The following is a 57015-nucleotide window of genomic DNA, read 5'->3' on the forward strand; positions in this document are numbered from 1 at the left end:
GTAGTGAAACGATGCATCGCCGATGGTAGTGTGGGGTCTCCCCATGTGAGAGTAGGTCATCGTCAAGATTCATTTCGCAAAACCCCTATCTGCGCGAGCAGGTAGGGGTTTTGTCTTTTCCGCGATCCGGAAAACTGCGGCTGCATCTGGCACCCAAATCTACCTCCCTGCCAAACGCCTCGACATACCCCACCTCGAAGGTGCGACAATATTGCACTTTGATGACGTGACTTTCTCCTGCACCCTCAACGTCAAGACTTAACCCACGGGCACCTTGCGCCTGTGCAAAGACTCTTTCAGCACCCCTGTGCTGACCGTCCTGGACGTCCCCGGCGTCCAATTACTTGAGGTAACAAGCAAGATGGCTAAGGCCGCCGATGTCGTTGTGCAATGCCTGGAAAATGAAGGTGTCGAGTATGTATTCGGCATCCCTGGTGAGGAAAACCTCGACCTGCTCGAATCCCTGCGCAAGTCGAAGATTAAGCTGGTACTGACTCGCCACGAGCAATCCGCAGGCTTCATGGCCGCCACCTATGGCCGTCTGACCGGCAAGACCGGCGTTAGCCTGTCGACCCTCGGCCCAGGCGCGACCAACCTGGTGACCGCCAGTGCCTACGCCTACCTGGGCGGTATGCCGATGATGATGATCACCGGCCAAAAGCCGATCAAGAAGTCCAAGCAGGGTCGCTTCCAGATCATCGATGTGTGCGGCATGATGGCACCCATCACCAAGTACACCCACCAGTTCGCCTCGGCCGACAACATCCCAGCACGCATGCGCGAAGCCTTCCGTCTGGCGGAAGAAGAAAAGCCCGGCGCTGTGCACCTCGAGCTGCCTGAAGACATCGCTGCCGAGCAAACCGACAGCATGCCGATCCCGCCAAGCCTGAGCCGCCGTCCGCTGGCCGAGCACAAGGCCGTTGAAGCCGCTGTCGAGAAGCTGCAGAACGCGCGCAGCCCGATCCTGGTGATCGGCGCCGGTGCCAACCGCAAGATGACCGCCAAGGTCCTCAAGCAACTGATCGACAAGACCGGCATTCCTTTCATCACCACTCAGATGGGCAAAGGCGTGGTCGACGAGCGCCACCCACGCTTCCTCGGCAACGCCGCGCTGTCGTCGGGAGACTTTGTCCATCGCGCCGTCGAAGCCGCCGACCTGATCATCAACATCGGCCACGACGTCATTGAGAAGCCACCGTTCTTCATGGTCCGTGGCGGCACCGAAGTCATCCACATCAACTTCCGCTCTGCCGAAGTCGATGCGGTGTACTTCCCGCAGATCGAAGTGATCGGTGACATCGCCAACGCCGTCTGGCAGATCGGCGAAGCCTTGACCGATACCAGCCACTGGGACTTCACCCGTCTGCTGACCATTCGCGAGGCCAACGAAGCACAGATCGCCGAAGGCGCCGACGAAGACCGCTTCCCGGTATACCCGCAGCGCCTGGTCGCCGACATCCGCCGCGCGCTGCCGTCCGAAGGCATCGTTGCCCTCGACAACGGCATCTACAAGATCTGGTTTGCCCGCAACTACAAGGCGCATAAGCCCAACACCGTCTTGCTCGACAACGCCCTGGCAACCATGGGTGCCGGCCTGCCATCGGCGATGGCCTCGCACCTGGTCTACCCGGACCGCCCGGTGATTTCCGTGTGCGGCGACGGCGGCTTCATGATGAACAGCCAGGAACTGGAAACCGCGGTACGCCTGGGCATGCACATCACCGTGGTGATCCTGCGTGACGACGGCTACGGCATGATCCGCTGGAAGCAGGCCAACATGGGCTTCACCGACTACGGCCTGGACTACGGCAACCCCGACTTCGTCAAATACGCCGAAGCCTATGGTGCCAATGGCCACCGCGTAGAAAGCGCCGAAGGCTTCCTGCCGCTGCTCGAGCACTGCATCAAGACCCCAGGCGTGCACGTGATCGACTGCCCGGTCGACTACAGCGAGAACGACCGCATCCTCAACAGCGAGCTGCGTGAGCGCGCGCTGGCGGTGTAACGCTTAGGTCAATCAGGGCCTATATGTACAAAGCCGCTTCTGCTGGATAAGTGCAGCCTCAACAGCTGTATTTCCGTGCAGGAGCGGCTTTGTGCTGAAATGGCCTTGCAGCTGATATCGCACGCCAGGCCCTATTAAAATGCTGACCGCGTGGTAATTACATCCCGCCAAGTAAAGCTGCTGTAGCCTCAAGCTTGCCCTTCGATTACTTCGAAGGACTGAGGCAATGACCATTGGATCTACCCACAACCATCCCGCAGATCTCGCCGTAGAGCCAGCGCTTCCGGCTCAACCTTGGGCTGCACGCTTTCCCAATCCACCAGACCTGTGTTTTGACTATCGCCGATTGGTTGAACAGCAAGGCGGTGTCGCTCAGGCAACTCAGAAGGATCAGCGCATTTGTATTGTCGGTGCAGGCGTCACCGGGCTTACCGCGGCCAGAGAGCTGCTGCGCTGCGGCTTCAGCAATATCACCCTGATCGAACAGGCCCAGCGCGTCGGTGGCAGACACCTGACCATACCTAGTGCGACTCAGCCACACCCGCAACCCTCGACCCCATTCGAAATGGGTGCCATGCGCATGCCATTTTTCAACCGCACCGGTGAGTCGCCCAGAGACGGCCGTTCGCTAATTGCGTACTACACCAGCCTGTTCGATCTGCATCTCTCGGACTTTCCAAATCCGGGCACTCCCTGGGTAACGAGTACAGGTATTTACCTGGAAGAAGGGCAATTTGACGACAGCGCTGAGCCAACGCTGTTGGTCTGGCGAAACCCAACCGGCGAATCGCCGCCCCCTACAGCTCGCCTGCAAACTGTTCAGGGCAAGTGGAAGCGTTTTGCCGAGCAACTCGCCGAGCGCGTTGCCGGGGTCTACGGGACCGTCGCCTGGGAAAAATTCTGGGCTGCAATTGTCGCTCGCTACTATCAACTGTCCTTCAGGGATCTGGTTCGCCTGCCAGCTCTAGAGCTATGGCGTGAAGATAATCCAGGGGACTTCGGCGGGCTGGGCATGGATGCCGATGAGTCGGCCATCTTCTATTCCATCGGCATCGGCGACGGCAGCTGGGGCGCGTTTTATGACGTCTGCTGCCTGTACCCGCTACGTACAGCCATCTTTGGCTTTAGTAGTCACCTGCAATTGGTTCACGGTCGGGTAGATGAACGGGGTGTACCTCTTGCTGCGCCTTGGTTGGGCCGGCCCGCGCTGCCTGACAGCAGCGAGCTGATGTTTCAGGGGCCGCGCTATCTCGGGTTGGCGGCGCTGGATGAGTGTCTGTTGTTCATGCCCATCGAGCAGTCCGATAAATCCTTGTATGCCCATCTCGCTGCGCGTGAAGATGGTCTGCTTACCGACAGCGCCGTCTGTGGGCTACGCAAGTTGGCTGATGGCCGTATCAGGGTCGATTACCGCTGGCACCACAGTAGCCCCCACAACGAGCAATTACGAAGCGGTGACTATGACGCCGTGATCGTTACCCTTCCGTCATGGTTGATCGAGACCAATATCAAACTCCAGGGGTTCAGCTCTGCAGAGTTACCCCAGCGCATCATCAAGGCCTGGAAGACTGCTCACTGGGAGACCAGTTGCAAGGTCTACGCGCCACTGAGCAAGCGCTTCTTCGACGAGGGCTGCAAGATCCCGCAGATCCTGGTCACCGACAGTTTCGTCCACGATGTCTACGCATATCGCTACAACGCTCACTATGCCCAAGACTGCATTCTGCTGAGCTACACCTGGGAGGACGATGCGACCAAACTGGCGGCTTTCACAGATGTTGAGCTTGGGCACAAGTGCCTGGCCGAGCTCGACAGGATCCTAATGCGCTGCACCAATATCCAGCAGCCGATATCGCCCTACGTCGATGCCAGCAACATCCAGATTCAACACTGGGTAACAGATAGTAATGCGCTGGGCTGCGCCAAACTATACCGAGCCGGGACCTATTACGACGCCGTCAGCTTGATGAAATACAATCGCGATCTCGGAGCTGGTTCCGGGCTGTATCTCGTCGGGGAATCGTTTTCAGTCGATGCCGGCTGGACCGAACCATGCCTGCGCACTGCCATCGACGCGGTGATCAATATCTGCGAGCGCAGCGGTGCAGTATTCAACGGCGGCTTCACCCTGGCTGATTATCCGCATTACCAACTGCAAAGCTGAGCCGGAGCGGGGCAGGGACCCTGTCTGCTTCCTGCCTACGCCGTAGATTTTTCCTACGATTTTGCCGGAGCCGCCTGGCTGTCGGAAACTTTGCCATCCCCGCTTTACTGGCCTCCTTCCCATAACCACAACAAGGAAGCCACCATGCCCCATACCCCCAATGCCGTTAGCCCGGTACGCATTGCTGTCATCCAGTACGACCCGCAAGTGGGTCTCGAACACTGTGACGGCAACCTGAGCAAAGGCCTGGCCTTGGCTCGCCGGGCCGTGCGCGAAGGTGCCACGCTGATTGTGCTGCCCGAGCTGGCCAATACCGGCTACACCTTCCATACCCGCGCCGAGGCCTATGCCCATGCCGAGCCTCTGCACGGCGGTCGCAGCCTTGAGGCGTGGAGCAACTTCGCCCGCAAGCATCAGGTCTATCTGGCTTCTGGCTTCGCCGAGCGTGATGGCCTCAAGCTATATGACAGTGCCGTGCTGTTCGGCCCCGATGGCCTGCTCGGGCACTATCGCAAGGCGCACCTGTGGAATCAGGAGAAGCTCTGGTTCACACCGGGGGACCTCGGCTTTCCGGTGTTTGAGACCCCCATCGGGCGTATCGGCCTGTTGATTTGCTGGGATATCTGGTTCCCCGAAGTACCCAGGCTGATGGCGCAGCAGGGCGCGGATATCATCTGCAGCCTGAACAACTGGGTGTGGACGCCGCCGCCGCTGTTCGATGATGCCGGGCGCTGCATGGCGTCTTACCTGACCATGACCGCAGCCCACGTCAACAATGTCTATATCGCCGCGGCCAACCGCATCGGCAAAGAGCGTGGCGGACGCTTTCTCGGTTGTTCGTTGATTGCCGGTACCAACGGCTGGCCCATCGGCCAGGTTGCCGAGGCCGAGGCTGAGTGCATCGTCTATGCCGACGTCGACCTGAGTGCTGCGCGTAGTGCGCCGATCTGGAACAGCCTCAACGACCTGCCTCGCGACCGCCGCACCGACCTCTACGATGAGACCCTCGGTTATCGCCTGCATCCAGCGCTGCCGCGCTGAGGAGGGGTGATGAACCGTACTCGATCGGCATCGCCCAGCGGTGCCTTGGAACTGCTCCTGATCGGGCTGGCCGGCGTGCTGGTGGCGCTGGTGCTGATTGGCGACTGGCCCGTTTACGCGCAGGTTGCGTCGACGCTAGAGCAACCCATCAGCTACCTGCGCTGGATTGTCGGCGACATCAGTGAAGTCGCTTTCTACAAGCATGAGTTGCCAGCGCTTGGCCTGTTGCTGGGCGCCGGGATTGGCCACTGGGCACATCGAAACGGGCGCCGCTGGCAGGGTTTCGCGATCTGCTACGGCACCGGTTTATGGCCATGGCTGTTGCTCAGTTCGCTGCTGGGGTTGCTGCTAAGCCATGTGCTGTGGGGGTGGACGCTGGCCAGCGGCGACTGGCAACCCACCTTCGTCGCTTTCGTCTCGTTGCCGGCGGCGATGGTGCTGCTGTTTGGAGGTGGTTGGCGGGTGGCGCTCAGTGGCGCACTGCTGGGCGCGGTATTGGTCACGCCTGCCAGCCTGCTGCTGGTCAACTATGTGTGTTACCCGCTGCAGCTGCCGGTGGTGGTTGGCAATGTGCTGGGCATGGCGCTGGCCAGCGCAGTGGCGTTTATTCTGTACAAACGCTTCCCGGGGCTTTTGGAAGAGCGCCGCAATTCTGCTCTGAACGATACTCCAGCCATCAACGCCAAACCTGACCATGGCGTGCTCTGGACGCTGCGCCGGGTGCTGGCTGATTTCAGCGAAGCACCGTTCTTCGGCAATGAGTGGGCCAGCCTTGGCCTCCTGCTTGGGGTTCTGCTGGCTCATGTACTGGCGCCTGCAGCCGCGGTGTATGGCTCAATGCTGGTATTGGAAATGGTCGCAGCCCAGGCGCTGGCTTCGTTGCTGGGCGTATTGCTGTGGCGGCGACAGTGGATTGCACGCGGCTGGTATCCAACTTACATTCCTATCGTTTCGGTGGTGCCAGCCGCGCTGCTGACTCTGGGCGGTAGCTGGCAGGTCATGCTCCTCAGCGCCAGCCTCGGCGCCCTTTTCGCGCCGCCGCTGGCGGTCGCGATCAGTTCCCGGCTGCCGAGCTATATGCACGGCTATATCGGTAACGTGCTGTCGATGGCGATCTGCACATTGGCGATAGTGCCGTTGCTCAGTTTGATTGCAGGAGAAGCAGGATGACTCACATCAGCAAGCGAGCAGTACTCTCGGTTGGCAGCCTGGGGGGCACCGTCAGCATGCAGGCGGCGGCACCAGGGCAAGGCGTCACCCCTACGCTCGACTGCCTGGGCCTGTTGGCGGTAGTCCCGCAATTGGCGGAGCTGGCCGAGCTGCGAACGGCCACCCTGTGCTTGCTGCCAAGCGCGTCACTGGGCTTTGCGCAACTGTTCGAAGTACTCGCCTGGGCGCAAGCTGAGGTAGAGCAGGGCGCCCAGGCCGTGGTCATTACCCAGGGCACCGATACGCTTGAGGAGACGGCTTATTTCCTCCACTTGCTGTGGTCATCGCCAACCCCGCTGGTGCTGACCGGCGCGATGCGCTCGGCCAGCCAGCCGGGCGCCGATGGGCCAGCCAATCTGCTCGCCGCAGCTCAGGTCGGGTTGGCAGCAAGCAGTCGCGGGCGCGGTGTGCTGGTGGTCATCAATGATGAAATCCACAGCGCTGCCAAAGTGCGCAAGGTCGCTAGCCTGGCGATGGCGGCCTTTGCCTCGCCGGGTGATGGTTGTGACGGTTATCTGCTGGAGGGCAAGCCGGTATATCGCCAGCCTGGTGCTGCCCGTAGTGTCTTGCCATTACCCACCAATCGTGGCCATACCGTCGCGCTGTTGGAAGCGAGCCTGGATGCCGACACCGGTCTGTTGGAGGCGCTGCCCAAGCTCGGCTATGCAGGGTTGGTGGTAGCCGGCTTCGGTGCCGGCCACGTATCGGCAAGCTGGGCCGAGGCACTGCAAAGGATCGCCGAACAGATACCGGTGGTGATCGCCACGCGCACCGGCAGCGGGCCGACGGCCACTGCCACCTATGGCTTTGTCGGCGGCGAGATTGACCTGCGCAGCAAACGGATGCTGATGGCCGGGCGCTTGTGCCCGCGCAAATGCCGGATTCTGCTCTGGCTGCTCCTCGGCTGTGGTCTTGAACAAGCCCTCGAGGAGCATCTGGGTCAGTACTGAGCGACGCCGGCTGTGGCGGCACACACTGCAACCTGCCACCAAAGCCGGCTAGCTATGCTAGGGTGCCTGCATATCCCGTAGTGCAGGAATCCACCGAACCATGCTGCCCCGTCTTGAAGAAAAAGAACTCGCCCGCCTCGAAGATTTGCTGATCACCTACGGCAACGATTTCTCGGTGCTGAACCTGGCCGAGCTCAATGGCTTTTTCACCGCACTGGCCAGTTCTCCGGTCAAGGTCAACCCTGAGCAGTGGTTGCCGGCAGTCAGCGGCGGCAAGGTGCCGAAGTTCAAGCGTCCAGCCCATGAGGAAGCCTACACCGCGCTGATGTTGCGCTATTGCAACGACGTGGCCGCGGAGTTGGCCGAACAGCTGGATGACTTCGAGCCGTTGTTCGAAGAGAGTGAAGGCGAAGAGGGCGTAGCGATCATTCTGGAAGAGTGGTGCTTCGGCTACATGCGCGGCACGCAAGTCGCGCAGTGGGGCGAGCTGCCCCCAGAGCAGGACGCCTTGCTCAAGGCCATTTCCTTGCATGGCCTGGAAGACAATTTCGAACTGCTCGACTCGATGAGTTTCGATGAACTTCAGGCCTGCGTGCCACTGGTGATCGACGCCGCGCGTGGCTTGTATCGCTACCAGAAGCAACATCGCCACTAATGCCCAAGGTGTGCGGCAGGCCCGTGATCAACTGAACGATTATTTCGCCTGGCGAAATTATGGATTGTCACGGGCACTGATTCTATTGGTTGGCGGATGGGCGCAGGATTGTCTGCGTCATCCACCCACCACGGAGTCAGGACCATGCCAGCCCCTATCAAGCTCTACAACTTCCCCAAGTCCGGCCATGCCCACCGCATCGAGCTGATGCTGTCGTTGCTCGGCTTGCCGACTGAACTGATCTTCGTCGACCTGGCCAAGGGCGAGCACAAGCAGCCCGCGTTTCTCGCCATCAACCCGTTCGGCCAGGTCCCGGTGATCGACGATAACGGTACGGTCATCGCCGACTCCAACGCCATCCTCGTGTACCTGTCCAAGACCTACGATCAGGGTAACTGGCTGCCTGAGCAACCTCTGGCCGCGGCGAAGGTGCAGCGCTGGCTGTCGGTTGCCGCCGGCCCCTTGGCCTTTGGCCCCGCTGCGGCGCGGTTGATTACCGTCTTCGGCGCTTCCTTCAATGCGGAGGAAGTGATCGGCCGCGCACACAACCTGCTCGCCGTGATCGACCAGGAGTTGGCCACCCAACCCTTCCTGACTGGCACCAGCCCGACCATCGCCGACGTCGCCAACTACTCCTACATCGCCCACGCCCCCGAGGGCAATGTGTCGCTGGAGCCGTACGGCAACGTCCGCGCCTGGCTGGCCCGCATCGAAGCGCTGCCCGGCTTTGTCGCCATGCCGCGCACTGCCGCCGGCCTGCACAGCGCCGACTGATCTGGCCCACGCCCTCCGAGGGACGCCGTCATGCATACGCAATCCAATGAGCCGAGCTCGCCCTGGCACGCCGGCGAGAGAGCCCTGCAAGAAAAGGCCGGCGTGGCCGAGCGGATGGCAGTGTTCGGGCAGAAGGTCATTCGTGACTACATGCCCGACCAGCACCGCCAGTTCTACCAGCAACTGCCGTTCATGATTGCCGCCAGCGTTGACCCTCAGGGCAGGCCCTGGGCGACCTTGATCGAAGGAGCGGACGGCTTTGTCAGTTCGCCTGATCCGCGTCAGCTGCGCCTGGCCGCCAAGCTTGCCAAGGATGATCCAGCCGCCGCTGGGCTGGCCGCCGGGCAGGCGATTGGCATGCTCGGCATCGAGCTGCACACGCGTCGGCGCAACCGTATCAATGGCGTGATTCAAACGGCGCTAGCTGGTCAAATTGACGTGCAGGTCGAGCACGCCTTCGGCAATTGCCCACAATATATCCAGCTGCGCAACTATCGGCGTGTCGAAGGGGGCGCGCAGCCCCGCGAGGACGCGACCTCGCTGGACGCATGTGCCACAGCACTGATCGAAGCCGCCGACACCTTGTTCGTCGCCAGCTATGTCGAGCATGCCGACGGTCAGCGTTCGGTGGATGTTTCCCACCGTGGCGGGCGGGCCGGCTTCGTCAAGGTCGAGGGCAATCGCCTGACCATCCCGGACTACGCTGGCAACCTGCACTTCAATACCCTGGGCAATCTACTGGTCAATCCACGCGCCGGCTTGCTGTTCGTGGATTATGTCAGTGGCGACGTGCTGCAGCTGTCAGGGCGCACCGAGTTGCTGCTGGACAGCCCGCTGACCGAGGCATTCGAAGGCGCCGAGCGGCTGTGGGTACTGGAGGTCGAGCAGGTAGTACGACGCCCCGCGGCAGTGTCGCTGCGCTGGGACTTCGAGGCCTATGCGCCAACCAGCCTGGCCACTGGCACCTGGGCTGAAGCGCAGCAACGCCTGCAACAGGCTCAGCGCCAGCAGGACTGGCTCGGCTGGCGGGTGAGCAGGGTCGAGCAGGAGAGTCGTGATATCCGCTCGTTCTATTTGCAACCCGCAGACGGCTCAGCAATAACCTTCGCGCCTGGGCAGCACATCCCACTGCGCTTGCCGCTTGATGCGCAATCCTCCGTGATCCGCACCTACAGCCTGTCCAGCGCGCCCTCGGACGGCTACCTGCGCATCAGCGTCAAGCAGCAGGGCGCAGCGTCGCGCTACCTACATGAGCAGGTGGGCGTCGGCGATGTGCTGCACGTGCGCCAGCCGGTGGGCAGCTTCAAGCTCGACAGCAGTAGCGAGCGACCATTGGTGCTGATCGCGGCAGGGGTCGGCATTACACCGCTGCTGGCGATGCTGCGCGAGCAGCTGGCGCTCAGTGCAAGGCGGTCGATCTATCTGTTCCAGGGCGCCCGTAGCCTGGCCGAGCTGCCATTTGGCCAGGAACTGAGTGCATTGCAACAGCAGGCCGGCGATCGCCTGCACCTGTACCGAGCGCTCAGCCAGCCCGAAGCTCAAGCGGTACTTGGCCAGGACTTCGAGATGGCCGGTCGGCTGGGCATCGAGCAGATCAAAGCGCGCCTGGCGCTGGATGACTACGACTTCTACGTTTGCGGCCCGGCCAGCTTCACCCAGGATATCTATGACGGCCTGCGCCGGTTGAGCGTGACGGACGCGCGCATCCATGCCGAGGCCTTTGGCCCGTCGACGCTGACTCGTCACGGCGACGGTGCTCAGCCTGCGCTGCAGCAGCCACCTGCAGCCAGTCAGCCGGTACCGGTGCATTTTGCCGGCTCGGCCAAGGAGGCGCGCTGGACGCCTGGCTCCGGCAGCCTGTTGGAACTGGCCGAGCGCCGCGGGCTGACGCCTGAGTTCAGCTGCCGTGGCGGTTCCTGCGGCACCTGCAAGACGCGCATCGTCAGCGGCCAGGTGCATTACCCGCAGCCGCCCGCCGAGCTGCCCGAGAGCGGCAGCGTGCTGATCTGCTGCGCTGTACCGGCAGATGACGGCGGCCAGCCGCTGGTGCTGGATCTTTGATCGATGCACCCTTGTGATCAGCCGCCCGCCCCGGGAATAATCGCAGCAGGATTGATACGGGGGCGGGGCATGGATCAGATCCATCTGATGAAGGTGCTGATTGCGGTGGGTGAGCTGGAAAGCTTTGCCGCAGCGGCGCGCAAGCTCGGCCTGTCGCCGGCGGCAGTGACGCGGGCGGTCAGTGCCCTGGAAGAGGCGCTCGGGGTCAAGCTGCTGCAGCGCACCACGCGCAATGTGCGCCTGACCGAGGCCGGCAGCCGCTACCTGGAAGACAGTCGCAATATCCTCGCCAGTATCCACGAGGCCAACGAGGCGGCGGCCGGGATCAACGCCGCACCCAAAGGCAATCTGTCGGTGACCGCGCCACTGCTGTTCGGTAAAGCCTTTGTCATGCCGTGCATCGTTGACTACTTGCAGGCTTACCCTGAGGTGGACGTGTCCGCCTACTTTCTCGATCGGGTAGTCAATCTGGTGGAGGAGGGCATGGACGTTGCCGTGCGCATCGGGCCATTACCCGATTCGGGGCTGAAGGCTGTGCGCGTCGGCCAGGTGCGCCGGTTGTTGTGCGCTTCGCCTGAGTATCTACAGCGCCACGGCAAACCGCAGCATCCCGCCGAGCTGGCCGAGCATACGATGATCGCAGCCAGCGGCGTGTCACCGCGATTGGACTGGACGTTTGGCCCTGAGCAGGCGCCTGTGCAGGTGCGGATCAAGCCCCGGCTGACGGTGACCAGCAACGACGCGGCAATCGTCGCCGCCACGGCAGGTCTGGGCATCGCGCGGCTGCTGTCGTATCAAGTGGCAGCGGAGCTGGCGGCGGGGCGCTTGCAGGTGGTGCTCGAGGATTACGAGCAAGTGCCGTGGCCGATCCATGTGCTGCACCGCGAAAGCAAATACGGCTCGACCAAGGTGCGGGCGTTCATCGACCGGCTGGCGAGTAACCTTCGCGCGCACCACTACCTCAATTGAGCGCTTGATACTGCATTCTGAAACCCAGGCTAACGTGCTCGCCTTTGTGCAGCAGGCGCAAGCCTGGGCGCCCAGGCAAATGGTGCGCATTGATCGGATGGCTGACCGGCTCGAAGCAGAAGAACGGCTGGTCCTGCGGACAGAACAACAGGTAATGGTCGGCTCCGCTGGCGCTGCAGCGTAATTGATAGCCGGCTGCCGGCTGGACAATCGTGCACTCGCCCTGCCAGCCGCTGAAGGCGTGATCGACAACTGTCGTTGGCAGCTCACTCAACTGCCCGAAGCGCCATTCGGGCGGGATTTCAACCTGACGCGATGGCAAGCAACCCTCATCGCCTACCCATACCTGACGCGCCGGTGCCAGCAGCAAGGTATCAGCATGGCGAGGCAAGTACGGGTGTAGCCCAAGCCCATGCCAGCAGGGCAATTCATCCAGATGCGTAACCTGCAGATCCAGGCTCAGGCAGCCCTCGTCGAGGCTGACATGCATTACCGCCCGATAGGCAAAAGGCAGCTCGCTGTCCAGCGTCAGGCAAGCATGATCAGTGCCTTGATGAGTCACCACCCAAGGCTGCTGCCAGGCACTGCCATGGATCGCGTAGGGCGAGTGCTCGGTGTTCGCGGCCAATGCCAGCCAGCCATCAGGGCGGGCAAAGCCACCGCTGTCGATGCGATTGGACCACGGCACCAGCGGATAACAACCCAGGCGCCTTGGCGTAGCGCTGTCCAGCGCCGCTTGATCGCTATGGCGCAGCAACGCCTGGCCACTGTCCTTGACCTGCCAGTTGACCAGGCTGGCGCCCAGCTCCGGGGCCAGGCTCAGGCGTGTCAGACGGTCTTCAAGATCCAGTTCGAATAAAGCCATTCAGCAAGCTCCAGGTGCAAACACGGTGATCAGGCCGAGCGCCGATAGGTCAGCAGTACAATCCCGCAGACCACCACCGCGCCACCGATCAACTGCATGCCGCTCAGGCGTTGATCGAGCAAGGCCCAGGCCAGCAACAGCGTGGCAATCGGCTCGATATTCATTACCGGCGCGTTCTGCGCCATGTTCAGCCGCGGCACGCAGACGAACAGCAGAGTAAACGCCACGCCATACAGCACCACCAGGCTGGCCAGAGCGATCCAGCCAGCGCTGCTGCTGGGCAGCGACAAGCCCGCCGGCACCCAGCCGCCGACCCCGGCTACCAGCATGCTGGCGAACACGATCATCAGGGTCAGCAAGCTACGCACCGGTCCGCGTACGCCGGCCAGCTTGTGATCGGTGATCCACAACGCACAGGCAAACACACAGGCAGCGCAGAAGGCGAGGCTCACGCCGAGGGTCCAGTCCGGGTTGGCCTCAGCGCTGTCGGCCAGGCGTGACGGTACATCCAGCGCCAGCACCAGACCGAGCAGAATCAGCCCCATCAGCAGCACGGTGCGCCGCGTCGGTCGCGGCCCGCCGAGGGCCCAGCTGAGCAGCGCCAACAGAATCGGGAAGGTGTTGCCGACCAGTAGCGCCAGCGCCACCGGGATCCGCGCCACCGCCGAGTACAGGCACAGGCTCTGGGTGGCAATCAGCAGGCCCAGCAGCAGTTGCCAGCGTCGCGAACCTGCGGGCAGGCCTAGCGACTGGCGCTGCCACAGCACCAGCGCCGCCAACGCCAGCAGGGTGATGCCCGAGCGACACAGAATCGCCAGCAGCACGCCGGTGTCGTTATCAAAGGCGATCCGCGCGGCGATGTGGTTGCCGGCAAAGGCACAAGCCAGCAGCGCTAACAGCGCCACCGCCAGCTTGCGCGGGAAGAGTGAGGTATTCGAAGAGGAGGCGACAGCCATGTGCACAAATCCATTTGCAGGGGGAGGGCGGGCCCGCAGGCCCGCCTGTCACAGTTACAGCACCACGCTCGGCAGCCACAGCGAGATAGCCGGGATGTAGGTCACTGCCATCAGCACCAGGAACAGTGCTACATAGAACGGCAGCAGTGCCTTGACCGTCGCCTCGATGCTGACCTTGCCGATGGCCGAGCCAACGAACAGCACCGCGCCCACCGGCGGCGTGATCAAACCAATGCCCAGATTGACCAGCATGATCATGCCGAAATGCACCGGGTCGACGCCGATGCCAGTGATCACCGGCAGCAAGATCGGCGTCAGGATCAGAATCAACGGCGCCATGTCCATCACCGTGCCCAACAGCAGCAGCATGAAGTTGATGCACATGAGGATCACGTAACGGTTGTCCGACAGGGTCAGGAACAGCGTGGTGATCTTCGACGGGATCTGCATCAGCGTCATCACGTAGCCAAAGCTTGCGGCAAAGCCGATCAGGATCATCACGATCGAGATGGTCCGCACCGTGCGGTGCATCAACTTCGGCAGGTCGCGCCACTTGTAATCGCGGTAGATGAACATGGTCACGAAGAACGACCAGACCACGGCAATCGCCGCCGACTCGGTCGCGGTGAACACCCCGGACAGAATGCCGCCGAGGATGATCACCATCGCCATCAGGCCCCACAACGCTTCACCGGCGATTTTCAGCGCCTGGCGTAGCGGGATCACCTCACCCTTGGGGTAGTTGCGGCGCTTGGCGAAGATCAGGCACAGGCCCATCAACACCGCGCTCATCAACAGCCCTGGCATGACCCCGGCCATGAACAGCGAGGCAATCGATACCGTGCCACCGGCCGCCAGCGAGTACAGCACCGAGTTGTGGCTGGGCGGAGTCAGCAGTGCCTGCACCGAGCCACTGATGGTCACCGCCGTGGAAAACTCACGCGGATAGCCCTTGCGCTCCATCTCCGGGATCAGCACCGAACCGACCGATGCGGTGTCGGCCACCGACGAACCGGAGATCGCGCCAAAGAAGGTCGAGGCGGTGATATTGACCAGCGACAGGCCGCCACGGACAAACCCCACCAGCACCCCGGCAAACGCCACCAGCCGCCGCGACATGCCACCCTCGGCCATGATTGCGCCGGCCAGCACGAAGAACGGAATCGCCAGCAGCGAGAACTTGTTAACCCCGCTGGCAACCTGAATCATCATTGCCTGCAGTGGAATATCTATCCACCAGGCCCCGACCAGAGCGGCCAGGCCCAACGCATACGCCACCGGCATGCCCAGCAGGATCAGGGCGATGAAGCTGCCCAACAAAATGAACGCATCCATTTATGCAGCTCCTTCGCTTTCTTCGACGACATCGAAGCGCATCACCTGGCGATGGCTCTGATCGCCATAGAAGAGTTTTTCCAGCACGAACAGCAGGGTGATCGCCCCGCCGACCGGGATCGGCGCGTAGGTCATGCCCACACGAATCGACGGCAGGGTGGCGAGAAACTGGTTCCAGGTAGTCACGCACAGCTTGATGCCATAGAAGGTCATGAACGCGCAGACCAGCAGCATCAACACTTGCACCAGCAGTGCTACAGCCTTGCGGCGTGCCGGTGGCAGGCGGTCGGTAACCGTGGTCACCGCCATGTGCGCACCGGCCCGATAGCTGGCGGCCGCGCCGATGAAGGCGAACACCACCATCAGCAGGATCGCCACCGGCTCCGGCCAGCTCGAGCCGCTGCCGAGCACGTAACGGGCGAAAATGCCCCAGGGAATGATCAGCGTCATGGTCAGGATCGACAGCCCCGCCACCCAGATGCAACCGCTGTACAAGGTATCGTTGACACGCAACACAAGTGTTTTCATAAAGCACCACCGAGGCTGCACGTAGCCGTGCAGCCGCATCTAGCTGGGGAGGGAGCCGCAGGTCACTGGACTTCGGCGATACGCTTCATCAGATCGGCGTATTGCGCGCCGTACTTTTCCCGCACTGGCGCAGTGGCGTCGAAGAACGGCTTCTTGTCGACCACGATGAACTCCACCCCGGCAGCCTTGAGCTTCTCTTCACTGGCGGCCGACTTGGCGTCCCACAACGCACGCTCTTCCATCTGCGCTTCACGGGCGACTTTCTTCACCAGGGTCTGCTGCTCAGGCGTAAGCTTTTCCCAGGTGGTCTTGGACATCACCACCGGCTCAGGCAGGATCAGGTGGCCGGTCAGGGTGAAGTACTTGGCGCTCTGGTAGTGGTTGTGCTCGAGCAGGGTCGGCGGGTTGTTTTCCGCGCCGTCGATCACCCCGGTCTGCAAGGCGCTGAAGATCTCGCCGGTGTCCATGGCAATGCCGTTGCCGCCCATCGCGTTCATCATGTCGATGAACAGCGGGTTACCCTGCACACGGATCTTCATGCCCTTGAGGTCTTCGATCTTGCGCACTGGTTTTTTCGTGTAGATGCTGCGCGTGCCGCCATCCATCCAGGCCAGGGCGACCAGGTTGAATTCGGAATTGGTGATCTTGTCGAGGATCTCCTGGCCGATCTCGCCATCGATGATCTTGCGCATGTGCTCATGATCGCGGAACACGAACGGCATGTTGAACACGTTCACATCCGGCACCACCGGGCCGACGATACCGAGGCTGACCCGGGTCATCTGCACCGCGCCGATCTGCGCCTGTTCGATGACTTCCTTCTCCGAGCCGAGCACGCCACCGGCGAACATCTTGAAGGTGATCTCGCCATTGCTGGCGGCTTCGAGTTTTTTACCCATGTTCTGCTCGGCAACTACGGTCGGGTAGCCGGCCGGATGGATCTCGGCGAACTTGATATCCAGCGCCGAGGCGGTGCCGGAGAGGCTGATCGCCAACGGGAGTACGGCCAGAAGCAGCTTGCGTTTGAAGACCATGGTGACGCTCCAGTGTTGTTATTATTTGGGTATCGCACGGGTGCAGCGGGATTCGGTTCAGCCGCGCCAGGCTGTTTCTGGCAGACCCTGCACGCCCGCGTCCAGGGCGAACACGCCACCGGCCAACGGCTGATCGTGCAGGTCGCCGCCGGGGCGGATCGAGGTCACGAACAAGGTGTCCAGGTTGCGCCCACCAAAGGCGCACATCGCCGGCTTTTTCACCGGCACATTGAGTGAGCGGTCCAGTCGTCCATCGGGAGTGAAGCGGTGCACCTGGCCTGCATCGTTGCCGCAGATCCAGTAGCAGCCGTCGGCATCCACGGCAGCGCCGTCAGGCCGGCCCGGGAAGCCGCGCATATCAACGAACAGGCGCTGGTTGTGCGGGGTACCGGTGTCGATGTCGTAGTCGAACTGCCAGATGCGCTGCACGTCGGGGTGGGAGTCGGACAGGTACATGCGCGTGCCGTCCGGGCTGAACGCCAGGCCGTTGGGCACAATCATCTGGTCCAGCTGCAGGTGCAGCGGCCGGCCCTCGCCGTCGTACCGATACAGGGCACCCAGCGGCGCCGCCTGCTGCATGTTCATCAGCATGCTGCCGGCCCAGAAGCGACCCTGGCGGTCGCAGCGGCCATCATTGAAGCGCATGCCCTTGGCGCCATGTTCAACCGCGCTCAGCAGGCGGCTGTCGAGCTTGCCCTGGGCATTGGCAGTCAGCGCATAAACGCCATCCTCCATGCCGGCAATCCAGCTGCCGTTGGCCGAGCGTGCGATGCAGGCGAGCATCTGCGGCGCTTGCCAGCTTTGATGAGCGCCATCTGCGGCCGTCCAGCGGTGCAGCTGGCCGGCAGGGATATCGACCCAGTACAGCGCCTGCTCGGCAACATCCCACACCGGGCTTTCGCCGGTGGCATTGCGCGCATCCACGATCAGTTCGTAGTTCACGGTAGACAGCCTCCTTGCGCGTGGTGAATCAGTCGAATGGCCCGGCAGCGACAAACGCGCCACCCTGATACACCATCGCCGGGTCGTCGGCGGCTGGCGCTGGTTGCGCTTCGACCTTGGCGCGGAACACCTCGGAGGAGTCCTTCGGCTGGTAGCCCAGGTGCGCGGCATGGCGGTTGTCCCACCACACGTCACGGTTGGCCGAGGCGCCGTAGACCACGGTGTGGCCGACTTTCTCGGTGAACAGGCCGCGCTCGATCAGTTGGGTCAGGTCGTCATAGCTCAGCCAGGTGCTGAGCATCCGCCGGTTCTGCGGCTCGGGGAACGACGAGCCGATGCGGATGCTGACGGTCTCGATGCCGTAGCGATCGAAATAGAAGCTGGCAACGTCCTCGCCGTAGCACTTGGACAACCCGTAGTAGCCGTCCGGGCGGCGCAGAGCGTGGGCGTCGATCTGCTGGTCCTGCTGGTAGAAGCCAATGGTGTGGTTGGAGCTGGCGAAGATGATCCGCTTGACCCCATGCTTGCGCGCCGCCTCGTAGAGGTGGAACACGCCGCAGATATTTGGGCCGAGGATTTCTTCGAAAGGCCGCTCGACCGAAACACCGCCAAAGTGGCAGATGGCGTCGACGCCTTCGACCAACTGGTGCACGGCGGCCTTGTCGGCAAGGTCGCATTCGACGATTTCTTCCTGTGCACTGGTGGCAGGTGCCATGGGTGCAATGTCGGAGAGGCGCAGTACTTCGGCGTAGCCCTTGAGGCGCTCGCGAAGCACTTGGCCGAGGCCGCCTGCGGCTCCGGTGAGCAGCAGGCGCTTGAACGGTGTGATAGTCATGGCAAGCTCGTTTGTTTTGAGTTGTTGTAGGTTGTCGTATGACTGTGCTGGATTATCGGTAGTGATTCGCAAGGTTGTCAATGCTTGCCGTGTCTGTTTTTGTCACTGCCACAGGCTCCCAGCGACCCCTGTGGGAGCGGGTTCACCCGCGAAGAGGCCAGCACTGACACCCCATAAACCGCTGTTACAGCAGAGACAACGGATAGTTGAAGATCAACCGGTTCTCGTCGAACTCGTTGCTGCTGAAGTCGCGGCGAATGGTCGAGTTGCGCCACTTGATGCTCAAGTCCTTGAACGTACCGCTCTGGATCACATAGGCCAGCTCCGACTCACGCACCCACTCCTTGCCATCGGTAACCGCTCCACTGTGCACCTCGCGGCCACTGATGTAGCGGTTCATCAGGGTCAGCCCAGGGACGCCGACAGTGGTGAAGTTGAAGTCATGCCGCGCCTGCCACGAACGCTCGTTGGCGTTATCGAAGCTGGCGTTGTAGCTATCGTTGGCCAGGGTGCCGCCACTGGTGCCGTTGACCCGCATCCAGGTATCGCCGCTGACCTTCTGCAGGCCGACATAGAAGGTGTTGCCGCCGACCTTGGCCGAGAACATCCCTGAGTAGGTCTTGTTGTCCAGCTCGCCCGCGCGCTTGGCGCCGTCGTCTTCACCCTGGAAGTAACCGAGGTTGGCGCCCAGAGTCCAGCTGCCGATCGGCTGGCTGTGGCTGACCTGCAGGTATTGCTGCTGATAGACGTCCTTGAGTACCGCGTTCCACAGCCCGAACAAGGTGCGGTCCTGGTTGAACTTGTACTCACCACCAACGAAGTTGAAGCGGTCCGAGGCAGCGCCGCCGTAGATCATGTCGTCCATGCTCGCGTCGTTACGCGGGCTGTTGCCCCGGAACTGACCGCCGTACAGGGTTAGCCCGGCGATCTCGTTGGACGTCACCTGACCGCCGCGGAACGTCTGCGGCAGCGAACGACCGTCGTCCGAGCGCAGGATCGGCAGCACCGGCATCCACTCGCCGATCTTCAACTCAGTCTTGGAGATCCGCGCCTTGCCCGCCACTGCAAGGCGGCCATAGTCATCTGCCGGCCGGCCATCATCATGCCGCGGCAGCAGCCCGGTGCCGTAGGTACCGCCACCGCCATCGAGCTTGACCGACCACATCCCCAGCACATCCACACCAAAGCCAATCGGCCCCTCGGTGAAGCCCGAGCGCGCATCGAGGATAAAGCTCTGGGTCCATTCCTCGGCCTTGCTCTGCGGGTTGGCCGGGTCGACGAAGTTGCGGTTGATGTAGAAGTTGCGCAGGCCCAGCGTGGCCTTGGCGTCCTCCATGAAACCTGCGGCAAAGCTCACCTGCGGCAATGCACCGAGGGCGGTTGCGCTGAACAGCGCGAGGGGAAGATGTTGGCGGATTTTCATTATTGTTGTGCTCCCTGAGGGTAAAGCTTTCCGTATGCCAGGCGCGTGCAAGCGGCCAGCGGCAGTGGCGGGGGTAGGCGAGGCCGGTCAGGCCAAACGGTTTCGAGCCTGCGCGCGAAGGCTAGCTGCCGCGGGCAGTGCTGGGCTGAAGAGGACGGCGAAGGCGAACAGCGTGGAGGAGGGCTGAGATCGTCATAGGGGCTTCACTGAATTGTTGTTTTTGTTGTGTGTTGTCGTACGACTTTGCGGATTATTAACGGCGGGGAAAAAGCTTGTCAATGGGGTGTTAGGCGGGATTCAGCGGCGGGGTAGGGGATGATGCGCGCCCGAGGGCTCTGGTGCGGGGTGTTTGGGGTTGCTACAGACATCGTATGACAGATTAAGCAAAGGGGCCGCAAAGCGGCCCCAATAATCCAGCTGACAGCCCGTTTCAGGGCTTCACCAAGATCAATCCCAGCTCAACGCCCCACCAGTCTGATACTCAATCACACGCGTCTCAAAGAAGTTCTTCTCTTTCTTCAAGTCCATGATCTCGCTCATCCACGGGAACGGGTTGGTGGTGCCTGGGTACTCTTCCTTCAAGCCGATCTGAGTCAAACGACGGTTGGCGATGAACTTGAGGTAGTCCTCCATCATCGCTGCGTTCATGCCCAGCACGCCGCGCGGCATGGTGTCGCGAGCGTATTCGATCTCCAGCTGGGTCCCTTGCAGGATCATCTGGGTGGCTTCTTCCTTCATCGCCGCATCCCACAGGTGCGGGTTCTCGATCTTGATCTGGTTGATCACGTCGATACCGAAGTTCAGGTGCATCGACTCGTCACGCAGGATGTACTGGAACTGCTCGGCAACGCCGGTCATCTTGTTGCGACGGCCCATCGACAGGATCTGGGTGAAGCCGCAGTAGAAGAAGATGCCTTCCAGCACGCAGTAGTAGGCGATCAGGTTGCGCAGCAGTTCTTTGTCGGTCTCTGGGGTGCCGGTGTTGAATTCCGGGTCGGAGATGGCGCGAGTGTACTTCAAGCCCCAGGCAGCCTTCTTCGCGACCGACGGGATCTCGTGGTACATGTTGAAGATCTCGCCTTCATCCATGCCCAGCGACTCGATGCAGTACTGGTAGGCGTGGGTGTGGATCGCCTCTTCGAAGGCCTGGCGCAGGATGTACTGGCGGCACTCGGGGTTGGTGATCAGGCGGTACACGGCCAGGGCCAGGTTGTTGGCAACCAGCGAGTCGGCAGTGGAGAAGAAGCCGAGGTTGCGCATGACGATGCGGCGCTCGTCATCGGTCAGGCCATTCTGATCCTTCCAGAGCGCGATGTCGGCGGTCATGTTGACCTCTTGCGGCATCCAGTGGTTGGCGCAGCCGTCGAGGTATTTCTGCCAAGCCCAGTCGTACTTGAAGGGCACCAGCTGGTTGAGGTCAGCACGGCAGTTGATCATGCGTTTTTCGTCAACCGCGACGCGGGCCGAGGACCCTTCGAGTTCGGCAAGGCCTTCTGCGATGTCGAGGTCATTCAGGGCTGCCTTGGCACGCTTGACCGCATCTGAGTCGGTCGCGGTAATACCTCGTGCTTCTAGCGCAGCAGCACCACCGGCACTGTCGAGTTTGTCGATACCCGGCTGGCTGGCTTGAGTGCTACTTGGGCCTTTGGTGGTGACTTCGGCTTCGTCCTTGTCGAATTCGTCCCAGCTCAGCATGGTTGTGTAGCTCCGCTTGTGGGCCGCCCCAAGGCGACCATTGGATTTTAAGATGATGTGATACTGCTTGAGACCGCGCGGACAATGCCCCGGCTCGGAAGATTTCCCGCACGATCTCGAATTCTGGGTTGCGTGTTCAACGAGCGTGAGGCTCAGGAACGATTTGCTGGATTGGCGCACCTGCTGCCGCAGACGTGGGGCAGCAGTGCCATTCTTCGAAAGCAGTGATCATGTTGAGACGCTTTTTGAGGGGCAGCATTGTAACGGAAAACCGCGATTCGGTGGGCTTCATGTCGTGTCTCCAACCTCTTTTTCTAACAGAGATTCGGTAACCTTCGATGGCTCAACGAGCACTGCATGCAGGTTGAAAATCGCCTATATGGTGTTGATTGCTATTATGAGGCACACGATATAGTTTCACGGCGCTTGGAACAAGCACCTAATGCCTGCTCGTTGAGCTAGATCAAGCTGATCACCGCATAATCATTGAACGGGGTTGGTCTTCAGTTTTTAACGAACAGACGGATGGTCGATTTGGGTGACTGCTTAAGGGAGGCGAGTGGAGGCAGGTCGAGGACAGAGCTAGGGTAGCTCAGGCGAGGCGGGGGTTGAATCGGGAGGTAATGGACAATCTTCGTGCAGAAGCCGGAGGTGGTCGACCACCCCCGGCTCGTTCCGCTTTATTTCGATTTCTTCACGGTCTCAACCACGTGAGTCTTGGGGTTCTGACGAGCCTTTTCGACTGTGGTAAAGCGACCATTATCCGCATCGCGACCAATTTTCTGGCCGCCAGAAGATGACTTCTTGGACATGGTTTTTTCTCCTGCCTGATCAGCATCACTTGACACTAGTCCTAACAGGCACGAAGATTCGCGCTCGAAATAGATCTGTAGGATCTAGCCTCCCTTTGAACGATGCTTTTGTTCATGGGAGATTCAAGCCCGACACAGTTACAGCTGTGTTGGGCTTTTTATTGCCTGAAAAATGCATCTTGTTACTCGAAAGGGCTGGGGAAGCAAAAAGGCCTTCCCCAGTCTTCCGTTATTTTATTGGCAAGCTTCGCAATCCGGCTCGTCGATCGCGCAGGCCTTCGGCACAGGTGCTGGACCTGCGGCCTGGACCGGGGCGCTGTCGCCGCCGCTGGAAACGGCGTTGAGCTTGCCGGTGTTGATGGTCGACTTCTCGGTGCTGGTCGCGGCCAGGGCACGGAGGTAGTAGGTGGTTTTCAGGCCACGGTACCAAGCCATGCGGTAGGTCACGTCGAGCTTTTTGCCCGAAGCGCCGGCGATGTAAAGGTTCAGCGACTGCGCCTGGTCGATCCACTTCTGGCGACGGCTGGCGGCATCGACGATCCACTTGGTGTCGACTTCGAACGCGGTGGCGTAGAGGTCTTTCAGCTCTTGCGGGATACGCTCGATCTGCTGCACCGAACCATCGTAGTACTTCAGGTCGTTGATCATGACCGAGTCCCACAGGCCGCGGGCCTTGAGGTCGCGCACCAGGTACGGGTTGATCACGGTGAACTCGCCGGACAGGTTCGATTTCACGTACAGGTTCTGGTAGGTCGGCTCGATCGACTGCGATACGCCAGTGATGTTGGCGATGGTCGCGGTTGGCGCGATGGCCATGATGTTCGAGTTACGAATACCTTTTTGTACGCGAGCACGTACCGGTGCCCAGTCGAGGCTCTCGTTGAGGTCGACGTCGATGTACTTCTGGCCACGGGCTTCGATCAGGATCTGTTGCGAGTCCAGTGGCAGGATGCCTTTGGACCACAGCGAACCCTGGAAGGTCTCGTAGGCGCCGCGCTCGTCAGCCAGGTCACACGAGGCCTGGATGGCGAAGTAGCTGACCGCTTCCATCGACTTGTCGGCGAACTCGACGGCAGCGTCGGAGCCGTAGGCGATGTGCTGCAGGTACAGTGCGTCCTGGAAGCCCATGATGCCCAGGCCGACCGGACGGTGCTTGAGGTTCGAGTTACGTGCCTGCGGTACCGAGTAGTAGTTGATGTCGATCACGTTATCGAGCATGCGCACGGCAGTGTTGACGGTGCGTTGCAGCTTGGCGGTATCGAGCTTGCCGTCAACGATGTGGTTCGGCAGGTTGATCGAGCCCAGGTTGCAGACTGCGATCTCGTCCTTGTTGGTGTTCAAGGTGATCTCGGTGCACAGGTTCGAGCTGTGGACCACGCCGACGTGTTGCTGCGGCGAGCGCAGGTTGCATGGGTCCTTGAAGGTCAACCATGGGTGGCCGGTCTCGAACAGCATCGACAGCATCTTGCGCCACAGGTCTTTGGCCTGAATGGTCTTGAATACCTTGATCTTGTTGTACTCGGTCATGGCTTCGTAGTACTCGTAACGCTCTTCGAAGGCCTTGCCGGTCAAATCGTGCAGATCAGGTACTTCGTTCGGCGAGAACAGAGTCCACTGGCCGTCGTCGAAGACACGCTTCATGAACAGGTCAGGGATCCAGTTGGCGGTGTTCATGTCGTGGGTACGACGACGATCATCACCGGTGTTCTTGCGCAGTTCGATGAATTCTTCGATGTCCAGGTGCCAGGTTTCCAGGTAGGCGCAGACCGCGCCCTTGCGCTTGCCGCCCTGGTTGACCGCAACGGCGGTGTCGTTGACCACTTTGAGGAACGGCACGACGCCCTGGGATTTGCCGTTGGTGCCCTTGATGTACGAGCCCAGCGCGCGCACTGGCGTCCAGTCGTTGCCCAGGCCGCCGGCAAATTTCGACAGCATGGCGTTGTCGTGGATCGCGTGGTAGATGCCCGAGAGGTCATCCGGCACGGTGGTCAGGTAGCAGCTCGACAGCTGTGGACGCAGGGTACCGGCGTTGAACAGAGTCGGGGTCGAGGCCATGTAGTCGAACGACGACAACAGGTTGTAGAACTCGATCGCACGGGCTTCCTTGTCTTTCTCTTCCAGCGCCAGGCCCATGGCAACGCGCATGAAGAACACCTGCGGCAGCTCGAAGCGCACGCCATCCTTGTGGATGAAGTAGCGGTCGTACAGGGTCTGCAGGCCGAGGTAGGTGAACTGCTGGTCGCGCTCGTGGTTGATCGCCTGGCCCAGACGCTCGAGGTCGAAGTCGGCCAGGGCCGGGTTCAGCAGCTCGAACTCGATGCCTTTGGCAACGTAGGCAGGCAGGGCCTTGGCGTACAGCTCGGCCATCTCGTGGTGGGTGGCGCTGTCGGCTACGTTGAGGAAGCTCAGGCCTTCGGCACGCAGGGTGTCCATCAGCAGGCGGGCGGTGACGAACGAGTAGTTCGGCTCACGCTCGACCAGAGTACGGGCGGTCATCACCAGGGCGGTGTTGACGTCCTTCAGGGCAACGCCGTCGTACAGGTTCTTCAGGGTTTCGCGCTGGATCAGCTCGCCGTCGACTTCAGCCAGGCCTTCGCAGGCTTCGCTGATGATGGTGTTGAGGCGGGCCATGTCCAGCGGCGCCTTGCTGCCGTCGGCCAGGCTGATGCGGATCGACGGGTGCGGCTCGACCACGGCATCGTTGTTGGCGCGGGTAGCACGCTCTTTGGCGCGCTGGTCGCGGTAGATCACGTAGTCACGAGCCACTTTTTGCTCGCCGGCGCGCATCAGGGCCAGTTCGACCTGGTCCTGGATTTCTTCGATGTGGATGGTGCCACCCGACGGCATGCGACGCTTGAAGGTTGCGGTGACCTGCTCGGTCAGGCGCGCAACGGTGTCGTGGATGCGCGACGAAGCGGCGGCAGTGCCGCCCTCAACTGCAAGGAACGCCTTGGTGATGGCCACGGTGATCTTGTCGTCAGTGTAGGCGACGACAGTGCCGTTACGCTTGATCACACGCAGTTGGCCAGGCGCAGTGGCAGCCAGATCCTGGTTCGAATCAGCGGCCTGCGGCGCTTGGGCCTGCGGGTTCTCGCGAGTTGTGTCGGTTTGCATCGGTGGGTGTCTCCACAGTTTCAATAGTGTTCGGGCGTGTCATCCACGCCCACCGTTCCATCCGCCAGTTGGCTTGCCCGAGCGGGGAGCCCACGCGCACGTGGATCCGCCAGCTCGGGCGTGCCGACTTCGGGACAGACTCAGGAATAAGGGGCAATAGCTTGCCGCTCCCTGGCCGAAGTCAAAGGTTCTGCGTTACAACGCAAAATCTGTTGCTGTAGGGGTCGCCAGGCTGTGCCTGCAACACCCGTACCCGAACAAGCCCTGTGCAAGGCTTGCCTCGGTCTGCCTGCGCAGGAGCGCTTTGGCTGCTTGTATTGCCATAAGTTCAGGTCGAAAAAACGCTTGAATTTCGCCGCTGACTTGTGTTCTCGATTTCGGCCCAACCCCAACATCTAGTGGTTCGCCGCGATGGGGATACAAGATAATGCGGTCTGAGGGTGTTTGCAAGGCGACCGCCTGTGGATAACGTGTGTACAGATTGTGTGTGATTCGTGGGTATCGGCTGTAGGCCTTGTCCTCACGGCTTTTCACTTTTTTTCCGCACCGTAATGACCCGTTGCAGAATGTTACTGCTGTGCGGCGCATCACGCTAATTCGTCCTGGCCTGTCTCGGACCAGCGGTCCCGACAGAGCCGATTGGCAGGCGCAGATGTGCGACGTAGTATCCGCGAACAAGGCTACATTCAGGTGACCAGCGGCAGCCCATCCATAACAACAGAGGCCAGGCATGGACCAACCCAGCAACCGCATCCTCATCGTCGAGGACGATCAGCGTCTCGCCGAACTGACCGCCGAGTACCTGCAGGCCAATGGCTTCGAGGTTGCGGTCGAGGCAGACGGCGCGCGCGCGGTGCGGCGCATTCTCGACAGCCAGCCGGACCTGGTGGTGCTGGACCTGATGCTGCCCGGTGAAGACGGCCTGAGCATCTGTCGGCGGGTACGTGGCCAGTACCAAGGCGTGATTCTCATGCTGACTGCGCGCAGCGATGAGCTCGATCAGGTTCAGGGCCTTGACCTGGGCGCCGACGACTATGTCTGCAAGCCGGTGCGGCCGCGGCTGCTGCTGGCGCGTATCAATGCCTTGCTGCGGCGCAGCGACAGCCCCGACAGCAAAGTGCAGGCGCTGCGCTTTGGCCCGCTGCAGATCAACAATAGCTTGCGCGAGGCCTGGCTCGATGAGCAGCCGATCGACCTCACCGGCGCCGAATTCGACCTGCTCTGGCTGTTGGCCAGCCATGCCGGCCGGGTGCTGTCGCGCGAGCAGATATTTACCGCCCTGCGCGGCGTCGGCTACGACGGCCAGGACCGTTCGATTGATGTGCGTATCTCCAGGATTCGCCCCAAGATCGGTGACGATCCCATTCATCCGCGGCTGATCAAGACCTTGCGCAGCAAGGGCTATCTGTTCGTGGCTGAGGCGGCGCCGGCCTGATGAAGTCGATTTTCCTGCGTATTTATGGCGGCATGCTGGCGGTATTGGTGCTGGTGGCGGTGCTCGGCGTGGTCAGCCTGCACCTGGTCAACCTGGTGCGCGCCGAGCAGCACCGCGAGCGCCTGGCGCAAGGCACGTTCAGCCTGATGGCGGACAACCTCGCGCCGCAGAACCCGGTCGAGCGCCAGCGCTCGCTGTTGATGTGGGAGCGCCTGCTCGGCGTGCCGCTGGATGTCCGGCCAATGGCCGCGCTGACCCTCGACGGCGGCCAGCGCGCGCGGCTCTACCGCGACCTGGTGGTGGTCGACAAGACCGGCCCGCATGCCGCACGGGTATTGCGCCGGATCGGTCGCGAAGACCAGCTGCTGGTGGCCGAGGTCAAGCAGATTAGCGAGCAGCTGGCGCGGGCCACGGTGTACCTGCTGGCTGATGAGCTGGTGCGTTATCCGGTCAGCGAACAGCCGCAGCGCCTGGCGCAACTGCGCCAGAGCAAAGGCTTCGGTTTCGATATCGGCCTGCAACGGTTGGAGCGGGCGGCACTGGATGACGACCAGCGCCACCGGGTCGAGGAGGGCGATACGGTGATGGCGCTGGGCAAGGACGGTGATTCGGTGCGGGTGTTCTCCGGCGTGCCCGGCTCACCCTGGGTACTGGAAATCGGCCCGCTGTACCAGCTCAATCCCTACCCGCCGCAATTGCTGATTCTGATCGCGTTTCTCGGTTTGTGCCTGATCGGCCTGGTGGTGTACCTGCTGGTACGTCAGTTGGAGCGGCGCGTGTCCGGCCTGGAAGCGGCCGCCACGCAGATTGCCCAGGGCAGCCTCGATACCCGCGTACCGGCCGGCGGCGCCGATTCGGTGGGGCGTCTGGCGGCGGCATTCAATGGTATGGCCGAGCACTTGCAGCGCTCGCTGAACATGCAGCGCGAGCTGGTCCGGGCGGTGTCACACGAGCTGCGCACGCCAGTGGCACGGCTGCGCTTTGGCCTGGAGATGCTCGAAACCGCCAGCACCGATCAGGCGCGGGCCAAGCACCTGGCGGGGATGGACGGCGATATCCAGGACCTCGACAAGCTAGTCGACGAAATGCTCACCTACGCGCGTCTCGAACAAGGCGCGCCGGCCTTGCAGTTTCAGGCCGTCGACCTGGATGCCTTGCTGGCGCGGGTCATCACCGAGCTGGCGCCGCTGCGCCCGCAGATAAATGTGCTGCGTGGCCTGTGCCAGGGCGCCGATGAGGACGGCGCCTGGGTCGAAGCCGAGCCACGCTATCTGCACCGTGCGCTGCAGAACCTGGTCGCCAACGCCATGCGCCACGCCGAGGGCGAAGTGCGCGTTAGCTATCACCTTGGTCAGCAGCGCTGCCGCATCGATGTCGAGGATGACGGCCCGGGCGTGCCGGAAAGCGTCTGGGAGCGCATCTTTACCCCATTCACCCGGCTGGACGACAGCCGCACCCGGGCCTCGGGTGGGCACGGGCTGGGCTTGTCGATCGTGCGTCGAATCATCTATTGGCACGGCGGGCGGGCGGTGGTTGCGCGCAGTGAAGGCTTGGGTGGGGCGTGCTTCAGCCTGAGCTGGCCGCGCCAGCAGGAAGCTGAAGACTAGACGCTGACCAGGCTCAACAGCTGCCCGTGGTTGACGCAGAATTGGCCATTCAGCTCGGCGCCGTGGCGCCATTCAGGCGACAGGTCAGTCAGCAAGCGCAGCCGCGCCAGGCCGTCTGCAGACCACTCCAGCAGCTCTGCATGCTCGAAGTAAAAGCGCTGCAGGGTCAGTGGATAGAGCGTCTTGAACAGGCTTTCCTTGAGCGAAAAGGTCAGCGTCACGCTAAGTGCCAGCTGGCTGCGGTCGAGCCGTTGCAGCTCGGCTGGGGTGAGGATCTCTTCGGCGAGGCGTTCGGCGCGGGCTTCATCCAGCAGTGTTTCCTGATCCAGGCCGATGCCTCGGCAGCTGGCAGCATCGGCCACCACGGCGGCGGCCCAGCCTTTGCCGTGGGTGATCGAGCCGCGGATACCTGCCGGCCAGATCGGTGAGCGGTCGGCATGGGTCGCGGGCACATAGTCACGACCGTCCAGTTGCTGCAGAGCGGCGCGCGCGCAGACTCGGCCGGCCAGGTACTCGGCCTGGCGCTTGGCTACGGAGCGCTGGAGGCTGGCGCTGGGCTCGATGCCCGCGCGCTGGAAGTCGTCGGCAGCAAGCCTGGACGGGTCGAACGCACAACTGACCAGCACCGCGCCAGGGATCGGGCGCGGTAGTGGCCAGTGGTGTTGCAAGGGGGCGCAGCAGGTCGGCAGTCGGTTCATGGCGCTATTGTGCCAGAGCTGGCCATTGCCAGCGCAGCGGTCACTTGAACAGCTTGTCCAGAAACGCCTGCATGTCTGCCCATGAGCTTTTGTCGGCCGCTTGGTCATAGCCGATATCAGGCCCGCCATGCTCGCCATGACTGAGACGGTCGGCATCGGGGTTGCTGAAACCATGCTTGGCGCCGGCGATGCTGACAAACTGATAGTCGGCCTTGGCCTTGTCCATCTCTTCCTTGAAGGCCGCGACCTGCTCCGGGGTGACCATGCTGTCTGCCGCGCCGTGCTCGACCAGCACCTTGGCCTTGACGCTGCCGGGGCTGGCCGGAGTCTGCGTGACCAAGGCGCCGTGGAAACTCACCACACCGGCCAGCTCCTCGCCACGCCGGGCCGCGTCGAGCACGACCTTGCCGCCAAAGCAGTAGCCAATCGCAGCGAGCTTGTCGGGGTCGGTTTTTGGTTGAATCTTTAGCAGCTCAAGGCCCGCATCGAAGCGCTTGGCAGCTGCTTCCGGGTTCTCCAGCGCCGCCTTCATGAACGCCATCGCATCGGCCGGGTGCTCTGTGTGCTTGCCATCGCCATACATGTCGATCGCCAGCGCGCTGTAACCCAGCGCTGCCAGGTCACGGGCGCGGCGCTTGGCATAGTCATTGAGCCCCCACCACTCGTGCACGACCACGACGCCCGGCCGTTTGCCGTCGATAGCATCGTCATAGGCGTAATAGCCAACCAGGCGCTTGCCGTCGTCATCCTGATAATCGATCTGGCGGGTCTGTACCGCCGCTTGAGTAAGGCTGGCGCAGCTCAACAAAGCCAGGGCAAACAGATAACGCATGGTCGCAACTCCTTTAGGCGAGGGAAGCGCAGGCTGTTCAGCGGCGGTTCAGGCAGGGTTCAGCCGCGGTTCAGGGCGCCTTGCTTACTCTAGCTTCCAGACCGAAACAGCGCATCCAACTGGAGTAAGAACCCATGAAAACAGTCAATACCCTGCTTGCAGCAATGGCCGTATGTGCCGCCGGCTTCAGCGTTCAGGCCAACGCCGACGACACCTTCGCCAGCCTGACCTACGGCCAGACCAGCGACAAAGTGCGCAAGTCCGGGCTGCTCTCGCGCAGCACCGACAACCTCAACACCGATGGCGTGATCGCCAAGGACGGCACCTGGGGTGTGCGTCTGGGCAAGATGAACAACGAAGGTCGCTACTACATGACCTATGACAACGTCTCCGGTGACCACAGCGGGCTCAAGCTGCGCCAGGAAAACCTGCTTGGTAGCTACGACCTGTTCCTGCCCGTGGGAGACACCACCAAACTATTTGGCGGCGCCAGCCTGGGCGTGACCAAGCTGACCCAGGAATCCTCCGGTTACAGCCGCGACACCAATTACGGCTACGCTGCAGGCCTGCAAGCCGGCGTTATCCAGGAAGTCACCGACAACGCCTCGGTCGAACTGGGCTACCGCTACCTGCGCACCAACGCCAGCACCGAACTGGTCGAACACGGCGGGCCGAAAATCGGCAGCATGAGCCTGACCAGCAGCGCCCAGACCTACCTCTCGGCAAACTACAAGTTCTAAGGCGTGCTGGTACTCTGTATCGGCGTTTGCAACGCACAAGGCTGCTGGCTCGCCAGCGGCCTTGCGCCGTGCCTGCGCCAGAGAGGCAAGACAGCGTCGTGATGGTTATAAGGAGAAAGGCATGAAACTGCTGGTGGTCGAGGACGAGGCGCTGCTGCGCCATCATCTGCACACACGCCTGAGCGAAACCGGCCATGTGGTCCAGGCGGTCGGCAACGGCGAAGAAGCCCTGTACCAGGCAGAGGAGTTCGCCTTTGACCTCGCCATCATTGACCTCGGCCTGCCGGGCATGAGCGGCCTGGACTTGATCCGCCAGCTGCGCAGCCAGGGCAAGAGCTTCCCGATCCTGATTCTCACCGCACGGGGCAACTGGCAGGACAAGGTCGAGGGCCTGGCGGCCGGCGCCGACGATTATGTGGTCAAGCCGTTCCAGTTCGAGGAGCTTGAAGCGCGCCTGAATGCCTTGCTGCGCCGTTCCAGCGGCTTCACCCAGTCGACCATTGCCGCCGGGCCACTGGTGCTCGACCTCAATCGCAAGCAAGCCAGCCTCGACGATCAGCCGCTGGCGCTGACCGCGTATGAATACCGCATCCTTGAATATCTCATGCGTCATCACCAGCAGGTGGTGGCGAAAGACCGCCTGATGGAACAGCTGTACCCAGGCGATGAAGAGCGCGACCCGAATGTCATCGAAGTGCTGGTCGGCCGGCTGCGCCGCAAGCTCGAGGGCGAGCACGGCTTCAAACCGATCGATACCGTGCGCGGCCTGGGCTACCTGTTCACCGAGCGCTGCCGATGATCCGTTCGCTGCGCGTGCGCCTGATGCTGGCGGCGGCGCTGCTGGCGCTGTTGTTCATGCTGGCGCTGCTACCGGCCCTGCAGAAGGCCTTCAGCCTGGCCCTGCAGGAGTCGATCGAACAGCGCCTGGCATCCGATGCGACCACGCTGATCTCCGCCGCGCGTATCGAGCAGGGCCGCCTGCAGATGCCTGATCAGCTCCCGGATGAGCGCTACAACCTGCCTTACACCGGGTTGATCGGCTACATCTTCGACCGCGACGGCAAGCTGGTCTGGCGTTCGCGGGCTACCGCCGACCGCGACATCAACTACCAGCCGCGTTATGACGGCCGCGGCAACGAGTTTGCCCGCATTCGCCAGGACAACGGTGAAGAGTTCTTCGTCTACGACGTGGAAGTAAAACTGCTCGGCGGCAAGAGTGCCGCCTACAGCATCGTTGCCCTGCAACCGGTACGCGAGTATCAGGACACCCTCGAGGGCCTGCAGGAAAAACTCTACCTGGGCTTCGGCGCTGCCTTGCTGGCCTTGCTGGTGCTGCTTTGGGCCGGCTTGACCTGGGGGCTGCGCTCGCTGCGTCGGCTGAGTGTGGAGCTGGACCAGGTCGAGAGCGGTGCTCGCCAGGGCTTGAGCGGCGAACATCCGCGCGAGTTGTTGCGCCTGACCGGCTCGCTCAACCGCCTGCTGCACAGTGAGCGCGAACAGCGTCAGCGCTATCGTGACTCGCTGGACGATCTAGCGCACAGCCTGAAAACGCCGCTGGCGGTGCTCCAGGGCGTGGGCGAAAGCATGGGCCACGGCAGTGGCGAGCGCGAGCAGGCGCGAGTGCTGCAGAGCCAGATCGAGCGCATGAGCCAGCAGATCGACTACCAGTTGCAGCGCGCCAGCCTGCGCAAGAGCGGACTGGTTCGCGACCGTGTCCAGCTCGCGCCGCTGCTCGACAGCCTGTGCAATACCTTGGCCAAGGTCTACCGCGACAAGCACGTGGCGATCACCCTGGTCGTCCCTGCGCAGGCGGAAATACCCATGGAGCAGGGCGCCGCGCTGGAGCTACTGGGCAACCTGCTGGAGAACGCCTACCGGCTATGTTTGGGTCAGGTGCGGGTGAGCTTGAGCGAAACCCCGGACAGCCTGCTCCTGTGCATCGAAGACGATGGCCCGGGCGTGCCGACCGATCAGCGCGAGCGCATCCTCCAGCGCGGCGAGCGGCTGGACCGCCAGCACCCGGGGCAGGGCATCGGCCTGGCCGTGGTCAAGGACATCATCGACAGCTACGACGCCCACCTGAGCTTGGACGATTCGCCGCTGGGCGGTGCTGCCTTCAGGATTGTGTTCACGCGCGGCTGACCCCGCGCCCGGGCGGATTCCCGCCAACCCGCCCGTTCATTTCCCGCCAACGGGCGGAAATCCGCCAGCTCAGGCCCACGTGGTTGCCCTGTCCTTGGGCATGCCACCCCCTCTAGATCAGGCTTTGCACCTCATTCGAGCACTTTGGCATCGCCCTTGCTATTCACTTGGCAGAGGCCTGCAAAGGCAGCTCGAACACAACGACAAATCCCTCCGGGTGCAGGAGGGTTAGCGCTTTAGGTGCCCCCGCCCTGGGAAGGGTGGAAACCGGCACACTCGAGGAAATAAGCCATGACGACTCGTCAGCCGCTGTACAAATCGCTGTATATCCAGGTGTTGGTTGCCATCACCATCGGTATTCTGCTCGGTCACTTCTACCCTGAAACCGGCGTTGCGCTCAAACCCCTGGGTGACGGCTTCGTCAAACTGATCAAAATGGTCATCGCCCCGATCATCTTCTGTACCGTCGTCAGCGGTATCGCTGGCATGCAGAGCATGAAATCGGTCGGCAAGACCGGCGGCTACGCGCTGTTGTACTTTGAAATTGTCTCGACCATCGCGCTGATCATCGGCCTGGTTGTCGTCAACGTGGTCAAGCCAGGCGCTGGCATGCACATTGACGTCAACACCTTGAACGCCAGCAGTGTCGCTGCCTATGCCGCCGCCGGCGCGCAGCAGACCACTATCGGCTTCCTGCTCAACATCATCCCGAACACCGTGGTCGGTGCCTTCGCCAACGGCGACATCCTCCAGGTGCTGATGTTCTCGGTGATCTTCGGCTTCGCCCTGCACCGTCTGGGCAGCTACGGCCGGCCATTGTTGGACATGATCGATCGCTTCGCTCACGTCATGTTCAACATCATCAACATGATCATGAAGCTGGCTCCGATCGGTGCCTTCGGTGCCATGGCCTTCACCATCGGCCAGTACGGCGTCGGCTCGCTGGTGCAGCTGGGCTACCTGATGGCCTGCTTCTACATCACCTGCCTGGCGTTCATCCTGATCGTCCTCGGTGGTATCTGCCGCGCGCATGGCTTCAGCGTACTCAAGCTGATCCGCTACATCCGTGAAGAGCTGATGATCGTACTTGGCACCTCGTCCTCGGAATCGGCCCTGCCACGCATGCTGGCCAAGATGGAGCGTCTGGGCGCGAAGAAGTCGGTAGTAGGTCTGGTAATCCCGACTGGCTACTCGTTCAACCTTGACGGTACTTCGATCTACCTGACCATGGCTGCCGTGTTCATCGCCCAGGCGACTGACACGCAGATGGACATCAGCCACCAGATCACCTTGCTGCTGGTGCTGCTGGTTGCCTCCAAAGGTGCTGCTGGCGTCACCGGTTCGGGCTTCATCGTCCTCGCCGCGACCTTGTCTGCTGTCGGCCACCTGCCGGTCGCCGGCCTGGCGCTGATCCTTGGTATCGACCGCTTCATGTCCGAAGCCCGCGCCCTGACCAACCTGATTGGTAACGGCGTAGCGACCATCGTGGTTGCCAAGTGGGTCAAGGAGCTGGACGAAGACAAGCTGCACGCTGAACTGGCTTCGGGCGGCTCGCCGCTGACCGACACTCGTCCAACCGACGACCTCGGTGTAGCTGAGGGCCCAGCGCGCTCGTAACGCGCTCTTCAGTAGTCAGAAACCAGTAGTCAGAAACAAACGTGGGGCCGCATATGCGGCCCCATGTTCGTCCAGATCCCGCAAAACCCTTCCGGCTTCACTCCACCCGCGTCTGCCCGCTATACGCCAGCACCTGCCGACAGCGCTTGCACAGATACCGCCGCCCTTGGCGCACCAGCTTGTGCCGCACCGCCGTAAAGGCAAAGTCACTCTCCGGGCACGGGCACTGATAGATATAGCGCGTCGCCGTACGCCGTTGCACCGCATAGTTGTGGCAGCGATTGGGCGGCAGCTCGTAGACCCCGCGCATGATCAACTGCCACTCTTCGCCATGGGCCTGGATACTGTCGCCGAACAACTGATGCGCGACCAGATGCGCCACTTCATGGGCCACAGTCTGGCGCAGAAAATCCTCGTGGTTTTCCCGGTACAACTGCAGATTGAAGCGCAGCAGGTTTTCATGCAGATGGGCAACGCCGGCCTTCTGGCCGCGCAGCTTGAAGCTCACCTGTGGGCGGATGAAGCTCCGTTTGAAGAACGCTTCGGCTTGCTGATAGCAGGCTTCAACGCGGGATTCGAGCAACTCGGGCATGGCGATCTAGGTTCTCCTCAGCCGCGCATTATGCCGCAACCCCCCAGAGGCTGCCGAGCCATCGGTCAGCACACAGTCAAAGGCCGCCTTGCGGCGGCCGGTGACTTGATGCCCCAGTGTTGGTTTGGATCTAGTTGGTATACACAGGCCCCACGCCCAGGCCCCAGATGACCACCGTGGCCGCCATGATCGCCACCAGCACCACCAGGCCTACCGCCAGCACGGAGCTTGAGAACAGAAAGCCTTCATCCGCCGGAATGTTCATGAAGGTCGGCAAGCCCACATACAGCAGGAACACCGTGTAACTGATGGCCGCCGTGCCGATCACCATGCCCAGCCACAGGTGTGGGTAAAGCGCCGCCAGCCCGGCGACGAACAATGGTGTAGCGGTGTAGGTGGCAAACGCGATGCAGCGTGCCATCGATGGCGTGGCGTCATAGGTGCGCGCCATCCAGTGGATGAAAGCGCCCATTACCGCGACCCCGATCAGCATCGCCAGGTACGACATCACGCTCATCCAGAACGCGCTTTCAACGGTCAGCATGACCGCCGGTCGGTCACCGATCACCCAGCCGACCTGGGTGGTGCCGATAAACGCTGAAACGACGGGGATGGCCGCCAGAATCAGGGTATGGGTCAAGTACATGTGGCTGATCGATTCTTCCTCGCCACGAATCTCCTGCCACTCTTGGTCGGGATGGGTAAACAGCCCAAGAACGTGATGGATCATACCGGTCACTCCTATGGTCGTTGCCTGACGCACCCCAGATGGAGCACATGCGGCCCGCGGCCAGGCACCGAAGCAAGCGGTAATATGGCCTTAAGTCGCAGTATAGGAAGCACATCCCTGCGCAATAGGCGCTTTTTAGAGCAAATCGCGCTGTCGCCGCAGTTGTTGATTCCGTTGCAGTCTTTGGTCGGCCTGGCGCGGTTAATTGTCGCGAAAGCCTTCGCCCGCGCCGGCTTTATGCGTAAAATACTCGGCTTTTGTCACACCTCGCGGATTCCAAGCGCTATGGGCACCCTCTCGGTCAACCAGAACAAACTGCAAAAACGCCTGCGTCGTCTCGCCGGCGAAGCCATCACCGACTACAACATGATCGAAGATGGCGACAAGGTCATGGTCTGCCTGTCCGGCGGCAAGGACAGCTACACCATGCTCGATGTTCTGCTGCACCTGCAGAAGGTGGCGCCGATCCAGTTCGAGATCGTCGCGGTGAACATGGACCAGAAGCAGCCAGGCTTCCCCGAGCATGTTCTGCCGGCCTACCTGAAGACCCTGGGCGTCGAGTACCACATCGTCGAGAAAGACACCTATTCGGTGGTCAAGGAACTGATCCCGGAAGGCAAGACCACCTGCTCGCTGTGCTCGCGCCTGCGCCGCGGCACGCTGTACACCTTTGCCGATGAAATCGGCGCGACCAAGATGGCTCTTGGTCACCACCGCGACGACATGGTCGAAACCTTCTTCCTGAACATGTTCTTCAACGGCTCGCTCAAGGGCATGCCGCCCAAGTTGCGTGCCGATGATGGCCGCAACGTAGTGATCCGGCCGCTGGCCTACTGCAGCGAGAAGGACATCCAGGCCTACTCGGACATGCGCGAATTCCCGATCATCCCGTGCAACCTGTGTGGCTCGCAGGAAAACCTGCAACGTCAGGTGGTCAAGGAAATGCTCATCGACTGGGAGCGCAAGCACCCAGGCCGCACCGAGAGCATCTTCCGCGCGATGCAGAACGTGGCGCCGTCACAACTGGCCGACCGCAACCTGTTCGATTTCACCAGCCTGAAAATCGATGAAACCGCGGCGCCGCGCTTCCTCGATGTGGTGAACATCTGACCCATGCGCGATTATCAGTGGCTGCATGAGTTCTGCCTGAATCGCTTCGGCTCGGCCAAGGCCCTCGAGGCGTTCCTGCCGCAACCGCGCACCCCGGCGCAGTTGCGTGACATCAGCGACGACCGCTACCTGTCGACGCTGGCGCTGCGGGTATTTCGCGCAGGCCTCAAGCACAGCCTGGTAGATGCCAAGTGGCCGGCCTTCGAGCAGGTGTTCTTTGGCTTCGAGCCGGAAAAGGTGGTGCTGATGGGCGCCGAGCACCTTGAGCGGCTGATGCAGGACACGCGCATCATCCGCCACTTGGGCAAGCTCAAAAGCGTGCCACGCAACGCGCAGATGATCCTCGACATCGAAAAACAGCACGGCAGCTTTGCCAGCTTTATCGCCGACTGGCCGGTGACCGATATCGTCGGCCTGTGGAAGTACCTGGCCAAGCATGGCAATCAGCTCGGCGGGCTGTCGGCACCGCGCTTTCTGCGTATGGTCGGCAAGGATACCTTTATCCCCACCGACGACATGTCAGCCGCGCTGATCGCCCAAGGCGTGATCGACAAGGCGCCGACCAGCCAGCGTGATCGTGCGTTGGTGCAGGAGGTGTTCAATCAGTGGCATGCCGAAAGCGGCCGGCCACTTTGTCAGCTCTCGGTGATGCTGGCGCACACCGTCAACCATTGAGCCAGTCGTTACACGGTCCCTGTAGGAGCGGCCTTGCCGGGGCGCCGGACCGGTCGCGAAAGGGCTGCGTAGCGGCCCCGGGATTTGTGCTGCACCGCAAAATCGCCGGGCGCGCTGCGCACGCCTTTCGCGACCGGTCCGGCGCCCCGGCAAGGCCGCTCCTACAAAAAGCAGATCAGCATTCGCCGACAAGGCGCCTTTCATGCTGAAACTTCCAGCGCACGTATAGCAGTGCGCTGACGAACAGGCCCAGGCTCACCAGGGTTTCCATCCAGCCAAACAGCGCCCGCGCTGGGTCGAACGCCGCCAGCACGCCTTTGATGAAGTAGATATTGACCACGAAGCAGGTCCACGCATGGGCCCGTGCGCTGCCCATCAGCATGCCTGGCAGCACCAGCAGCAGCGGGATCAATTCGACCGCAAGGATCACCTCGACCCGCGCCCCATGCAGGTTGGCAAACCACAGGTTATTGACCAGCAGCAGGGCGATCAGGCCGACCAGGCAAGCCAGGCTCAGCGCGCGGGTAAGGCGCAGCCGCGGTGCCAGCCAGGCCAGCGCTGGCAGTGGCTTGGCACGCTTAGCCACGCGCGCCACCCAAAGCCTTGGCCGTGCTCGCCAGGCGTTGCCCGAGTGCTCGGCACAGGGCTATTTCGTGGCTGTCCAGCTCGCGCTTGCCGTCGGCGCCGGCATGATGACTGGCGCCGTACGGGGTACCACCACCGCGGGTTTCCAGCAGTGCCGACTCACTGTAGGGCAGGCCGGTGATGAGCATGCCGTGGTGCAGCAGCGGCAGCATCATCGACAGCAGGGTAGTTTCCTGACCGCCGTGCAGGCTGGCGGTGGAAGTGAACACTCCAGCCGGCTTGCCGACCAGTTCACCACCCAGCCACAGGCTGCTGGTGCCGTCGAGGAAGTACTTCAGCGGCGCCGCCATGTTGCCGAAGCGGGTCGGGCTGCCGAGGGCAATCCCGGCGCAGTGGCGCAGGTCATCCAGGCTGGCGTACAGCGCACCGCTGGCAGGGATATCGGGGGCGACTGCTTCGCACTCGGTGGAAATCGCCGGCACGGTCCGCAGGCGCGCTTCCAGGCCAGCCATCTCGACGCCGCGGGCAATGTGCCGGGCCATCTCGCTGGTGGAGCCGTGCCGGCTGTAATACAGCACCAGGATATAGGGCTCGCTCACGGCAGGATCTCCAGCACTTTTTCCGGTGGGCGGCCAATCACAGCCTTGTCACCGGCCACAAGAATCGGCCGTTCGATCAGTTTGGGATGGGCAACCATTGCCGCGATCAGCTGTGCTTCGGTCAATGCCGGATTGGCCAGCTCAAGGGCTTTGTATTCGTCTTCACCGCTGCGCAGCAGTTGCCGCGCGCTGATGCCGAGCTTGCCCAGCAGCGCCGTCAGGGTAGCGGCATCCGGTGGCGTCTCCAGGTAGCGCACGATGTGTGGAGCAAGGCCGCGTGCTTCGAGCAGCTCGAGGGCGCCGCGGGATTTCGAGCAGCGCGGGTTATGATAGAGAGTCAGATCAGTCATGACGGGTCGCATCCAGCTGGGTGTGGCGGCTATTCTAACCGCTGCGGCTGAATTACAGGTTTGAAATACTTCGAGAAGGATTGACCCATGGCAAAGCGTTTGGCGGCGGCACTGGCCATCACTGCAAGCCTGTTGCTCGGCGGTTGCGGTGCTGATTATGGCGTGGACCAGCACGGCAATACGGTAAAGGCCGAGCAGATCGAGGGGCAGTGGCTGGTGCTCAATTACTGGGCAGAGTGGTGTGGCCCATGCCGTACCGAAATCCCCGAACTGAATGCCGCCGCCAAGCAGTGGCAGGCTGATGGCATCAAAGTGATCGGGGTCAATTACGACGGGTTGCAGGGCGACGATCTCAAGCAAGCCTCGCAAACCCTGGGCATCGACTTCACCGTGCTCGCCCAGGACCCGGCCGAGCGCTACGAGCTGCCGCGCAGCGAAGCCTTGCCGGTGACCTACATCATCGACGACAAGGGCAAGGTGCGTGAACAGCTGCTCGGCGAGCAGACCCTGGATGGGCTGCAGGCCAAGATCAAGGCACTCAAAGGCGGTGCCTGACGATCAGGCGGGACCGCCAGCGCGGTCCCGCCCAAGCCAGCACACTCAGCTTTCTTCAGGCCAGAAGCGCAGCGGCTTGCCTTCAGCCGGCCAGAAACGGATCTGCTCGATTGCCGACACATCCCAGCGCTGCACCGTCTCCAGCGCCTGCAGGAAGCGCTGCTCCTGTTCCATCAGCGCGGGCGCGCAGAGCTTGCGGGTCTTGCCGACCTTGCCGAAGCTGAGCTCGTCACCCTTGAGGGTGTACGGCGCAAACCAGTGGTTGCAGCCGGCATTGCCATAAGCGCGGCCGTCTTCACCCAAGGTCAGGGTCAGGTTGCTGTAATCCATCAGCGGGCGCTCACCGATCCACTCCAGCACATAGCCTTGGTCCTGGCGCAGCGCTGACGGCTGCGAGGCGCAGCCCAGCAAGCTGCCGGCGATCAACAGCGCGCTCAGCAGGTTTTTCACTGGGCGCTCTCCTGGCAGCGTGGGCACACATGCTTGTCGCCCTTGCTGGCCCAGCCCAATGCCGCTACGCGCTCGCTGGCGGCTGGCTTGTGGCCTTTGCTGCCGAGCTTGGCGTCCACGGCGAATTCGAAGTCGAGCACGGCTTCACAGCTGTCGCACTTGATCTGCCAGTTGAGAATCGCCAGCTCTTTGAACGCCGGGCCGCTGGCCACGGCAACCCACTGGCCGCTCGGGTTGATCAGGTGGCGCACGCTTTCGACGGTCAGGCGCATGCTCAGGTCTTTGCTGCCCTTGAGCGTCACCAGCAGGACATCGTCCTTCTGGATCGAACCACCGTTACCGGTCACCTGGTAGCGCCCCGGCACCAGCGCGCGGCATTCGATAAGGGTGTGTTGCGGGTTGAATAGGGTGTAGCGGAAATCGTGCTCGACCATGGGTCCTCCAGAAATGCCGCGTATCCTAGCATCAACTTGGGAGCAGATTCTGCGGCTTGCCTGCCGCCCAGCAGATGATGTTGTCCAGGGTGGTTTTGGCGATCGCCTGCAGCGCCTCATGGGTGAGGAAAGCCTGGTGGGCGGTGATGATCACATTGGGGAAGGTCAGCAGCCGCGCCAGTACGTCATCCTGCAGCGGCTGGTCGGAGCGGTCCTCGAAAAACAGCTGGGCTTCTTCTTCGTAGACGTCCAGGCCCAGATAACCCAGCTGGCCACTCTTGAGCGCATCGATCAGGGCCGGAGTGTCGACCAGCGCGCCGCGGCCGGTATTGATCAGCATGGCGCCTGGGTGCAGCGCCGCCAGGCTCTGGGCATTGATCAGGTGCCGGGTGTGCTCGGTCAGCGGGCAGTGCAGGCTGACGATGCGCGCCTGGGCCAGCAGCTCGGGCAACTCCAGATAACGCGCGCCAAGGGCGAGCATGTCCGGGTTGGGGTAGGGGTCATACGCCAGCAACTGGCAGCCGAAGCCGGCCATGATCCGGGCGAAGGCCTGGCCGATCTGGCCGGTGCCGATCACCCCGACGGTCTTGCCGTGCAGGTCGAAGCCGGTCAGGCCATGCAGGGTGAAGTCGCCTTCGCGGGTGCGGTTGTAGGCCCGGTGCAGGCGCCGGTTGAGGGCCATGATCAGCGCTACGGCGTGCTCGGCCACCGCGTGCGGCGAGTAAGCCGGGACCCGCACCACAGCCAGGCCCAGGCGCGCGGCTGCGGCCAGGTCGACATGGTTGTAGCCGGCCGAACGCAGCGCGATCAGACGCGTGCCGCCGGCTGCCAGGCGCTCCAGCACGTCGCTGTGCAGCTCGTCGTTGATGAACGCGCAGACCACCTCGTAGCCATCGGCCAAGGGCGCGGTGTCGACGGTCAGCCGGGCAGACTGATAGTGCAGGTCCAGGTCGCTGTCGCGGCATACCTGGCTGAAGCTTTCCTGATCGTAGTGCTGGCTGCTGAACAAGAGAATGCGCATGGCAGAGGTCCTTTGCGGCTGAGCAGGGCAGTGTAGCCAGCCTGGTGTGGAGCGTATTGACCCAGGCCAGCGTAGCTGGCGCGGGTCACACGCTCAGCTGAGCCTGCTCGGCTAACCGTTCGATAGCCTGGTCGAGTTCATCCAGCGCCTGCATGGCCTGCGGGCTGTCCTGCTTGAGCAGGGTTTCACTGCGCTGGCAGGCCGCACGCAACTGCGGCACGCCGCAGTAGCGCGAGGCGCCATTGAGGCGGTGCACCCGCTCGATCATCGCCTCGCGATCACCTGCCACCCGCGCCACCTGAATGGCTACGCGATCAGCCTCCAGCGAATCGAGCAACATGCGCAGCATGTCTGCTGCCAGATCAGCCTTGCCGGCTGCCAGGCGCAAGCCTTCTTCGGGGTCGAGCACCTTCAGCTCGCTGCTTTCCGGCAACCGCTCCAGCGGCTGCTCCTGCTGCGGTGGGGCCAGGTTGAGGCCGGTCCATTTCATCACCACCTGGGCCAGTTGGCGCTCGCTGATCGGCTTGGTCAGGTAGTCATCCATGCCGCTGTGCAGCAGGGCACGTTTTTCGTTGGCCATGGCATGCGCGGTAAGGGCGACGATGGGCAGCGGGTTGCCGGTCTGGCCGCTTTCCCACTGGCGGATCTGCTCGGTGCAAGCACGGCCGTCCATGCCCGGCATCTGCACGTCCATCAGCACCAGATCGAACGCTTCATCCTGCACCGCCTCGACCGCCGCATAGCCGTTGTCGACCGCCAGCACTTCGGCGCCGAGGCCCTCGAGCAGGGTCTGTACCAGCAGCAGGTTGGCTGGGTTGTCGTCGACGCAGAGGATCTTCGGCATGCGCTGGCTGCCCGGCATACGCACTTCGCTCAGTTGCCGGCGCGGCTGGATCAGCTCAAGCAGCAGCCGGCGCAGCTTGCGCGTGCAGGTGGGCTTGGACAGCAACTGGCCGTGCGGGTTGGGCAAGCTGGGATGATACAAGCCCTGCTCGGTGGTCGGGCAGAGCACCACGCACAGGCACTGCAGGCGTTCCAGCTGCTGGTTGTACTGGCCGAGCAGCTCGGGCGAGAGGTTGTTCAGGTTGGCGCCGAACACAGCAAATTCGAACGGTTGCCCGGCCTGATGGGCGGCTTGCACGCCTTGCACCAGTTGCTCGAACGAGGCGAACACGCTGACGCTCAAGCCGCAGTCCTGCAGCTGGTGCTCCAGCGCCTGGCGGGCCAGCTCATGGCCGTCGACGATGGCCGCACGGCGACCCAGCAGCGCTTGTAGCGGCAGTTCCGAGCCATCGTCGTGGGCCCTGGGCAGATTTAGACTGATCCAGAACTGCGAGCCCTCGCCGGGCGCGCTGTCGACGCCGATTTCGCCGCCCATCTGCTCGATCAGGCGCTTGGAGATGACTAGCCCAAGGCCGGTACCGCCGGGCTGGCGCGACAAGGAGTTGTCGGCCTGGCTGAAAGCCTGGAACAGCGTGCGCACGTCCTGCGGGGTAAGGCCGATACCGCTGTCCTGCACGCTGATGCGCAGCTGCACATGGTCACCCTGTTCGTCTTCGAGCATCGCCCGCACGACGATAGTGCCTTCGCGGGTGAACTTGATCGCGTTGCTGACCAGGTTGGTGAGGATCTGCTTCAAGCGCAGCGGGTCACCGACCAGCGACAGCGGCGTATCCCGGTAGACCAGGCTGAGCAGCTCGAGCTGTTTGGCGTGGGCGGCTGGGGCGAGAATGGTCAAGGTGTCCTGGATCAGGTCGCGCAGGTTGAACGGGATGCTGTCGAGCACCAGCTTGCCGGCCTCGATCTTGGAGAAATCGAGGATCTCGTTGATGATCCCCAGCAGGTTGTCGGCAGACTGTTCGATGGTGCCGAGATAATCCAGCTGACGCGGCGCCAGTTCGCTCTTCTGCAGCAGATGGGTAAAGCCGAGGATGCCGTTGAGCGGGGTGCGGATCTCGTGGCTCATGTTGGCGAGGAACTCGGACTTGATCCGGCTGGCCTCGAGGGCTTCCTTGCGTGCCATGTCCAGCTCGATGTTCTGGATTTCGATGGTTTCCAGATTCTGGCGCACGTCTTCGGTGGCCTGGTCGATGCTGTGCTGCAGTTCTTCATGGGCGCTGTGCAGGGTCTCGGCCATGCGGTTGATGCCGGCCGCCAGCTCGTCCAGCTCATGGCTGCCCATGGCCGGCAGGCGCGCTTCGAGGTTGCCGTCCTTGAGCTGAGTGACCGCCTCCTTGATCCGCCTGATCGGGTCGTTGATCGTGCGGCTCATGCGCAGGGCGACCAGTGCGGTCACGGTCAGGCAGGCGAGAATCAGCAGCACGCTGGTGAACAGGTTGCGGTAACCGCGCAGCAGGGTGCCATCATGCGACAGCTCGATTTCCACCCAGCCGAGCAGGCGCTCGGCTTCGGCCGGCACTGCGTCAGCGGCCAGGTCGCGGTGATGGCCGAACACCGGCATCAGGTAGCGGGTGGCGTCATTGCCAGTGCGTTGCAGCAATTGCGTGCCGCTGCCGCCGCTGGGCGGCTGGTTGAGCATGCTCGGCCCGGCATGGGCCAGCTGGGTGCGCTGTGGGGTCAGGAACACCACCGCGCGCACGTCGCTTTGCTCCAGCGCCTGGCCGGCAATCCTTTCCAGCTGGTCAGTGGCATGGCGGGCGAGGGCGGGCGCCGCCAGCGGCGCCAGTTGTTCGGCAATCATCTTGCCGCGCTGGAGCAACTGGGTACGCAGCTCGTTTTGTTGCAGCCAGGTGAAATAGATGCCCAGCACCAGTGCCATCAAGGTAGCCGGCAGCAGCGCCAGCAGCATGACCCGGCTTCTGATTCCCAAACGATCGAGCACACTCGCCTCCTGTGATGTGCCTGATGGCCGTCGCCGAGCGGGACGGAATAGTTGCCGAACGTTACTCCGGCTGCGGGCGTAAAGCGATCATTTCAGCGCCCCAGGCGGGCTGGCAGGCTGCGCTTGCAGCCGGAGGCGCTAATGGTTTGGTCGTAATCCAGTTGCCTAGCCTTGAGTTACTGGCCAATAATCGCGCAATTGAGAATCAATGCCAGAAGCCAATGAATCCCGTAGCCATTCACCACTCGAACATTCTCGCCATCGAAGACGACCCGGTCCTCGGCGCTTACCTGCACGAAGAATTGCAGCGCGGTGGGTTTCAGGTGACCTGGTGCCGCAACGGCCTTGACGGTCTGGAAACAGCAGGCCGGCAGGTGTTCGATGTGGTCCTGATGGATATCCTCCTGCCGGGGCTGAACGGCCTCGATGCACTCGCGCAGCTGCGGCGCAAAAGCGCCACGCCAGTGATCCTGATGTCGGCCCTGGGCGCTGAAGCGGACCGTATCACCGGCTTTCAGCGCGGCGCCGATGACTATCTGCCAAAGCCCTTCAGCATGGCCGAGTTGCAGGTGCGCATCGAGGCGATCCTGCGCCGGGTTGAGCTGGAGCGCCGGCGCCAGGCACCGCAACCTGTCGAGCCAGGCGAGCTGCGCTTTGATGACGCTATCAGCGATGTTTGCCTCGGCTCCAACTGGGCCGGCCTGACCCCCAGCGAATATCGCCTGCTGGACACCCTCTACCGCAGTCCGGACGAGGTGCTGAGCAAGCCGCTGCTGTATCAGCAAGTGTTGCAGCGGGGTTACTCCCGCCACGATCGTAGCCTGGACATGCACGTCAGCCAGATCCGCCGCAAGCTCAAGGCGGTCGGTTACCACGAGCGGCAGATCGTCACCGTTTGGGGCAAAGGTTATGTGCTCAGCGCCGGCGAGGGCTGAACCATGCTCGATCGACATTCGTTGTTCTGGCGCCTGGCGATTTTGCTGGTGGGCTTTTGCCTGTTGATGATCGGCCTGAGCTACAGCTGGGGTCGCTACATGGAAACCCAGAATGCATTTCTCTCCAAGCCCGCCCGGCAACTGCTGCAGGCCTACGCGGTCGAGGCTGAGCAGGCCTGGCACGAGGGCGGCCAGGCCGGCATCGATCAATGGTTGCAAGGCATGCGGGCGCGTGAGCAGGGCTTTGTCGGCGTCATCAACAGCCACCTGCACAGCTTGAGCAGTACCCCGCTGACGGCCGAGCAGACCCAGCGCCTGACCCGCCTGCGCCAGGTCGACTGGCCGATGAGCCGACGCAGTGTCGATCAACCGTGGCTGCGCTTGCCGTTCGCCGACCCCGCCGCGCAGGCCATGTTGGTCATCGAATTGCCCACGCGGCTCAATCCGGGCCAGTACCTGTGGCTGTGGCGGATCCTGATCAACGGGGTGATTCCCGGCCTGTTCACCTTGCTGCTGTGCGTGGGTCTGTACCGCATGCTGATTGTTCCGTTGAACCAGCTGCGCGAGCAGGCCAATGCCTGGCGCGCCGATCAGCTCTCGGCGCGGCTGGACGCGACCACCATGGGCCGACATGACGAGCTGGGTGAGCTGGCGCGTGCCTTCGACCAGATGGCCGAGCGCCTTCAAGGCACCGTGGCCTTGCAGCAACAACTGCTGCGCGACCTGTCCCACGAAATGCGCACGCCGCTGAGCCGCTTGCGGGTGGCCGGCGATGGCGAGGCTGACCTTGGGCGCCTGCGCGAGCGCGTCACGCGGGAGGTCGATTGCATGCAGCAACTGGTCGAAGACACCCTGCAACTGGCCTGGCAGGACGCCGAGCGGGCGCCAATGAATCTCGAACCGATCCAGCTGCAGGCGCTGTGGGACATGCTCGCCGAGGACGCCTGCTACGAAAGCGCCTGGCAGCCTGCACGTCTGCGCTGTGAATTGCCGGCCACCTGCTGGGTGCAGGGCAACCTCAACCATTTGGCCCAGGCCGTGGAAAACCTGTTGCGTAATGCCATTCGTCATTCGCCTGGCGACGGCGTGATCACCCTCGGCGGTCGGCGTGAGGGCAGTTACTGGCGGATCTGGCTGGAAGACCAGGGCGGCGGTGTGGCCGAGGACGATCTGGAGCGTATCTTCGCGCCGTTTTCGCGGCTGGACGGTTCGCGCCCCGGCGACGGCGGCTTTGGCCTCGGCCTGAGCATCGCCCGCGGCGCCATTCAACGCCAGGGCGGGACGCTTTGGGCCGAGAACGGCAAACGCGGCCTGCGCCTGTGCATGCGCCTGCCAGCGCACGTTGAAGCGAGCGAATCGGCGCCGGCACAGCTGCTATATAGCTGACAGCTATATCGACCACAGATTGCGTGATATGGCCGGCAAGGGAATGCCGGTATGATAGGCGCCCCTGTCGTTTTGATTGCGAAAGACACCATGACCCTGCAGTACCCAACCATCGCCGATTGCGTCGGCAATACGCCTCTGGTTCGCCTGCAGCGCCTCGCAGGTGCGACCAGCAATACCTTGTTGCTCAAGCTCGAAGGCAACAACCCGGCCGGCTCGGTCAAGGACCGCCCGGCACTGTCGATGATCACCCGCGCCGAACTGCGCAACCAGATCAAGCCCGGCGACACCCTGATCGAAGCGACCTCCGGTAACACCGGCATCGCCCTGGCCATGGCTGCGGCGATCAAGGGCTACAAGATGATCCTGATCATGCCCGACAACTCCACTGCCGAACGCAAGGCAGCGATGACCGCCTATGGCGCCGAGTTGATCCTGGTGAGCAAGGAAGAGGGCATGGAGGGCGCCCGCGATCTGGCCGAAAAGCTTCAGGCCGAAGGCCGCGGGTTGATCCTCGATCAGTTCGCCAACGGCGACAACCCGTTGGCCCACTACACCAGCACCGGCCCGGAGATCTGGCAGCAGACCCAGGGCAGCGTCACCCATTTCATCAGTTCGATGGGCACTACCGGCACCATCATGGGCTGCTCGCAGTACCTCAAGGAGCAGAACCCGGCGGTGCAGATCGTTGGTCTGCAGCCCATGGACGGCTCGTCGATTCCCGGCATCCGGCGCTGGCCTGAGGAATATCTGCCAAAGATATTCGACGCCACTCGAGTTGATCAGGTGATCGACATGTCCCAGGCCGAAGCTGAACACGTCACCCGCCGCCTTGCCCGTGAAGAGGGCATTTTCTGCGGTGTGTCCTCTGGTGGTGCGGTGGCCGGCATGTTGCGCCTGTCGCAGCAGGTGGAAAACGCCGTGATGGTCGCGATCGTCTGCGACCGCGGTGATCGCTATCTTTCCACTGGCCTGTTCGACGCGACCTGATGACCAAGAAAAGTAAAGGCGGCCTGCGTTTCCAGCCGGCCGGCGGCGATCGTGCTGCGCAAGTTCCCGTAGGCAAGAAGCAGCGCCTGGACATCGAGCGCCTGGCCGGTGATGGCCGCGGCATCAGTTTTCATGAAGGGCGAACCTGGTTCGTCAGCGGCGCCCTGGCCGGCGAAGCGGTGGAAGCGCGGGTGCTTGGTGCCCGTGGCAAGATCGTCGATGCGCGCCTTGAGCGGGTCCTGCAAGCCAGCCCCGAGCGGCGCCCGGCGCCGTGCCGGCACTATGATCGTTGTGGCGGCTGCAACCTGCAGCACCTGCCGCACGCCGAGCAGCTCGCGCTCAAGCAGCGCATGCTCGCCGAGCAGTTGCAGCGGGTGGCCGGGATCCAGCCAGAGCAATGGGCAGCGCCGTTGTCCGGGCCTGAATTCGGCTACCGCCGACGCGCGCGGATTGCCGTGCGCTGGGACGTCAAGAATCGTCAGCTGGAAGTCGGTTTCCGTGCCGAGGCCAGCCAGGCGATCATCGCCATCGACGAATGCCCGGTGCTGGTACAGCCCTTGCAAACGATCCTGCGGCATTTGCCGACGGTGTTGCGCAGCCTGAACAAACCGCAGGCGCTGGGCCATGTCGAGTTGTTCAGCGGCAGCGCCGAGGCCGTCCTGCTGCGCCACGTGGCGCCGTTGCCAGAGGACGACCTGGCACGGCTGCAGGCCTTCTGCAAAGAGGCGGGCGCCCAGCTATGGTTGCAAGGGGAGGGCGAGCCTGCGCCGGTCGAGGCCGGGCAGACCCTCGGTTTCACTTTGCAGCCGTGGCAGATGCAGCTAGCGTGGCGCCCGGGCGATTTTGTTCAGGTCAACGCCCAGGTCAATACGGCCATGATCGAGCAGGCCCTGGCCTGGCTCGCACCGCAGCCTGACGAGCGTGTGCTGGACCTGTTCTGCGGCCTGGGCAACTTTGCCCTGCCGTTGGCCAGGCAGGCCCGCGAAGTGGTGGCAGTGGAAGGCGTGCAGGTGATGGTCGAGCGGGCGGCAGCCAATGCCCGTGATAACAATGTGCATAACGCGGCGTTTTTTCAGGCCGATTTATCTCAACCTCTGGCAGGTGCCGAATGGGCCGCCGAGGGTTTTTCTGCGGTACTCTTGGACCCACCGCGCGACGGTGCTTACGAGGTGGTGCAAGGCATCGCCCGCCTCAAGGCCAAGCGGCTGGTGTATGTCTCGTGTAACCCGGCGACGCTGGCGCGTGACGCGCAGGTGCTGGTCGCCCAAGGGTACCGGTTAACAAGGGCCGGGATTCTCGACATGTTTCCTCAGACGGCGCATGTCGAAGCCATGGCGTTATTCGAAGTGGGCTAGCCAACGCTGGCCCTCTTGGTGCGGCTTCCAGGGAATGGTAGGCGCACGGTGATTGTCAGTGCGGCCGTGGGCTGCGCTGTATGGAAAGGTAAAGCAAAGATGGTACAGGTGAGAGTGCACCAGCCGGTCAACAGCGACGGCAGTATCAATCTCGAAGCGTGGCTGGATCATGTGGTGAGCGTCGATTCGGCGTTGGACCGGGTGAACCTGAAAGAAGCCTGCGAGTTCGCCCAGGAAGTCGAGAAGAAGGGCAACCCGGCCAAGCATTCGTGGGCGGACGGGACGTCCAGTTTCCAGGCCGGCCTGGAGATCGCCGAGATCCTTGCCGATCTCAAACTCGACCAGGATTCGCTGGTCGCGGCGGTGATCTACCGCGCAGTACGTGAAGGTAAGGTCACCTTGGCCGAGGTCGGTCAACGCTTTGGCCCGGTAGTGTCGAAGCTGATCGACGGCGTGCTGCGCATGGCCGCCATCAGTGCCAGCCTGAGCCCGCGCCAGTCGCTGGTGCTCGGCTCGCAGGCGCAGGTCGAAAACCTTCGCAAGATGCTCGTGGCCATGGTCGACGACGTGCGCGTCGCCCTGATCAAACTGGCCGAGCGCACTTGCGCGATTCGTGCGGTGAAAGCCGCCGATGAAGAAAAACGCCTGCGCGTGGCCCGCGAGGTGTTCGACATCTATGCGCCACTGGCGCACCGGCTGGGTATCGGGCATATCAAGTGGGAGCTGGAGGACCTGTCCTTCCGCTATCTTGAGCCTGACCAGTACAAACAGATCGCCAAGCTCCTGCACGAACGCCGGCTGGACCGCGAGCGCTTCATCAACGATGTGATGAACCAGCTGCAGAACGAGTTGCTGGCCACCGGCGTCAACGCCGATATCAGTGGCCGGGCGAAACATATCTATTCGATCTGGCGCAAGATGCAGCGCAAAGGCCTGGAGTTCAGCCAGATCTACGACGTGCGCGCCGTGCGCGTGCTGGTCCCGGAGATCCGCGACTGCTACACCGCCCTGGGCATCGTCCACACCCTCTGGCGGCACATTCCCAAGGAATTCGACGACTACATCGCCAACCCCAAGGAAAACGGCTACCGCTCCCTGCACACCGCAGTGATCGGCCCGGAGGGCAAGGTGCTCGAGGTGCAGATCCGCACCCACGGCATGCACGAAGAAGCCGAGCTCGGCGTCTGCGCGCATTGGCGTTACAAGGGCACCGACGTCAAGGCCAGTTCCAACCACTACGAAGAAAAGATCTCTTGGCTGCGCCAGGTGCTGGAGTGGCACGAAGAGCTGGGCGACATCGGCGGCCTGGCCGAGCAGCTGCGTGTCGATATCGAGCCTGACCGGGTGTATATCTTTACCCCCGACGGCCACGCTATCGACCTGCCCAAGGGCTCGACACCGCTTGACTTCGCCTACCGCGTGCACACCGAGATCGGCCACAACTGCCGTGGCGCCAAGATCAACGGCCGCATCGTGCCGCTCAACTACAGCCTGCAGACCGGTGAGCAGGTCGAGATCATCACCAGCAAGCACGGCAGCCCAAGCCGCGACTGGCTGAACTCGAACCTTGGCTACGTCACCACCTCGCGTGCACGGGCGAAGATTGTCCATTGGTTCAAGCTGCAGGCGCGCGATCAGAACGTCGCCGCCGGCAAGACCCTGATCGAGCGCGAACTGAGCAGGCTTGGCCTGCCTCAGGTCGATTTCGATCGGTTGGCCGAAAAAGCCAACGTGAAAACCGCCGAAGACCTGTTTGCTGCCCTCGGTGCCGGCGACTTGCGCCTGGCGCATCTGGTCAACGCAGCCCAGCAGTTGCTTGAGCCGGAGCGGATCGAGCAGATCGAGCTGACCCCGCGCAAGCCGTCTGGTGTGCGTAACGGCAAGCGTGCCGATATCCAGATCCAGGGTGTCGGCAACCTGTTGACGCAGATGGCCGGCTGCTGCCAGCCGCTGCCCGGCGAGGCGATCGTGGGCTATATCACCCAGGGCCGCGGTGTGACCATTCACCGCCAGGACTGCGCCTCGGTGCTGCAACTGAGCGGGCGTGAGCCGGAGCGGATCATCCAGGTCAGTTGGGGCCCGGTGCCGGTGCTGACCTACCCGGTCGACATCATCATCCGCGCCTACGACCGCCCAGGCCTGCTGCGTGATGTGTCGCAGGTGCTGCTCAACGAGAAGATCAACGTGCTGGCGGTCAACACCCGCTCGAACAAGGAAGACAACACCGCCTTGATGTCGCTGACCATCGAAATCCCCGGTCTGGATGCCCTCGGGCGTCTGCTCGGGCGGATTTCGCAGTTGCCCAACATCATCGAGACGCGGCGTAACCGTACTCCTTAGAACCGCGGGGACTCTTTCGCGGCGGTCCGGCGTCCCGGTGATCCCGCTCCCACAGGTCGATCAGGGCCCCTGGGAGTGGGTTTACCGGGACGCCGGACCGCCGCGAAAAGAGCGCAACCGAAGGACCTGCCATGACTTACACCCTTGAAGACCTGCTGCACCTCATGGCCCGTCTGCGTGACCCGCAGCATGGCTGCCCATGGGACTTGAAGCAGGACTACGCAAGCATCGTCCAACACACCATCGAAGAAGCCTACGAGGTGGCCGACACCATCGAGCGGGGCGATTTCGCCCACCTGCAAGGTGAGCTCGGCGACCTGCTGTTCCAGGTGGTTTACTACAGCCAGCTGGCCCGCGAAGAAGGCCGTTTCGAGTTTGCCGGCGTGGTCGACGGCATCACCCGCAAGCTGATCCGCCGCCACCCGCATGTGTTCCCCACCGGCGAGCTGTACGCGCCGCTGGACACGCCGAGCCTGAGCGAAGCCCAGGTCAAGTCGCGCTGGGAAGAGATCAAGGCCCAGGAGCGCGCCGAACACAGCGTGCCCGAGCAGTTGTCATTGCTTGACGACGTTCCCGCGGCCTTGCCGGCTTTGTCGCGTGCCGCCAAGCTGCAAAAGCGCACGGCCACGGTCGGTTTCGACTGGCCCGACCCGCTGCCGGTGCTGGACAAGGTCCGTGAAGAGCTGGATGAAGTGCTGCAGGCCATGGCGGATAATGATGCCGATGCATTGGAAGACGAGATCGGTGACCTGCTGTTTGCCACGGTCAACCTCGCCCGCCATCTCAAGCAAGACCCGGAAAACGCCCTGCGTCGCGCCAATCGCAAGTTCGAGCGGCGTTTTCGCTTCATCGAACAGGCCTTGCGCGACAGCGGCAAGCCTATCGAATCCTGTAACCTTGATGAATTGGACGCCCTTTGGGGTGAAGCCAAACGCCAAGAAAAGAACCTGCCCAGCTGCGGCTGAGCTGTTGCATAAGTGAGTGAACATCCATGAGCCTTTCCCTTCGCGACCAATTGCTCAAGGCCGGTCTGGTTAACCAGAAGCAGGTCCAGCAGACCAACAAAGCAGAAAAGAAACAGAAGCGCCTGGAACAAAAAGGCCAGGTCGAGGTGGACGACACCCAGCAGCGTCTGGCCAAAGAGGCCATGGCGGAAAAAGCCAAGCGTGATCAGGAGCTGAATCGCCAGCAGCAGGAGAAGGCCGAGCAAAAGGCCCGGGCGGCGCAGGTCAAACAGTTGATCGAGGCGACCCGCCTGCCCAAGTTGACCACCGAGGATTACTACAATTTCGTTGACGACAAGAAGGTCAAGCGGATTGCGGTGAACGCGCTGATGCGCAGCAAACTGAGCAATGGCTCGTTGGCTGTAGTGGCGTTGGGTGGGGGTTACGAGGTGATCCCGCGGGAGGCGGCGGTGAAGATTCAGGAGCGTGATCCTGGGCGGATTCTGTTGCTCAACACGCATGTCGAGGAGGCCGATGAGGATGATCCGTATGCGGCTTACAAGATTCCTGATGATTTGATGTGGTAACGCCCGTCACGGGTGGTGTATTTAGTTACAAAGGGCTGCTTGGCAGCCCTTTTTCATGCAGCGCCTGGTGGGGAAACTGCCAGGCGCGTTGATCGATACAGGGGTTATTGCTGGCGCTGGTTCTCGAGGGTTTCGAGTTCGGCGCGGTATTGCTGGGCTTCGTGTTCCTGGTGGAACATGCCCACCAGTTCGCCTTGCTGGTGGACGTCCCAGATCCGCACACCGGCGGCCAGGCCTTCATGGGACATTTTCGATTCGTCGCGTTCGGTTACTTGGACTGTCATCGTTGAAAACTCCACTTTGAGTTGGCTGCGGCAGAGTGTCGCAGGACTTAGTTATAGGGTTTATTAGCAGGCTAAGTAAATAAACTCGGCATGAAGGATTTTTCATCGACCTAGGATCGTGCGCTTTCTGAGCAGCCTTGCCGGGCGCAGGGCCGGACGGAAGCGGCTACGCAGCGCCCTTGGCTATCTCTGAACTGCTCACTGTTGCTGTGGGCAGCGCTGGCTTTGGTTCTTGTGCGGCGGGATCAGGCGTCCGGCTGGGCAGCCCTTTGCCTTAGGTAGCGAACTTTCCTACACCCTTATCAGAAACCGTCCAGGTCCCTGAAAAGCGTCAGCTCGGTATGGTTGGCAGGCAACAAAATCCGTGAAAACACGCGGCCCGCCCCCCGCCCCGTCGGCAACTCATTGACCCTATCGGCGACGCTTGCAGACGCTGAAAAGGACGCCACCATGAACAGCATGGACAAGCTCTTCGCTATTCATCAGGCTGCCTGCGAGGCCCTCAGCGTACCGTTAGCCGCAGGCCCTGCAGTCAGCTGCACCCGCAGCTTCACCATTCTGCCGCTGCGCTACGCCGCCGTCGGCGGCAACTCCGGCATGCGCGAGCGCCTGCCGCAATCTTTCGTCATTCTTCGCGGATCATCAAGTTAGGCCTCGTTCTTATCTCGCCCGCCTTCCTCATCCTCGGCCTAAGCCACTGGCTAAGCCTGCTGTTGTGCTGGAAACCGCGCTGGCCAAAAATCATCCGCGAAGCAGGGCTACCCGGAAAACCCATCCCGCCGCTGACCACTTTGGCCGACAGACCGCCTCATATCCAGGAACGCCTGCGTGAGAACGCCCATCTTTGGGCTATCCGCCCGGGCCAGCGGCCGGCGAAAAAACCACGCGTTGCCCGTAGGCCAGCGAAAGCCGACAACCGATGCACTACAGCTGGGGAGTCTTTCAGCGATGAGCTCCATCGTTCTGATGAACACTCTCGGTAAGCCCCCAGGTCCAGCGCAAACGCACTCATATTCAACCCATAAAAAACCCCACATCAAAGTGGGGTCCTTTCACAGCGGATTCAGCTCAAGACAAAATCAATTGCCTTTCACCGACCGCCCATCAACCGTACCATCCTGCAGCACGATCACGTATTCCTTGCCATCAGTCTCAACCTGACGCAACTGCACCAGCAGATAATCCCAATCCTTGGCGAACCAAAGCTCGGTAATCCGCTTGCTCTGGCTAGGATCACGCACGCGCTCGACCTTGATCGCATCGACCTGCCCAGTCTTGGTAGTCACCTTCTCAGTGCCCAAAACCCGGAAGTCATAGGTATCGATCTCATCGCCATCGACGACCTGATACGACACACTCTTCTTGCCCGCCGCCACGTCATGCTGCAGTGCCAGCTGATACGAAGACTTGTCCAGCACGCCACGATTCAACGGCAGACTCACCGCATCACCACGGTCGCTACCGGTGACTTTCTTGCTCGCCCAGTCAAAGTCCAGATCGACTTTCTTTGCCTTGCCCAGGCCACCGCGTTCGAAGTGGTAGGTCTGCGGCAACAACGCATCCTTGTCCACCCGTACGGTGCTTTGCTCGGTCAAGCTGGCAATCATCATTGAAGCCTTGAAGTTCAGGCTCCAGGTCCCGTTGGCATTCTTCACCAGGCTACGCTCGGCGGTGCCGCTCATGGGCAGCTGCTTCCAGTCGGCGGTGTAGCTGGCCGAGAAGGGCTTCAGATCAGCTGCCTGAAGAGGCAGGGCAAGCACGGCGAGAGCCATCAGCAGGGCGCGACGCATAAAATCTCCTAGGGACGAATCAAGTGACCGCTGGCCGCCAGCGGCTGGCCATCCAGTAACGCACCGTGCTCGCCCAGACGCAAGCGTCCTCCGGCGAACCAGCGCACCGCCAGCGGGTAGATCTGGTGTTCCTGGTGGTGAACCCGGGCTGCCAGGCTTTGCACGGTGTCATCTGCTGCCACCGCAACCACTGCCTGTACGACCAGAGGCCCGCCATCGAGTTCCTCGGTGACAAAGTGCACGCTGCAACCGTGCTCGCCATCACCCGCTTCCAGGGCGCGCTGGTGGGTATGCAGGCCTTTGTACTTGGGCAGCAACGAAGGGTGGATATTCAGCAGGCGGCCTTGATAGTGACGCACGAAGCCGCCGCTGAGGATGCGCATGAAACCGGCGAGCACCACCAGGTCCGGGGTGAAGCCGTCGATCAGCGCCATCAGCGCTGTATCGAATGCCTCACGACCGGTGAAACCCTGATGCTCCAGCACCGCAGTCGCGATGCCGGCCGCTTTGGCCCGTTCCAGGCCGTAGGCATCGGCGCGATTGGAGATCACTGCGCAGATGCGCACCGGACCGTCTGGCTTACAGCTGTCGAGCAGCGCCTGCAGGTTGCTGCCGGAACCCGACAGCAACACCACAACATTACAGGTCTTGCCCGGCATCAGTGCGCCTTGAGGTTCTGCAGGTCGACCTGAGGTGCGCCTTCGGCGGCATCGGCGATCTGGCCGATCACCCATGGCTGCTCACCGGCTGCACGCAACACGTTGAGGGCGTTTTCGACCTGGTCCTGGCCAACGCAGATGACCATGCCCACGCCGCAGTTCAGGACGCGGTGCATTTCGTGCTCGTCGACGTTGCCTTTTTCCTGGAGGAAATCGAACACTACTGGACGCTGCCAGCTGGCCACGTCGATGATCGCCTGGGCGTTTTTCGGCAGGACGCGCGGGATGTTGTCGAGCAGGCCACCACCGGTGATGTGGGCCATGGCCTTGACGGCGCCAGTGTCCTTGATCAGCTTGAGCAGCGGCTTGACGTAGATGCGCGTTGGCGCCATCAGCAGGTCGGCCAGCGGCTTGCCGTCGAGCTGGGTGCTCTCGATGTCGGTCGCGGAGACTTCGAGGATCTTGCGGATCAGCGAGTAGCCGTTGGAGTGCGGGCCGGACGAAGGCAGGGCGATCAAGGCGTCACCGCTGGCGACTTTCGAGCCATCGATGATCTCGGCTTTTTCGACCACACCGACGCAGAAGCCGGCCAGATCGTAGTCTTCACCTTCGTACATGCCAGGCATCTCGGCGGTCTCACCACCGACCAGCGAGCAGCCAGCCAGCTCGCAACCTGCACCAATACCGGTTACCACGGTCGCTGCAACGTCAACGTTGAGCTTGCCGGTGGCGTAGTAGTCGAGGAAGAACAGCGGCTCGGCGCCGCAGACGATCAGGTCGTTGACGCACATGGCGACCAGGTCCTGGCCGATGCTGTCGTGGCGGTTCAGGTTCAGTGCCAGGCGCAGCTTGGTGCCGACGCCGTCGGTGCCGGAGACCAGCACCGGCTGTTTGTAGCCGGCCGGGATCTCGCAGAGGGCGCCAAAGCCGCCCAGGCCACCCATGACCTCAGGGCGTGCGGTGCGCTTGGCCACGCCCTTGATGCGTTCGACCAGTGCTTCGCCGGCGTCGATGTCTACACCGGCGTCTTTGTAGCTCAGGGAGGGTTGCTTGCTCATTGATCCAGGCCTTTAGAGGTAGGGATACGGAAAAACGACCGCGACGGCCAAGGCCGGCTGTTGCAGCGGCGGCTGCCTGTTCGTCACTGGTCTGCGAAGGCGCGCGATTTTATCAGGGTTGCCGGGCAGCGGCCATCCTCAGGCCGACGGGCAGGGCGGTAAATGTTTAAAAACATCCTTTCATGGGCCGCGACTGGTTGCCTGACCGGTCGCTGTATAAGGTATAGGTATGGCGCGGGGACAAAATTGCCGGCGGACGGAGCGATCGACAGGCGCTGCGGTCACAGCCAGCAGGTACAGGCTCCG

Annotated in this window: 52 protein-coding genes; 26 read left to right on the forward strand and 26 right to left on the reverse strand. The window is 62.3% G+C overall.

Translation table 11 applies throughout. The features are described from left to right. Window positions 1–361 precede the first annotated feature (361 nt). The 9 genes from M2396_RS22975 to M2396_RS23015 all read left to right on the forward strand — a co-directional run bounded on the left by M2396_RS22975 (window position 362) and on the right by M2396_RS23015 (window position 11828). Complete coding sequence (locus M2396_RS22975; RefSeq protein WP_259078893.1) at window positions 362–2005, forward strand: acetolactate synthase large subunit; 1644 nt, start codon at window positions 362–364, stop codon at window positions 2003–2005. A 226-nt stretch (window positions 2006–2231) separates the two neighbouring features. Next, window positions 2232–4169, forward strand: coding sequence for an FAD-dependent oxidoreductase (locus tag M2396_RS22980; RefSeq protein WP_150570961.1), 1938 nt, complete (start codon window positions 2232–2234; stop codon window positions 4167–4169). 144 nt (window positions 4170–4313) lie between these two features. Further along, on the forward strand, window positions 4314–5210 hold the full coding sequence (locus M2396_RS22985; RefSeq protein WP_150570960.1) for a nitrilase family protein: 897 nt from the start codon (window positions 4314–4316) through the stop codon (window positions 5208–5210). A gap of 9 nt (window positions 5211–5219) precedes the next feature. After that, entirely contained in the window at window positions 5220–6380 is a 1161-nt protein-coding gene (locus tag M2396_RS22990) for a hypothetical protein (RefSeq protein ID WP_150570959.1), read from the forward strand. After that, on the forward strand, window positions 6377–7369 hold the full coding sequence (locus M2396_RS22995) for an asparaginase (protein WP_150570958.1): 993 nt from the start codon (window positions 6377–6379) through the stop codon (window positions 7367–7369). Before M2396_RS22990 ends, M2396_RS22995 begins: the two co-directional genes overlap by 4 nt. A 100-nt stretch (window positions 7370–7469) precedes the next feature. Next, window positions 7470–8024: a UPF0149 family protein gene (locus M2396_RS23000; RefSeq protein WP_150570957.1), complete on the forward strand. Its 555-nt coding sequence runs from the start codon at window positions 7470–7472 to the stop codon at window positions 8022–8024. Window positions 8025–8168: 144 nt separating this feature from the next. Beyond that, window positions 8169–8798: a glutathione S-transferase family protein gene (locus tag M2396_RS23005; RefSeq protein WP_259078896.1), complete on the forward strand. Its 630-nt coding sequence runs from the start codon at window positions 8169–8171 to the stop codon at window positions 8796–8798. A 30-nt stretch (window positions 8799–8828) separates the two neighbouring features. Next, window positions 8829–10859, forward strand: coding sequence for a pyridoxamine 5'-phosphate oxidase family protein (locus M2396_RS23010; RefSeq protein WP_259078897.1), 2031 nt, complete (start codon window positions 8829–8831; stop codon window positions 10857–10859). Window positions 10860–10928: 69 nt separating this feature from the next. Then, window positions 10929–11828, forward strand: a complete 900-nt coding sequence (locus tag M2396_RS23015) for a LysR family transcriptional regulator (protein ID WP_150570954.1) — start codon at window positions 10929–10931, stop codon at window positions 11826–11828. Here M2396_RS23015 and M2396_RS23020 read toward each other — a convergent pair. From M2396_RS23020 to M2396_RS23070, 11 genes are all read right to left on the reverse strand, one after another. Next, window positions 11821–12693, reverse strand: a complete 873-nt coding sequence (locus tag M2396_RS23020) for an aldose 1-epimerase (protein WP_101321781.1) — start codon at window positions 12691–12693, stop codon at window positions 11821–11823. The two genes, M2396_RS23015 and M2396_RS23020, sit on opposite strands and share 8 nt — an antisense overlap. A gap of 29 nt (window positions 12694–12722) precedes the next feature. After that, the gene (locus M2396_RS23025) at window positions 12723–13649 is read right to left on the reverse strand and encodes an EamA family transporter (protein WP_101321780.1); all 927 of its coding nucleotides are present in this window, start codon (window positions 13647–13649) and stop codon (window positions 12723–12725) included. A 54-nt stretch (window positions 13650–13703) separates the two neighbouring features. Continuing rightward, window positions 13704–14984, reverse strand: coding sequence for a TRAP transporter large permease (locus M2396_RS23030; RefSeq protein WP_101321779.1), 1281 nt, complete (start codon window positions 14982–14984; stop codon window positions 13704–13706). Beyond that, window positions 14985–15512 (reverse strand): TRAP transporter small permease, encoded by a 528-nt coding sequence (locus M2396_RS23035; RefSeq protein ID WP_181089951.1) that lies wholly within the window; start codon window positions 15510–15512, stop codon window positions 14985–14987. Window positions 15513–15574: 62 nt separating this feature from the next. After that, window positions 15575–16546, reverse strand: a complete 972-nt coding sequence (locus tag M2396_RS23040; protein WP_150570951.1) for a TRAP transporter substrate-binding protein — start codon at window positions 16544–16546, stop codon at window positions 15575–15577. Window positions 16547–16603: 57 nt separating this feature from the next. Beyond that, window positions 16604–17488 carry a glucurono-1,5-lactonase gene (locus tag M2396_RS23045; RefSeq protein ID WP_181108946.1) on the reverse strand — a complete coding sequence of 295 codons (885 nt, stop codon included), beginning with the start codon at window positions 17486–17488 and terminating at the stop codon, window positions 16604–16606. A gap of 28 nt (window positions 17489–17516) precedes the next feature. After that, window positions 17517–18323 (reverse strand): NAD(P)-dependent oxidoreductase, encoded by an 807-nt coding sequence (locus M2396_RS23050; protein ID WP_150570950.1) that lies wholly within the window; start codon window positions 18321–18323, stop codon window positions 17517–17519. Window positions 18324–18507: 184 nt separating this feature from the next. Beyond that, window positions 18508–19746: an OprD family porin gene (locus tag M2396_RS23055; protein ID WP_409035116.1), complete on the reverse strand. Its 1239-nt coding sequence runs from the start codon at window positions 19744–19746 to the stop codon at window positions 18508–18510. A 447-nt stretch (window positions 19747–20193) separates the two neighbouring features. Then, on the reverse strand, window positions 20194–21441 hold the full coding sequence (locus tag M2396_RS23060) for a ribonucleotide-diphosphate reductase subunit beta (RefSeq protein WP_259078898.1): 1248 nt from the start codon (window positions 21439–21441) through the stop codon (window positions 20194–20196). A gap of 680 nt (window positions 21442–22121) precedes the next feature. Further along, the gene (locus tag M2396_RS23065) at window positions 22122–22253 is read right to left on the reverse strand and encodes a hypothetical protein (protein WP_259078900.1); all 132 of its coding nucleotides are present in this window, start codon (window positions 22251–22253) and stop codon (window positions 22122–22124) included. A gap of 234 nt (window positions 22254–22487) precedes the next feature. Next, window positions 22488–25367 carry a ribonucleoside-diphosphate reductase subunit alpha gene (locus M2396_RS23070; RefSeq protein WP_101321772.1) on the reverse strand — a complete coding sequence of 960 codons (2880 nt, stop codon included), beginning with the start codon at window positions 25365–25367 and terminating at the stop codon, window positions 22488–22490. Between the two features lie 730 nt (window positions 25368–26097). On the opposite strand from M2396_RS23070, the gene M2396_RS23075 reads away from it, so the two are divergent. Further along, window positions 26098–26802: a response regulator transcription factor gene (locus tag M2396_RS23075; protein WP_101321771.1), complete on the forward strand. Its 705-nt coding sequence runs from the start codon at window positions 26098–26100 to the stop codon at window positions 26800–26802. Next, window positions 26799–28409 (forward strand): ATP-binding protein, encoded by a 1611-nt coding sequence (locus M2396_RS23080; RefSeq protein ID WP_181089960.1) that lies wholly within the window; start codon window positions 26799–26801, stop codon window positions 28407–28409. The genes M2396_RS23075 and M2396_RS23080 overlap by 4 nt, the downstream gene beginning before the upstream one ends. Here the strand turns inward: M2396_RS23080 and M2396_RS23085 are convergent. Both M2396_RS23085 and M2396_RS23090 read right to left on the reverse strand, forming a co-directional pair. Then, window positions 28406–29107 carry a 4'-phosphopantetheinyl transferase gene (locus M2396_RS23085; RefSeq protein WP_259078902.1) on the reverse strand — a complete coding sequence of 234 codons (702 nt, stop codon included), beginning with the start codon at window positions 29105–29107 and terminating at the stop codon, window positions 28406–28408. The genes M2396_RS23080 and M2396_RS23085 overlap by 4 nt on opposite strands. Before the next feature lie 40 nt (window positions 29108–29147). Beyond that, window positions 29148–29939, reverse strand: coding sequence for a dienelactone hydrolase family protein (locus M2396_RS23090; protein WP_101321768.1), 792 nt, complete (start codon window positions 29937–29939; stop codon window positions 29148–29150). 134 nt (window positions 29940–30073) lie between these two features. On the opposite strand from M2396_RS23090, the gene M2396_RS23095 reads away from it, so the two are divergent. The 4 genes from M2396_RS23095 to M2396_RS23110 all read left to right on the forward strand — a co-directional run bounded on the left by M2396_RS23095 (window position 30074) and on the right by M2396_RS23110 (window position 34438). Continuing rightward, window positions 30074–30679, forward strand: a complete 606-nt coding sequence (locus M2396_RS23095) for an outer membrane protein (protein ID WP_101321767.1) — start codon at window positions 30074–30076, stop codon at window positions 30677–30679. Between the two features lie 121 nt (window positions 30680–30800). Further along, window positions 30801–31478 carry a response regulator gene (locus M2396_RS23100; RefSeq protein WP_101321766.1) on the forward strand — a complete coding sequence of 226 codons (678 nt, stop codon included), beginning with the start codon at window positions 30801–30803 and terminating at the stop codon, window positions 31476–31478. Further along, window positions 31475–32821 (forward strand): ATP-binding protein, encoded by a 1347-nt coding sequence (locus M2396_RS23105; RefSeq protein WP_220632434.1) that lies wholly within the window; start codon window positions 31475–31477, stop codon window positions 32819–32821. The genes M2396_RS23100 and M2396_RS23105 overlap by 4 nt, the downstream gene beginning before the upstream one ends. 291 nt (window positions 32822–33112) lie before the next feature. Then, on the forward strand, window positions 33113–34438 hold the full coding sequence (locus M2396_RS23110; protein WP_101321764.1) for a dicarboxylate/amino acid:cation symporter: 1326 nt from the start codon (window positions 33113–33115) through the stop codon (window positions 34436–34438). A 97-nt stretch (window positions 34439–34535) separates the two neighbouring features. On the opposite strand, the gene M2396_RS23115 is transcribed toward M2396_RS23110, so the two are convergent. Together M2396_RS23115 and M2396_RS23120 are read right to left on the reverse strand one after the other, a co-directional pair. Further along, on the reverse strand, window positions 34536–35030 hold the full coding sequence (locus tag M2396_RS23115) for a SprT family zinc-dependent metalloprotease (protein WP_150570945.1): 495 nt from the start codon (window positions 35028–35030) through the stop codon (window positions 34536–34538). 130 nt (window positions 35031–35160) lie between these two features. Next, window positions 35161–35760, reverse strand: a complete 600-nt coding sequence (locus M2396_RS23120; RefSeq protein WP_101321762.1) for a Yip1 family protein — start codon at window positions 35758–35760, stop codon at window positions 35161–35163. A 285-nt stretch (window positions 35761–36045) separates the two neighbouring features. Between M2396_RS23120 and ttcA the strand changes: the two genes are divergently transcribed. Both ttcA and M2396_RS23130 read left to right on the forward strand, forming a co-directional pair. Further along, a complete protein-coding gene (gene ttcA, locus M2396_RS23125) occupies window positions 36046–36870 on the forward strand; it encodes a tRNA 2-thiocytidine(32) synthetase TtcA (protein ID WP_101321761.1) in 825 nt (274 codons plus the stop codon). Window positions 36871–36873: 3 nt separating this feature from the next. Next, window positions 36874–37545, forward strand: a complete 672-nt coding sequence (locus M2396_RS23130; protein ID WP_101321760.1) for a DNA-3-methyladenine glycosylase I — start codon at window positions 36874–36876, stop codon at window positions 37543–37545. 175 nt (window positions 37546–37720) lie between these two features. Here the strand turns inward: M2396_RS23130 and M2396_RS23135 are convergent, their stop codons facing one another. Genes M2396_RS23135 through arsC form a run of 3 tightly spaced genes read right to left on the reverse strand, consistent with a single transcriptional unit; the run spans window position 37721 to window position 39079 of the window. Beyond that, on the reverse strand, window positions 37721–38131 hold the full coding sequence (locus M2396_RS23135; protein WP_150570944.1) for a DUF2069 domain-containing protein: 411 nt from the start codon (window positions 38129–38131) through the stop codon (window positions 37721–37723). Then, window positions 38124–38729, reverse strand: a complete 606-nt coding sequence (gene wrbA, locus M2396_RS23140; RefSeq protein WP_101321759.1) for an NAD(P)H:quinone oxidoreductase — start codon at window positions 38727–38729, stop codon at window positions 38124–38126. The genes M2396_RS23135 and wrbA overlap by 8 nt, the downstream gene beginning before the upstream one ends. After that, complete coding sequence (gene arsC / locus M2396_RS23145; RefSeq protein WP_101321758.1) at window positions 38726–39079, reverse strand: arsenate reductase (glutaredoxin); 354 nt, start codon at window positions 39077–39079, stop codon at window positions 38726–38728. Before arsC ends, wrbA begins: the two co-directional genes overlap by 4 nt. 87 nt (window positions 39080–39166) lie before the next feature. On the opposite strand from arsC, the gene M2396_RS23150 reads away from it, so the two are divergent. After that, a complete protein-coding gene (locus tag M2396_RS23150; protein WP_101321757.1) occupies window positions 39167–39634 on the forward strand; it encodes a TlpA disulfide reductase family protein in 468 nt (155 codons plus the stop codon). Window positions 39635–39679: 45 nt separating this feature from the next. On the opposite strand, the gene M2396_RS23155 is transcribed toward M2396_RS23150, so the two are convergent. The 4 genes from M2396_RS23155 to M2396_RS23170 all read right to left on the reverse strand — a co-directional run bounded on the left by M2396_RS23155 (window position 39680) and on the right by M2396_RS23170 (window position 44381). Further along, window positions 39680–40084, reverse strand: a complete 405-nt coding sequence (locus M2396_RS23155) for an META domain-containing protein (protein ID WP_101321756.1) — start codon at window positions 40082–40084, stop codon at window positions 39680–39682. Continuing rightward, window positions 40081–40518 (reverse strand): hypothetical protein, encoded by a 438-nt coding sequence (locus M2396_RS23160; protein WP_101321755.1) that lies wholly within the window; start codon window positions 40516–40518, stop codon window positions 40081–40083. The genes M2396_RS23155 and M2396_RS23160 overlap by 4 nt, the downstream gene beginning before the upstream one ends. Before the next feature lie 31 nt (window positions 40519–40549). Beyond that, the gene (locus M2396_RS23165; protein ID WP_150570943.1) at window positions 40550–41539 is read right to left on the reverse strand and encodes a 2-hydroxyacid dehydrogenase; all 990 of its coding nucleotides are present in this window, start codon (window positions 41537–41539) and stop codon (window positions 40550–40552) included. Between the two features lie 85 nt (window positions 41540–41624). Beyond that, window positions 41625–44381, reverse strand: a complete 2757-nt coding sequence (locus M2396_RS23170; RefSeq protein ID WP_259078905.1) for a response regulator — start codon at window positions 44379–44381, stop codon at window positions 41625–41627. A 221-nt stretch (window positions 44382–44602) separates the two neighbouring features. On the opposite strand from M2396_RS23170, the gene M2396_RS23175 reads away from it, so the two are divergent. From M2396_RS23175 to M2396_RS23205, 7 genes are all read left to right on the forward strand, one after another. Beyond that, entirely contained in the window at window positions 44603–45316 is a 714-nt protein-coding gene (locus M2396_RS23175; RefSeq protein ID WP_101321752.1) for a response regulator transcription factor, read from the forward strand. Between the two features lie 3 nt (window positions 45317–45319). Beyond that, the gene (locus tag M2396_RS23180; RefSeq protein ID WP_101321751.1) at window positions 45320–46702 is read left to right on the forward strand and encodes a sensor histidine kinase; all 1383 of its coding nucleotides are present in this window, start codon (window positions 45320–45322) and stop codon (window positions 46700–46702) included. Between the two features lie 90 nt (window positions 46703–46792). After that, window positions 46793–47692: a cysteine synthase CysM gene (gene cysM, locus M2396_RS23185; protein WP_150573746.1), complete on the forward strand. Its 900-nt coding sequence runs from the start codon at window positions 46793–46795 to the stop codon at window positions 47690–47692. Beyond that, the gene (gene rlmD / locus M2396_RS23190) at window positions 47692–49047 is read left to right on the forward strand and encodes a 23S rRNA (uracil(1939)-C(5))-methyltransferase RlmD (RefSeq protein ID WP_150573747.1); all 1356 of its coding nucleotides are present in this window, start codon (window positions 47692–47694) and stop codon (window positions 49045–49047) included. The genes cysM and rlmD overlap by 1 nt, the downstream gene beginning before the upstream one ends. A gap of 99 nt (window positions 49048–49146) precedes the next feature. Continuing rightward, window positions 49147–51387, forward strand: coding sequence for a GTP diphosphokinase (gene relA / locus M2396_RS23195; protein WP_101321749.1), 2241 nt, complete (start codon window positions 49147–49149; stop codon window positions 51385–51387). Between the two features lie 131 nt (window positions 51388–51518). Continuing rightward, window positions 51519–52352 (forward strand): nucleoside triphosphate pyrophosphohydrolase, encoded by an 834-nt coding sequence (gene mazG / locus M2396_RS23200; protein WP_101321748.1) that lies wholly within the window; start codon window positions 51519–51521, stop codon window positions 52350–52352. Between the two features lie 26 nt (window positions 52353–52378). Beyond that, window positions 52379–52918 carry a DUF2058 domain-containing protein gene (locus M2396_RS23205; protein WP_101321747.1) on the forward strand — a complete coding sequence of 180 codons (540 nt, stop codon included), beginning with the start codon at window positions 52379–52381 and terminating at the stop codon, window positions 52916–52918. 104 nt (window positions 52919–53022) lie between these two features. Here the strand turns inward: M2396_RS23205 and M2396_RS23210 are convergent, their stop codons facing one another. Then, complete coding sequence (locus M2396_RS23210; protein ID WP_101321746.1) at window positions 53023–53202, reverse strand: hypothetical protein; 180 nt, start codon at window positions 53200–53202, stop codon at window positions 53023–53025. A gap of 450 nt (window positions 53203–53652) precedes the next feature. On the opposite strand from M2396_RS23210, the gene M2396_RS23215 reads away from it, so the two are divergent. Further along, entirely contained in the window at window positions 53653–53853 is a 201-nt protein-coding gene (locus M2396_RS23215) for a hypothetical protein (RefSeq protein WP_259078909.1), read from the forward strand. A 428-nt stretch (window positions 53854–54281) separates the two neighbouring features. Here the strand turns inward: M2396_RS23215 and M2396_RS23220 are convergent, their stop codons facing one another. The 3 genes from M2396_RS23220 to purM are packed head-to-tail and all read right to left on the reverse strand — an operon-like array spanning window position 54282 to window position 56709. Then, the gene (locus M2396_RS23220; RefSeq protein WP_101321744.1) at window positions 54282–54992 is read right to left on the reverse strand and encodes a DUF3108 domain-containing protein; all 711 of its coding nucleotides are present in this window, start codon (window positions 54990–54992) and stop codon (window positions 54282–54284) included. Window positions 54993–55000: 8 nt separating this feature from the next. Next, window positions 55001–55651 carry a phosphoribosylglycinamide formyltransferase gene (gene purN, locus M2396_RS23225; RefSeq protein ID WP_259078911.1) on the reverse strand — a complete coding sequence of 217 codons (651 nt, stop codon included), beginning with the start codon at window positions 55649–55651 and terminating at the stop codon, window positions 55001–55003. Further along, window positions 55651–56709, reverse strand: coding sequence for a phosphoribosylformylglycinamidine cyclo-ligase (gene purM, locus M2396_RS23230; protein WP_101321742.1), 1059 nt, complete (start codon window positions 56707–56709; stop codon window positions 55651–55653). The genes purN and purM overlap by 1 nt, the downstream gene beginning before the upstream one ends. Between the last annotated feature and the right edge of the window lie 306 nt (window positions 56710–57015).

The organism is Pseudomonas sp. BIGb0278, assembly GCF_024809895.1.
GTDB classification, from domain to species: Bacteria; Pseudomonadota; Gammaproteobacteria; order Pseudomonadales; family Pseudomonadaceae; genus Aquipseudomonas; species Aquipseudomonas shirazensis.

Excerpts from the sequence above, each read along its gene's own strand:
- M2396_RS22975 (WP_259078893.1), top strand. The coding sequence starts at position 362 with ATGGCTAAGGCCGCCGATGTCGTTGTGCAATGCCTGGAAAATGAAGGT.
- M2396_RS22980 (WP_150570961.1), top strand. The coding sequence starts at position 2,232 with ATGACCATTGGATCTACCCACAACCATCCCGCAGATCTCGCCGTAGAG.
- M2396_RS22985 (WP_150570960.1), top strand. The coding sequence starts at position 4,314 with ATGCCCCATACCCCCAATGCCGTTAGCCCGGTACGCATTGCTGTCATC.
- M2396_RS22990 (WP_150570959.1), top strand. The coding sequence starts at position 5,220 with ATGAACCGTACTCGATCGGCATCGCCCAGCGGTGCCTTGGAACTGCTC.
- M2396_RS22995 (WP_150570958.1), top strand. The coding sequence starts at position 6,377 with ATGACTCACATCAGCAAGCGAGCAGTACTCTCGGTTGGCAGCCTGGGG.
- M2396_RS23000 (WP_150570957.1), top strand. The coding sequence starts at position 7,470 with ATGCTGCCCCGTCTTGAAGAAAAAGAACTCGCCCGCCTCGAAGATTTG.
- M2396_RS23005 (WP_259078896.1), top strand. The coding sequence starts at position 8,169 with ATGCCAGCCCCTATCAAGCTCTACAACTTCCCCAAGTCCGGCCATGCC.
- M2396_RS23010 (WP_259078897.1), top strand. The coding sequence starts at position 8,829 with ATGCATACGCAATCCAATGAGCCGAGCTCGCCCTGGCACGCCGGCGAG.
- M2396_RS23015 (WP_150570954.1), top strand. The coding sequence starts at position 10,929 with ATGGATCAGATCCATCTGATGAAGGTGCTGATTGCGGTGGGTGAGCTG.
- M2396_RS23020 (WP_101321781.1), bottom strand. The coding sequence starts at position 12,693 with ATGGCTTTATTCGAACTGGATCTTGAAGACCGTCTGACACGCCTGAGC.
- M2396_RS23025 (WP_101321780.1), bottom strand. The coding sequence starts at position 13,649 with ATGGCTGTCGCCTCCTCTTCGAATACCTCACTCTTCCCGCGCAAGCTG.
- M2396_RS23030 (WP_101321779.1), bottom strand. The coding sequence starts at position 14,984 with ATGGATGCGTTCATTTTGTTGGGCAGCTTCATCGCCCTGATCCTGCTG.
- M2396_RS23035 (WP_181089951.1), bottom strand. The coding sequence starts at position 15,512 with ATGAAAACACTTGTGTTGCGTGTCAACGATACCTTGTACAGCGGTTGC.
- M2396_RS23040 (WP_150570951.1), bottom strand. The coding sequence starts at position 16,546 with ATGGTCTTCAAACGCAAGCTGCTTCTGGCCGTACTCCCGTTGGCGATC.
- M2396_RS23050 (WP_150570950.1), bottom strand. The coding sequence starts at position 18,323 with ATGACTATCACACCGTTCAAGCGCCTGCTGCTCACCGGAGCCGCAGGC.
- M2396_RS23055 (WP_409035116.1), bottom strand. The coding sequence starts at position 19,746 with ATGAAAATCCGCCAACATCTTCCCCTCGCGCTGTTCAGCGCAACCGCC.
- M2396_RS23060 (WP_259078898.1), bottom strand. The coding sequence starts at position 21,441 with ATGCTGAGCTGGGACGAATTCGACAAGGACGAAGCCGAAGTCACCACC.
- M2396_RS23065 (WP_259078900.1), bottom strand. The coding sequence starts at position 22,253 with ATGTCCAAGAAGTCATCTTCTGGCGGCCAGAAAATTGGTCGCGATGCG.
- M2396_RS23070 (WP_101321772.1), bottom strand. The coding sequence starts at position 25,367 with ATGCAAACCGACACAACTCGCGAGAACCCGCAGGCCCAAGCGCCGCAG.
- M2396_RS23075 (WP_101321771.1), top strand. The coding sequence starts at position 26,098 with ATGGACCAACCCAGCAACCGCATCCTCATCGTCGAGGACGATCAGCGT.
- M2396_RS23085 (WP_259078902.1), bottom strand. The coding sequence starts at position 29,107 with ATGAACCGACTGCCGACCTGCTGCGCCCCCTTGCAACACCACTGGCCA.
- M2396_RS23090 (WP_101321768.1), bottom strand. The coding sequence starts at position 29,939 with ATGCGTTATCTGTTTGCCCTGGCTTTGTTGAGCTGCGCCAGCCTTACT.
- M2396_RS23095 (WP_101321767.1), top strand. The coding sequence starts at position 30,074 with ATGAAAACAGTCAATACCCTGCTTGCAGCAATGGCCGTATGTGCCGCC.
- M2396_RS23100 (WP_101321766.1), top strand. The coding sequence starts at position 30,801 with ATGAAACTGCTGGTGGTCGAGGACGAGGCGCTGCTGCGCCATCATCTG.
- M2396_RS23105 (WP_220632434.1), top strand. The coding sequence starts at position 31,475 with ATGATCCGTTCGCTGCGCGTGCGCCTGATGCTGGCGGCGGCGCTGCTG.
- M2396_RS23110 (WP_101321764.1), top strand. The coding sequence starts at position 33,113 with ATGACGACTCGTCAGCCGCTGTACAAATCGCTGTATATCCAGGTGTTG.
- M2396_RS23115 (WP_150570945.1), bottom strand. The coding sequence starts at position 35,030 with ATGCCCGAGTTGCTCGAATCCCGCGTTGAAGCCTGCTATCAGCAAGCC.
- M2396_RS23120 (WP_101321762.1), bottom strand. The coding sequence starts at position 35,760 with ATGATCCATCACGTTCTTGGGCTGTTTACCCATCCCGACCAAGAGTGG.
- ttcA (WP_101321761.1), top strand. The coding sequence starts at position 36,046 with ATGGGCACCCTCTCGGTCAACCAGAACAAACTGCAAAAACGCCTGCGT.
- M2396_RS23130 (WP_101321760.1), top strand. The coding sequence starts at position 36,874 with ATGCGCGATTATCAGTGGCTGCATGAGTTCTGCCTGAATCGCTTCGGC.
- arsC (WP_101321758.1), bottom strand. The coding sequence starts at position 39,079 with ATGACTGATCTGACTCTCTATCATAACCCGCGCTGCTCGAAATCCCGC.
- M2396_RS23150 (WP_101321757.1), top strand. The coding sequence starts at position 39,167 with ATGGCAAAGCGTTTGGCGGCGGCACTGGCCATCACTGCAAGCCTGTTG.
- M2396_RS23160 (WP_101321755.1), bottom strand. The coding sequence starts at position 40,518 with ATGGTCGAGCACGATTTCCGCTACACCCTATTCAACCCGCAACACACC.
- M2396_RS23165 (WP_150570943.1), bottom strand. The coding sequence starts at position 41,539 with ATGCGCATTCTCTTGTTCAGCAGCCAGCACTACGATCAGGAAAGCTTC.
- M2396_RS23175 (WP_101321752.1), top strand. The coding sequence starts at position 44,603 with ATGAATCCCGTAGCCATTCACCACTCGAACATTCTCGCCATCGAAGAC.
- M2396_RS23180 (WP_101321751.1), top strand. The coding sequence starts at position 45,320 with ATGCTCGATCGACATTCGTTGTTCTGGCGCCTGGCGATTTTGCTGGTG.
- cysM (WP_150573746.1), top strand. The coding sequence starts at position 46,793 with ATGACCCTGCAGTACCCAACCATCGCCGATTGCGTCGGCAATACGCCT.
- rlmD (WP_150573747.1), top strand. The coding sequence starts at position 47,692 with ATGACCAAGAAAAGTAAAGGCGGCCTGCGTTTCCAGCCGGCCGGCGGC.
- relA (WP_101321749.1), top strand. The coding sequence starts at position 49,147 with ATGGTACAGGTGAGAGTGCACCAGCCGGTCAACAGCGACGGCAGTATC.
- mazG (WP_101321748.1), top strand. The coding sequence starts at position 51,519 with ATGACTTACACCCTTGAAGACCTGCTGCACCTCATGGCCCGTCTGCGT.
- M2396_RS23205 (WP_101321747.1), top strand. The coding sequence starts at position 52,379 with ATGAGCCTTTCCCTTCGCGACCAATTGCTCAAGGCCGGTCTGGTTAAC.
- M2396_RS23210 (WP_101321746.1), bottom strand. The coding sequence starts at position 53,202 with ATGACAGTCCAAGTAACCGAACGCGACGAATCGAAAATGTCCCATGAA.
- M2396_RS23215 (WP_259078909.1), top strand. The coding sequence starts at position 53,653 with ATGAACAGCATGGACAAGCTCTTCGCTATTCATCAGGCTGCCTGCGAG.
- M2396_RS23220 (WP_101321744.1), bottom strand. The coding sequence starts at position 54,992 with ATGCGTCGCGCCCTGCTGATGGCTCTCGCCGTGCTTGCCCTGCCTCTT.
- purN (WP_259078911.1), bottom strand. The coding sequence starts at position 55,651 with ATGCCGGGCAAGACCTGTAATGTTGTGGTGTTGCTGTCGGGTTCCGGC.
- purM (WP_101321742.1), bottom strand. The coding sequence starts at position 56,709 with ATGAGCAAGCAACCCTCCCTGAGCTACAAAGACGCCGGTGTAGACATC.